The sequence below is a fragment of the Rhodoferax lacus genome (assembly GCF_003415675.1).
In the GTDB taxonomy this organism is placed as follows: domain Bacteria; phylum Pseudomonadota; class Gammaproteobacteria; order Burkholderiales; family Burkholderiaceae_C; genus Allorhodoferax; species Allorhodoferax lacus.
The window spans coordinates 1-51,180 of sequence record NZ_QFZK01000023.1 but is presented as its reverse complement, the minus strand read 5'-3'; the positions used below and the strand labels follow the sequence as shown (position 1 = coordinate 51,180).

At 64.6% G+C, this 51,180-nt stretch carries 37 protein-coding genes and 1 pseudogene; 13 read left to right on the top strand and 25 right to left on the bottom strand.

Annotated features, from left to right (window positions below; genetic code table 11):
- On the top strand, positions 1–200 hold a 200-nt coding region (locus DIC66_RS20305), incomplete at its 5' end, for a biotin/lipoyl-containing protein (RefSeq protein WP_117180009.1).
- 78 nt (positions 201–278) lie between these two features.
- Here DIC66_RS20305 and DIC66_RS20300 read toward each other — a convergent pair.
- On the bottom strand, positions 279–1,802 hold the full coding sequence (locus DIC66_RS20300) for an aminotransferase-like domain-containing protein (protein WP_117180006.1): 1,524 nt from the start codon (positions 1,800–1,802) through the stop codon (positions 279–281).
- A 172-nt stretch (positions 1,803–1,974) separates the two neighbouring features.
- Here DIC66_RS20300 and DIC66_RS20295 point away from each other — a divergent pair, with 172 nt between their 5' ends.
- Together DIC66_RS20295 and DIC66_RS20290 are read left to right on the top strand one after the other, a co-directional pair.
- Positions 1,975–2,331 carry a DUF2917 domain-containing protein gene (locus tag DIC66_RS20295; protein ID WP_117180005.1) on the top strand — a complete coding sequence of 119 codons (357 nt, stop codon included), beginning with the start codon at positions 1,975–1,977 and terminating at the stop codon, positions 2,329–2,331.
- 24 nt (positions 2,332–2,355) lie between these two features.
- Positions 2,356–2,778, top strand: coding sequence for a universal stress protein (locus tag DIC66_RS20290; RefSeq protein WP_117180004.1), 423 nt, complete (start codon positions 2,356–2,358; stop codon positions 2,776–2,778).
- An 18-nt stretch (positions 2,779–2,796) separates the two neighbouring features.
- On the opposite strand, the gene mnmH is transcribed toward DIC66_RS20290, so the two are convergent.
- Entirely contained in the window at positions 2,797–3,855 is a 1,059-nt protein-coding gene (gene mnmH, locus DIC66_RS20285) for a tRNA 2-selenouridine(34) synthase MnmH (protein ID WP_233506028.1), read from the bottom strand.
- A gap of 39 nt (positions 3,856–3,894) precedes the next feature.
- On the opposite strand from mnmH, the gene selD reads away from it, so the two are divergent.
- The 4 genes from selD to DIC66_RS20265 all read left to right on the top strand — a co-directional run bounded on the left by selD (position 3,895) and on the right by DIC66_RS20265 (position 8,044).
- Positions 3,895–4,971: a selenide, water dikinase SelD gene (selD, locus tag DIC66_RS20280; RefSeq protein ID WP_117180003.1), complete on the top strand. Its 1,077-nt coding sequence runs from the start codon at positions 3,895–3,897 to the stop codon at positions 4,969–4,971.
- 276 nt (positions 4,972–5,247) lie between these two features.
- The gene (locus DIC66_RS20275) at positions 5,248–5,916 is read left to right on the top strand and encodes a response regulator transcription factor (protein ID WP_117180007.1); all 669 of its coding nucleotides are present in this window, start codon (positions 5,248–5,250) and stop codon (positions 5,914–5,916) included.
- Between the two features lie 3 nt (positions 5,917–5,919).
- Complete coding sequence (locus DIC66_RS20270; protein ID WP_117180002.1) at positions 5,920–7,305, top strand: ATP-binding protein; 1,386 nt, start codon at positions 5,920–5,922, stop codon at positions 7,303–7,305.
- Positions 7,306–7,327: 22 nt separating this feature from the next.
- Positions 7,328–8,044, top strand: coding sequence for a response regulator (locus tag DIC66_RS20265; RefSeq protein WP_117180001.1), 717 nt, complete (start codon positions 7,328–7,330; stop codon positions 8,042–8,044).
- A gap of 17 nt (positions 8,045–8,061) precedes the next feature.
- On the opposite strand, the gene DIC66_RS20260 is transcribed toward DIC66_RS20265, so the two are convergent.
- From DIC66_RS20260 to DIC66_RS20205, 12 genes are all read right to left on the bottom strand, one after another.
- Positions 8,062–9,750: a c-type cytochrome gene (locus tag DIC66_RS20260; RefSeq protein WP_117180000.1), complete on the bottom strand. Its 1,689-nt coding sequence runs from the start codon at positions 9,748–9,750 to the stop codon at positions 8,062–8,064.
- Complete coding sequence (locus DIC66_RS20255; protein WP_117179999.1) at positions 9,747–11,234, bottom strand: S8 family serine peptidase; 1,488 nt, start codon at positions 11,232–11,234, stop codon at positions 9,747–9,749. The genes DIC66_RS20260 and DIC66_RS20255 overlap by 4 nt, the downstream gene beginning before the upstream one ends.
- A 20-nt stretch (positions 11,235–11,254) precedes the next feature.
- The gene (locus DIC66_RS20250; RefSeq protein WP_147321370.1) at positions 11,255–11,752 is read right to left on the bottom strand and encodes a hypothetical protein; all 498 of its coding nucleotides are present in this window, start codon (positions 11,750–11,752) and stop codon (positions 11,255–11,257) included.
- A gap of 27 nt (positions 11,753–11,779) precedes the next feature.
- Complete coding sequence (locus tag DIC66_RS20245) at positions 11,780–13,759, bottom strand: Ig-like domain-containing protein (RefSeq protein ID WP_147321369.1); 1,980 nt, start codon at positions 13,757–13,759, stop codon at positions 11,780–11,782.
- Between the two features lie 72 nt (positions 13,760–13,831).
- Positions 13,832–15,640 (bottom strand): multicopper oxidase domain-containing protein, encoded by a 1,809-nt coding sequence (locus DIC66_RS20240; RefSeq protein ID WP_117179996.1) that lies wholly within the window; start codon positions 15,638–15,640, stop codon positions 13,832–13,834.
- A gap of 47 nt (positions 15,641–15,687) precedes the next feature.
- The gene (locus DIC66_RS20235; RefSeq protein ID WP_158558967.1) at positions 15,688–16,968 is read right to left on the bottom strand and encodes a multicopper oxidase domain-containing protein; all 1,281 of its coding nucleotides are present in this window, start codon (positions 16,966–16,968) and stop codon (positions 15,688–15,690) included.
- A gap of 56 nt (positions 16,969–17,024) precedes the next feature.
- Positions 17,025–23,204, bottom strand: coding sequence for a hypothetical protein (locus tag DIC66_RS20230; protein WP_117179994.1), 6,180 nt, complete (start codon positions 23,202–23,204; stop codon positions 17,025–17,027).
- Between the two features lie 351 nt (positions 23,205–23,555).
- Positions 23,556–24,662, bottom strand: coding sequence for a transglutaminase-like domain-containing protein (locus DIC66_RS20225; RefSeq protein ID WP_117179993.1), 1,107 nt, complete (start codon positions 24,660–24,662; stop codon positions 23,556–23,558).
- Positions 24,663–24,701: 39 nt separating this feature from the next.
- Positions 24,702–25,253, bottom strand: coding sequence for a TlpA family protein disulfide reductase (locus DIC66_RS20220; RefSeq protein WP_117179992.1), 552 nt, complete (start codon positions 25,251–25,253; stop codon positions 24,702–24,704).
- A gap of 2 nt (positions 25,254–25,255) precedes the next feature.
- Positions 25,256–26,455, bottom strand: coding sequence for an MFS transporter (locus DIC66_RS20215; protein ID WP_117179991.1), 1,200 nt, complete (start codon positions 26,453–26,455; stop codon positions 25,256–25,258).
- Positions 26,452–27,324 carry a pirin family protein gene (locus DIC66_RS20210; protein WP_233506027.1) on the bottom strand — a complete coding sequence of 291 codons (873 nt, stop codon included), beginning with the start codon at positions 27,322–27,324 and terminating at the stop codon, positions 26,452–26,454. Before DIC66_RS20210 ends, DIC66_RS20215 begins: the two co-directional genes overlap by 4 nt.
- Before the next feature lie 45 nt (positions 27,325–27,369).
- Entirely contained in the window at positions 27,370–27,936 is a 567-nt protein-coding gene (locus DIC66_RS20205) for a hypothetical protein (RefSeq protein WP_117179989.1), read from the bottom strand.
- Positions 27,937–28,100: 164 nt separating this feature from the next.
- Between DIC66_RS20205 and DIC66_RS20200 the strand changes: the two genes are divergently transcribed.
- The 3 genes from DIC66_RS20200 to DIC66_RS20190 all read left to right on the top strand — a co-directional run bounded on the left by DIC66_RS20200 (position 28,101) and on the right by DIC66_RS20190 (position 36,474).
- Positions 28,101–31,619, top strand: coding sequence for a beta strand repeat-containing protein (locus DIC66_RS20200; protein ID WP_117179988.1), 3,519 nt, complete (start codon positions 28,101–28,103; stop codon positions 31,617–31,619).
- A 96-nt stretch (positions 31,620–31,715) separates the two neighbouring features.
- A complete protein-coding gene (locus tag DIC66_RS20195) occupies positions 31,716–34,595 on the top strand; it encodes an NHL repeat-containing protein (RefSeq protein ID WP_117179987.1) in 2,880 nt (959 codons plus the stop codon).
- A gap of 187 nt (positions 34,596–34,782) precedes the next feature.
- The gene (locus DIC66_RS20190; protein ID WP_117179986.1) at positions 34,783–36,474 is read left to right on the top strand and encodes a ShlB/FhaC/HecB family hemolysin secretion/activation protein; all 1,692 of its coding nucleotides are present in this window, start codon (positions 34,783–34,785) and stop codon (positions 36,472–36,474) included.
- 69 nt (positions 36,475–36,543) lie between these two features.
- On the opposite strand, the gene DIC66_RS20185 is transcribed toward DIC66_RS20190, so the two are convergent.
- Together DIC66_RS20185 and DIC66_RS20180 are read right to left on the bottom strand one after the other, a co-directional pair.
- Entirely contained in the window at positions 36,544–38,415 is a 1,872-nt protein-coding gene (locus DIC66_RS20185; RefSeq protein ID WP_117179985.1) for a methyl-accepting chemotaxis protein, read from the bottom strand.
- A complete protein-coding gene (locus DIC66_RS20180) occupies positions 38,390–38,911 on the bottom strand; it encodes a PAS domain-containing protein (RefSeq protein WP_233506026.1) in 522 nt (173 codons plus the stop codon). The genes DIC66_RS20185 and DIC66_RS20180 overlap by 26 nt, the downstream gene beginning before the upstream one ends.
- A gap of 197 nt (positions 38,912–39,108) precedes the next feature.
- Here DIC66_RS20180 and DIC66_RS20175 point away from each other — a divergent pair, with 197 nt between their 5' ends.
- Together DIC66_RS20175 and DIC66_RS20170 are read left to right on the top strand one after the other, a co-directional pair.
- The gene (locus DIC66_RS20175; RefSeq protein ID WP_117179983.1) at positions 39,109–40,323 is read left to right on the top strand and encodes an HD-GYP domain-containing protein; all 1,215 of its coding nucleotides are present in this window, start codon (positions 39,109–39,111) and stop codon (positions 40,321–40,323) included.
- Positions 40,320–42,509, top strand: a complete 2,190-nt coding sequence (locus tag DIC66_RS20170; protein ID WP_117179982.1) for a sensor domain-containing diguanylate cyclase — start codon at positions 40,320–40,322, stop codon at positions 42,507–42,509. The genes DIC66_RS20175 and DIC66_RS20170 overlap by 4 nt, the downstream gene beginning before the upstream one ends.
- 20 nt (positions 42,510–42,529) lie before the next feature.
- Here the strand turns inward: DIC66_RS20170 and DIC66_RS20165 are convergent, their stop codons facing one another.
- From DIC66_RS20165 to DIC66_RS20135, 7 genes are all read right to left on the bottom strand, one after another.
- Positions 42,530–43,801, bottom strand: coding sequence for a dihydroorotase (locus DIC66_RS20165; protein ID WP_117179981.1), 1,272 nt, complete (start codon positions 43,799–43,801; stop codon positions 42,530–42,532).
- Complete coding sequence (gene hisC / locus DIC66_RS20160) at positions 43,798–44,895, bottom strand: histidinol-phosphate transaminase (RefSeq protein ID WP_117179980.1); 1,098 nt, start codon at positions 44,893–44,895, stop codon at positions 43,798–43,800. Before hisC ends, DIC66_RS20165 begins: the two co-directional genes overlap by 4 nt.
- Before the next feature lie 2 nt (positions 44,896–44,897).
- Positions 44,898–45,860, bottom strand: a complete 963-nt coding sequence (locus tag DIC66_RS20155; RefSeq protein ID WP_117179979.1) for an aspartate carbamoyltransferase catalytic subunit — start codon at positions 45,858–45,860, stop codon at positions 44,898–44,900.
- A gap of 90 nt (positions 45,861–45,950) precedes the next feature.
- Positions 45,951–46,511: a bifunctional pyr operon transcriptional regulator/uracil phosphoribosyltransferase PyrR gene (pyrR, locus tag DIC66_RS20150; protein ID WP_117179978.1), complete on the bottom strand. Its 561-nt coding sequence runs from the start codon at positions 46,509–46,511 to the stop codon at positions 45,951–45,953.
- A gap of 48 nt (positions 46,512–46,559) precedes the next feature.
- On the bottom strand, positions 46,560–46,982 hold the full coding sequence (locus DIC66_RS20145) for a BLUF domain-containing protein (protein WP_147321368.1): 423 nt from the start codon (positions 46,980–46,982) through the stop codon (positions 46,560–46,562).
- A gap of 33 nt (positions 46,983–47,015) precedes the next feature.
- Positions 47,016–47,444, bottom strand: coding sequence for a Holliday junction resolvase RuvX (ruvX, locus tag DIC66_RS20140; RefSeq protein ID WP_117179976.1), 429 nt, complete (start codon positions 47,442–47,444; stop codon positions 47,016–47,018).
- Positions 47,441–48,034, bottom strand: a complete 594-nt coding sequence (locus tag DIC66_RS20135) for a YqgE/AlgH family protein (protein ID WP_117179975.1) — start codon at positions 48,032–48,034, stop codon at positions 47,441–47,443. Before DIC66_RS20135 ends, ruvX begins: the two co-directional genes overlap by 4 nt.
- Positions 48,035–48,055: 21 nt before the next feature.
- Here DIC66_RS20135 and DIC66_RS20130 point away from each other — a divergent pair, with 21 nt between their 5' ends.
- Complete coding sequence (locus tag DIC66_RS20130) at positions 48,056–49,519, top strand: cryptochrome/photolyase family protein (RefSeq protein WP_117179974.1); 1,464 nt, start codon at positions 48,056–48,058, stop codon at positions 49,517–49,519.
- A 15-nt stretch (positions 49,520–49,534) separates the two neighbouring features.
- Here DIC66_RS20130 and DIC66_RS20125 read toward each other — a convergent pair whose 3' ends face one another.
- Complete coding sequence (locus tag DIC66_RS20125) at positions 49,535–50,971, bottom strand: aldehyde dehydrogenase family protein (RefSeq protein ID WP_117179973.1); 1,437 nt, start codon at positions 50,969–50,971, stop codon at positions 49,535–49,537.
- Between the two features lie 78 nt (positions 50,972–51,049).
- Positions 51,050–51,180 (bottom strand): annotated as a pseudogene (locus DIC66_RS20120) (dihydrodipicolinate synthase family protein); the annotation flags it as partial.

Genomic DNA, 51,180 nt, shown 5'->3' with positions numbered 1-51,180 from the left:
CCGCACCCATGCCCGGCATGGTGGTCACGGTGGCGGTGAAGGTGGGGCAATTGGTGAAGAAGGGCGACCCGCTGCTGTCGTTAGAGGCCATGAAGATGGAGACCATGCTGAGCGCCGACCGTGATGCAGTGGTGCACGCCATCCATGTGCGCGCGGGCGAGACCATCAATGCCCGGGACTTGATGGTCGAATTGCACTGAGTCGGCAATGCGGGGGGGTGCCATGCCCGCATGGGTGTCTTGCGGGGCACAGCGGGTTCGAATGGACTGGCCGCCCATTCACCACAACTCGTGCGCTGAAATCTCATTGGCGCAGATGAAGTCCATGCGCGTGGCCTCGGGCGTATCGGTGGAGCCTTGCGCCCGGGCCCCCGCCAGCAACTGGCAGGCCAGCTGCCCCACCTCCAGCAAGGCCGCCTGCTCGCGCGGCTCCCATAGTCCGGCAAAGCTCAGACGCAGGCAGTGCCGGTAGCGGTGGCTTGCACAAAACACCTGGCCGGGGCCGATGGTGATGCCCGCGCGCTTGCACAGGTTGAACAGGTCCATGGTATCCACCGCCACAGGCAGCTCCACCCACAGGGTGTAACCGGCCGGTGGGTCGTTGACCTTGGTGCCCGCAGGAAAGCTGGCCAGGATCATCTTGCGGGCCTGGCCCAGGCGCTGCTTCATCAGCAGGCACAGGCGGCGCAGGTGGGCCTCGTAGCTGCCCTGCGTCAACAGGTCGGCCAGGGCGTACTCCAGCACCGCATTCGTGGCAGCACCCTGCACGCGCTTGAGGGTGGCCAGCTCCTTGCTCCAGCGCCCGGCGTCCACCCAGCCCAGGCGTATGCCGGGTGACACGGTCTTGGCAAACGAGCCGCAGGTCATGACCCAGCCCTCGCTGTCATAGGCCTTGACGGCGCGCCGCCGCGCATCGGTGGCCAGCAGGTCGTTGAACACCACGTCTTCAATCAGGGGCAGCTGGTGCTTGGCCACCAGCCGGGCCAGGGCGCGCTTGTGCGTGAGCGGCATGACGGAAGCCAGCGGGTTGGACAGCGTGGGCACCAGCAGCAGGGCCTTGATGGGTTGCGTATCCAGCGCCAGTTGAAGTGCGGGCAAGGACACGCCGGTGCGGGGGTCGGTGGGCAGTGCCAGAGCCTTGAGGCCCAGCGACTCCAGCAGGTCCAGAAAGCCAAAGAAGGTGGGGCTCTCGATGGCCACCAGATCGCCCGGCCGGGTGACCGTCTGCAGGCACATGGCCACGGCATTGATGCAGCCCGAGGTGATGACGATGTCATCGGCCTTGAGCGCGCAGCCCAGGTGCAGGGCGCGCAGGGCCACCGCGTTGCGCAGCGCCAGCGTGCCCGAGGAGCTGGTGTATTCGGTCAGCGTGCTGCGCTTCTGGCGCGTGGCGCGGCCCAGGGCAACACGAATGCGGTCGTTGTCAAAAAAGTCCTTGTCCTTGGGGGAGTAGCCGGCAAAGCTGACCACGGCGCGGGTGGCTGCATCAATCACCTGTTCGCTGGCCCGGGGCCCGGGCTGCAGCTTGGCAGGTTCGGGCTCCTGCTGGATTTTTCGCACCAGCGCGGCCGCCTTGGCCCGGCTGGCCGCCGCCACAAAGTAGCCGGACTTGGCGCGTGGCTGCACCAGGCGGTGCTCTTCCAGGGTGGCCAGGGCCTGCACCACGGTGGCTACCGACACATTGTTTTGTGCGGCCGAATCGCGCACCGAGGGCAGGCGCTGGCCCGGCTGCAGCGCGCCACTGGCAATCATCTGCGCCAGGCGCAGGGCAATTTGCAGGTACAGAAGCGGGGTGTCGGCCATGACTGCATCGTACGCCCTGTGCCCACAGAGGCAGCAGTACAGATGAGCGTCAAACCTGCCAGCACAGATGGTCCAATGGGCTGCCCTGCTGTGCTGCACTTGGGTGCAGCTTGTGCCTGTGCAGCAGCGATGCAAAAAAGCACAGTAAAGGCTTCACCACAGGAGAAGCACCATGCCAGCAAAATCCCCCGCCCGCACCCTCACGCACACCCTTACGTTATTGGCCCGCCAGACCCGCATGATCAACGCGAGTGAAGGCCTGCGCCTGCAAGTGGTCAGCGGCTGTCTGTGGCTGACCCGCCCGGGCGACGCGGTGGACCGCTTTCTGGTGGCTGGCTCCAGCATCGAGCTGCATGAAAACCAGGTGCTGATCCAGAGCGACCGGCACCCAGGCGCCCAAGGGCTGGAGGCTGCGCGCTACAGCCTGGTGCCGCTGCGCGCGCCGGTCTCGCGTGCCAGCGCTGCAATAGCCGCACCCGACAGGACGCTCACGGTCAGTGCATGCCAGGCAGCGACACTGCTACAGTGACCCCATAACTACCTCGGGAACATCATGAAAATATTGGTCGCCGTCGACGGCTCGAAAGCCTCTTTGCATGCGGTGAAGTACGCCGCCAAACTGTCGGTCAATCTGCGCAGCGAAGACCTGATCACCCTGGTCACCGTGCACGATGACCAGGGCCTGCGCCATGCCGAGCATCTGGTGGGTGCCGAGGCGGTGCAGGACTATCTGCGCGAGCTCAGTGACCGCGAACTCAAGGCCGCACTGGCGGTGCTGGTCAAGGCCGGCATCAAGCACAACGCCATCATCCAGACCGGGCCTGTGGCCAACACCATCGTCAACCTGGCCCACAAGGGCTTTGACCTGGTGGTCATGGGCTCCAAGGGCCGCTCCGGCCTGGTCGATGTGCTGCTGGGCTCGGTGGCCCAGCGCGTGTTGGCCACCTGCAGCAAGCCCGTGCTGTTGGTGAAGTAACCGGCCCCAGAGCCGGGCCTACGTTGCGTCGCTGCGCGCGCCGATCTCGCGCGCCAGCGCCGCAATGCCTGCGTCCGACAGATCATTGGTAGCAAAGCGGCTGTGGTCTGCGCCCTCGGCATGCTTGTTCATGGAGCGCAGATAAAAACGGTCGTAGTGCTGCGCCAGCAGCTCGCCCACCAGGGTGGCAAAGTCGCGGGCCTGGGCCAGGCCCTTCCAGCGCGTCACGGTCTCACCGCCGCAGGATTCCTTGAGCCGCTCCAGTTGGGTCACCAGTTCGGGGCCGCTCAAAAAGTAGTCGTAGTCGCGCAGCAAAAACTGCACCCGCTGCTCCATGCTGGCCTGCACGCGCAGCCACTGACCGTCCTGTATGCCCTGGAACACCGCATCGGGCACGCGCAGCTGGCCGATGCGCTTGCTCTCGGACTCCACATACACCGGGCGCGCCGGGTCGAACTGCTGCACGGCGGAGAGCACCTGGGTCTCGAACATTTTTTGCGAGGGTTGCGGTTGCCCCGGCAAGTCACCCAGCACCGAGCCCTTGTGCGCGGCCAGGGCTTCGAGGTTGAGCACCTGCTGGCCCTGCTGCTGCATGGCCTCCAGGATGCGCGTCTTGGCGCTGCCGGTGGGCCCGGCGATCACGGTAAAGCGCAGGGCCTGTGGGACAACGGCCAACTGTTCAATCACATGGCCGCGCCAGGACTTGTAGCCGCCTGTGAGCCGTTTGGCCGACCAGCCCACCTCGCGCAGGATATGGGTGAAGGCGCCACTGCGCTGGCCGCCGCGCCAGCAGTACACCAGCGGCGTCCAACCCTTGGGCTTGTCGGCAAACATCGTCTCGATATAGGTGGCCACATTGCGCGCCACCAGCACCGCGCCCACCTTGCGCGCATCAAAGGCCGAGACCTGCTTGTACAGCGTGCCCACAATGATGCGCTGCTGGTCATCAAGCACCGGGCAGTTGATGGCGCCGGGGATGTGGTCTTCGGCAAACTCAGAGGGGCTGCGCGCGTCGATGAGGGCGTCAAAGCCAGCGAGCTCTTCAACCGTCGCACGGGTATGATCAATTGGCGTCAATGGGTATCCCGTTGCATGTTGAATCTAAAGAGCAATTTTATGCCCAGCACCACCCTCCCCTCCCCCGCAGCCCCTGTGGCCCCTCTGCGCCTCACCTCCTTCAGCCACGGTGGCGGATGCGGCTGCAAGATTGCACCGGCTGTGCTCTCGCGCCTGCTGGCCAACGTGAACATGCCGCTTCTGCCCCCCGACCTGCTGGTGGGCACCGAGACCAGCGATGACGCCGCCGTCTACCGCATCAACGACCAACAGGCCATCATCGCCACCACCGATTTCTTCACGCCCATCGTGGACGACCCGTATGACTTTGGCCGCATTGCCGCCACCAACGCGCTCTCGGACGTGTACGCCATGGGCGGCACGCCGCTGTTTGCGCTGGCGCTGGTGGGCATGCCCCTGGGCAAGCTGCCCGAAGAAGCCATCCGCCTGATCCTGGCCGGTGGCCAGGACGTGTGCAAAGCGGCAGGCATCCCCATTGCCGGTGGCCACAGCATCGACACGCTCGAGCCCATTTACGGCTTGGTGGGCATTGGCCTGGTGCACCCGGACAAGATCAAGCGCAACAGTGCGGCACGGGCCGGCGATGTGCTGATCCTGAGCAAGCCGCTGGGCGTGGGCATGCTCTCGGCCGCGCTGAAAAAAGGCGTGCTCTCCACGGAAGGCTATGCCGACATGGTGCGCTGGACCACCAAACTCAACACGCCCGGCATTGCGCTCTCCGCCCTGCCCGAGGTGCACGCCATGACCGATGTCACCGGCTTTGGCCTGGCCGGGCATTTGCTGGAAATCTGCCGTGGCTCGGGCCTGTCAGCGCAAGTGCAGTTCGATGCCGTGCCGCTGATTCCCCTGGCCGCGGCCATTGCCCAGGGCGGCACCTGCACGGGTGCATCGCCACGCAACTGGGATGGTTATGGCAGCAGCATGGTGTTGCCCGAGGGCTTTGCCAGCTGGAAGCAAAACCTGCTGTCAGACCCGCAGACCAGTGGCGGCCTGCTCATTGCCTGTGCGCCGGAAGCCGCCGATGCCGTGCTGCAGATCTTGCGGGCGCAGGACTTTGCCGATGCCGCAGTCATCGGCAGCCTGTCGGCCGGTGCCGCGCAGGTGACCGTGCGGTAGCGTTGGCGCCGCTTGGCCTGTGGCTTACCTGCCAAGACCAGTCCAGGGCTTGCGCCCGGTCAACCAAGGTGCACATACATCCCTCAGACCGTGAATATTCCTCAGTTTTGGGCATTTTTTGCCTGAGCCATCCCACGCGCTCGTGTAAGCGAGTGTGAGAATTGATTGTCGTCAACAGGGCTGGAGCGAGCCGATTGACCTCAGGATGAGCCCACCGGGTACCCCACAGAGCCAGTTCAAGGTCCCCGGCAAAATAAAACAGCCAGAGGGATGAACATGCGCGTACTCCTTGTCGAAGACGACCACATGCTGGGCAGCGCCGTGCAGAAGCATCTGGGACATGACGGCTTTGCCGTGGACTGGATTACCAGCGGCTGGCAGTTCACCGAAGCCGTGAACTGCCATACCTATGATTTCGTCATCCTCGACCTGGGCCTGCCCGACATGGACGGCAGCGTGCTGCTGGAGCGCCTGCACAGCGCCCAGATGGACATCCGGGTGATCGTGACCACCGCGCGCGGCAGCATCAGTGACCGCATCAACCTGCTCAACCGGGGTGCTGACGACTTCCTGGTCAAACCCTTTGACCTGGACGAGCTCACCGCCCGCATCCGCAGCCTGCTGCGGCGCTTTCCGATTGCCGATGCCGACGCACACGCCACCACCCACGGCCCGCTGCGGCTCTATCCGCTGCGCCTGTGCGCCACCTGGGATGGCGTCAACGTACCGCTGACCCACCGCGAATTCTGGGTGCTGGAGATGCTGGTGCGGCGCAAGAACCAGGTCTTGTCGCGCCGCCAGATTGAAGAGTCGCTATACGGCAACGGCGAGGAAGTCGAAAGCAACGCGATCGAGGTCTACATCCACATGCTGCGCCGCAAGTTCCGCGCAGACCTGATCCACACCATCCGGGGTGTGGGTTACACCATCGCGCCCGCGCTCTAGGCCATGGCCGAAATCCTGCTGGTCAAATCACTGCAGCGCAAGGTCACCGTGGTCACCTCGGTGGCCATTGCCGCTGCCTTGGTTCTGGGCGTAAATGGCGCCCAGCGGGCCGAGCAGCTCGAGCAGCGCCAGCATCTGGACATGCACCTCGCAGAGGTTGCGCAAACCGTGATTGAATTCAGCCGGGATGGGGCCACAGAGGCCGCCAGCCTGGCTACCGGCGCCGCACCACGGCTGTATACGCCGCCCAATGCCAATATGGATTTGAGCTTTCAGGTCTGGCTGAAAAAAGGGCCCACGCTGCTGCAGACCAATATGCCCCTGACGGGCAAACCCTTGATGCCGCTGGAGCAACTGGGCTTTGAAAACGGCATGGTGGACGGCAAGCCCGGGCGCATGTTCTCCCTGCCTGCGGCCGACCAGTCCTACATCGTGCAGGTGGCCGAGCAGTTTGAAGACCGGGACAACGACACCCCCACCCTGCTGCACTACTATTTTTTGCCCATCGCGCTGCCACTGCTGTTTGCCATGGTGACCACCTGGACTCTGTTGCGGCGCTCGGCCGACGCGCTCGATGCCCTGGTACACCGCCTGCGCGTGCTCGACCCCAAGCAAATGCAGGCGCTCTCCATCGACAGGCCGACCCACGAAATCCTGCCGGTGATTGAAGAGTTCAACACCCTGTTCCAGCGCGCCAGCCAGGCCCTGCAATCCGAACAGCGCTTTACCTCCCTGGCCGCCCATGAACTGCGCACGCCGCTTGCCGGCATCAAGGCGCAGGCGCAACTCGCTCTCAAGGCCCGCAGTGTGCAGGACCAGCAGGAGGCCTTGCAGGAAGTCATCAGCGGCGTGAGCCGGGCCTCGCATGTGTTTGACCAGCTCATTGACCTGACCCGCCTGGACAGCGCCAGCCACGGCACCGCCGAACACTTTGGCCCCGTGTCTTTTGAGTTGGTCTACCAGCAGGTCCTGGATGACCAGGCCGCCCGTGCCCGGGCCAAAGGCATGGTGCTGCAGACGCAGTGGCAGGCACCCACCGTGCAGGGCGCGGAGTTCGCCATCTACCTGCTGCTGCGCAACCTGCTGTCCAACGCCATCCAGTACGGCAGCGAAGGCGGCCGCATCGACATCACGACAGTGCAACAGGCGGACGAACTGGTGCTCTGTGTGGACGATGCGGGAAAGGGCATCCCTGCCGAATCGCGCAGCAAGGCATTCGAGCGCTTCAACCGGCTGGACCAGTGCGGCCCGGACGGCGTGGGCTTGGGGCTGTCGATTGTGCAAATGGTGGCCACCATGCACGGCGGCACAGTGCAATTGCAGGACTCGCCGCTGGGCGGCCTGCGGGTGAGGGTCGGCTTTCCACGCCGGAACCTGGCAGCAGCATGAACGAAAAACAAGGGGACTGAAAATGACGAAAACCAATCTGATGCTGGTCGATGACAACGTGCTGTTCAGAAAAGGCCTGGGCGCCTTGCTGGGCCAACAGGCCGACATGGTGGTGAAGGAAGACATGGCCGGAGGACGCGATGTAGTCCAGGCTATTCTGCGCGCCGACCCGGACGTGCTCATCCTGGACATCAAGCTGGCCGGCACCAGTGGCCTGGATATCGTCACCCAGATCAAGAGCCGCAAACCGCGCATCAAGGCGGTGTTGCTGACGGCCTCGCGCACCGAAGAACATGTCTGCACCGCCATGCGCATCGGCGTGGATGGCTATGTGCTCAAGGACGCCACGCTGGAAGAGGTGCTGATTGCCGTGCGCAGTGCCGTCAAGGACAAGAAGTACCTCAGCCCCGATGTATCGGGCCAATTGGTCAGTGGCTTTTTGTACCCCGAACAGTCCAGGTCGCGCTCAACCGAGCTGGACGTGCTGACCAAGCGCGAGCGCGGCGTGCTGCAGCTCATTGCCGAAGGCCGCACCAACCGCAGTGCGGCCGAGTTCCTGTCGGTCAGCCCCAAAACCGTGGAGAAGCACCGCGCCAGCCTGATGCTGAAACTGGGTCTGAAGAACGCCACCGACGTGGTGCTGGTGGCGCTGGAGTTGGGCCTGATCGACAAGCCCAGCTACTTCAGCCACCGGGCCATCATGGTCAACCACCACAGCCAACCCCTCGTGGCGCATTAGCCTCTCTTCTTGGTTCTTCAGGGCACAACCCAGGGCGACAAGGCCTTTTGGGGGCCGGTGGTGCCGAGTTGCACCACCGAGGCCCCCTTGGCCAGGAAGCGCTGGCCAGGCCCCAGGCTGACCGAGCGGAACATGGAGGGTGCGGGTGTTTGCCCCACCACATGCTCCACACGCTCGACAAAGAAGTCCCGCGAGAAACTGTCCATCATGTGGCCCAGCGCGTCGCTGGCCACCGTGATGGCAAACAGGGTGTTGATTTGCACGGCCTCCTGGCTCACCGCCAGGCCCTTGTTGTGCAGCCAGATCTTGCTGCGCAACAGGCGCGACTCATGCCGCGGCGGCGGGTCCGACGGGTAGACCATGCGCACATTGCCCGCCTCCACAAAGGCCTGGCCCGGCAGCTTGCCGCCCAGCAGTGCATAGGACACATAGACCGGCAGCGCCGCTGGTGCGCTTGGGGCTGCCTGCAGGTCGCTCGCATCGAGCCACAGCACCATGGCCCCGGGTTTGGCGGCATAGGCCTTGTCCCAGAAGGCGGCATCCGGTGGCCCGTCCAGCACCAGATCCTGCAAGCGGCCAGCATCCGCCCCCATGCCGCGGCGCAGGGCCGCTGCGGCCACCAGCGCGCTCTCGGAGCGGCGGTACACCTGCACCACAGTACCGCCTTCATTCAATTCAGCCAGGTAGCTGGCCAGCACCTCGCCATCCAGTGCGGCTCCACGGGACAGGTACAGGTTGTACTGGTTGCCACCCTGCAGTTGCGGCATGAGGGTCTGGGCAAATAGAGCCGGTATTTCAAAGCGCTCACTGAAGGCATGGATGGGGCCCCAGTCCGAATCACCCAGCCCGCCCAGCAGGGCAAACACGGGCTGCTCGCGGTAATGCGCGTCCAGCTGCGCGGCCCAGCCGCTGCTCGGGCCGCTCAGGTCCCAGACATGCAGCACCCACTTGCGGTAGGAGCGGTACATGCGCATGGAGCCCGCCTCGCGGCGCGATTCGTCCTGGCGCATGTTGGCGCCCTTGTCGCGAAAAAAGGCCTGCATCACATCCAGCATGGCGCGCCGCCGCTCGGCCGACACACCGGGCTGGATGACGGTGGCGAAGTGGATTTCTTCGGCGTCCACACCGGGCGCTGTTTGCAGTGACAGGGTGGCCAGATAGGCCGACAGCGCCTGCAGCTCCTGCGGGTTCAGGGCGTAGTGCGGCATCAGCGGCTCCAGGGGCTTGCCGGAGGAGTCGATGCCGGTGGCCAGCACCCGGGCCAGCAGGGCCTCGGTATAGGGTGGTCGCTGGCGGCTGCCCAGCTGGGCCTTGATGCGCGGGCTGCGCACGGCCAGGGTCTGCTCGGCGAACAGGGCCGCAGCGGTGATGGGGCGCGCCGAGTATTGCCCCTCGGTGCTGCCATAGCCGCTGCGCCGGTGGCAGGTAGCGCAGGCCGCCGCGGCCCCGGAGAGCGCCGTCTGGCCGGCGCCCAGCGCCTTCAGCGGCTCCCCCCGGCTGCCCAGGCCTTCGCGGTAAATGCGCTGGCCCATGGCCAGCAGCACCTGCATCTCAGGGCTGGGCGGTGCGCTGGCCTCGGCTGCCTGCGGCGCCGTGGTCTGCGCCAGGGCCGCACCGGCCAGCAGCCAGGATGCTGCAAGAGCCCACACGAGGCGGGCTGGCAAACGCCCGACAAAAGCCCGCGCTGTGCGCCTGGAAAAATTCATGGTTTGGACATCCCTTGCTTGTGTCTGCTCTGCGCTTCACGCAATATGCGGTAGGCCCCCAGTGCGTCCAGCTTCACCGGCTCCCCTGGCTCCACCGCGTTGGGCGATGTGCCTGCTTCTGCATTCTGCACGCGGCCCTCCAGGGCAGCCTCGAGTTCGGCCACCGAGGCATGTGCAAACGCACCGGCCAACAGGGCCAGCACACCGCTGGCATGCGGCGCGGCCAGTGAACTGCCCGACACCGTGGTGTAGGAAGCCAGCCCGCCGTGCGACAGGTCGGCCGTGCGAATGCCCACGCCCGGAGCCAGCAGGCGCGGGAAGGCGCCCGCATCGCAGGCCGAAGGGCCGCGGCTGGTGGCACGGGCCAGCTGCCCGCTGCTGTCGACTGCGCCCACCGAGAGCACCCCCGGGTTGTTGCCCGGGCTGTTGCTGGTGCCGGGCTTGGGGCCATCATTGCCGGCCGCAAACACCACGGCCATGCCGGCGCTGCGCAGGGCCTGGATATCGTCGGCAAACTCCAGCACGCAGGCGCCGGTCGAGCGCCCGCTGAGCGACCACGACGCGTTCACCACATCTGGCGCATCCAGGGTGCTGGCATCGCCATCCGGATCGAGCAGCCACTGAAACGCCAGGTGGATATCGCTCATGCTGGCCCGGCCCTGCCCGTTGTACAGGCGCGCGGCAATCCAGCGGGCCTGTGGCGCCACACCGATGCCCGAGGCCCCCACCAGCACGCCCAGCGCCTGTGTGCCGTGGCCCATTGCGTCATAGGGCGTGGCCTGCTCGCCATGCGGGTCAAACCAGCTGTTGCGCCCACCGCGCCATTGGCTGCGCAAGTCCGGGTGGGCCAGGTCAGCGCCGGTGTCCAGGGTGGCCACGGTAATGCCCTGGCCCAGATAGCCCAGGGCCCAGAGGGCCGGCACCTGCAGGGCCTCCAGATTCCACTCCACCACCGCCGGTGGCGCCACCGGGGGCTGGGGCTGCACCCGTGCTGAGCCTTCGGCATCGGACGGGCCCGCGCTGGCGCGGGACGGGGGTGTGCGCTGGCTGCGCCCGCCCTGCACAAACGAGTCCAAGTCCAGCCGCGCCACAGCCGGGTGCGCCGCCAACTGCCGCACGGCATTGGCGGGCACCGTGAGGGCCAGGGCATGGATCAGCCACAGGTCGCGGATGCGCTCTGCGCCCACAGAGTGCAGCAGGGGCTGCACGGCAGCACGGTTGCGCACAGCCTGTGCCTGCAGGGCCAGTTGCAGGCGGTTGTCGCGCAGGCTGCGGTCGGTTGTGGCATAGGGCTGCAGGTCCAGCGCGTCGGCAAAGCGCAGCAGCACGGCGGTATCGGCATGCGAGCCGCTGCGCTGCAGCGCGCGCTCCAGCTCCGGGCTGATCTGCGCGGCGTGGGTGGGCAAGACAAAACAGAAGGCCAACACCCAGAGGGCAGGCAAAAACAACCGTGCGCAGGTGGGGCGGGCGCAGCGCAATGCCATGGACCTGACCTGCTCCGGTGCTACTGCACCGACAGGTCGGCTATCTTTACCTGCCCCAGCAGCAGGGTGACCTTGTCGCCGCTGCGCAGTACCTTGCCGGGGTTGCCAAACATGATGAAGTAGGTGCGGTCGGTCAGGATGTTGTTGTTGCGTGCGGTCTGGCGTATGCGCCCCAGCACCGGGGTGTCGGGCACGCCCAGCGTGGCGCCGTGGGCCGCGTCCAGCAGGTAGGGCTGGTTCTTCCCGTCCAGCAGCGGTGCGGCCTTTTTGGCGTCCAGCACGCGGTAACGGAAGTCCAGCATGGAGTTGGCCGCCGAGAGCCGCAAGCCCTCCACCCGGATGCCCCAGCGCCCTTCCAGCGATTCTTCCAACGACGCGGCAGCGGCCGACTCTGCCGAAGACTCAGACGCCGCATCCTTCAAGGAGCTGGCACAACCGGCCAGTTGCAGGGCGGTGCACAGCACGCCCAGCAGCAGGCCTGCATGGCCTGCGCGCAGGGCTTGTTTGGCGAACATCATGGTGGCCATTACATCAGACCTGGAGAGCTAGTAAGAGGCGCCGCTGAAATTGTCGATGCTCGCACCCAGGGTCTGCAGCTGGATGCCCAGCTTGCCAGCACCGGTCCAGGCGGACACTTCGGGCAGTTGCACGCCCCCCACGTAGGCACCGTTGACAAAGGCGGTCACCAGGCCTTTGGCACTGATGGCTGCGGCCAGTGTGCCGCCACCCGCGCACGCGGTGGTGGCAAAGCCGGCCTGGCGCGCGGCCACCGACACATTGCTGCCGCCCAGGATGGTGGCGATCACCAGCTCCGGGTTGCTGTTGTTCAGACCTGCCTCGCAGCGCACGCGCACATAGTTGGCCGGCGCATTGGCGCTGCCGCCACTGGCCTTGAGCACCAGCGCCGAGTCCGCAAACGGGGTGGCGCTGAAGCCAACCGCCTGGCTTGGCGCGAACGGCTGGTTGAGCAAGGCCAGACCGCCCAGGGTCACGCCGTTGCTCCTGGCGGCTGCACCGGCAATGCCCAGGTCGGGCACCGAGGTCGTGGTGCCGACCTGCTGGCTCCAGGCCGTGCCCGCGCCGGTGTTGCCCAGGCTGCTGGCGTCGGTGCGCGTGAAGTCATCCAGCACGGCCATGTTGGCAGGAGCCAGCGGCTTCTGTACGGTCACCGTCACCAGGGCTGGCGCACTCAGGGCCCGGCCATCGGTCACGACATAGCTGAAGGTGTCGGCGCCCACCACACCGGAAGGCGGCGTGTAGGTAAAGGCACCGCTGCTGCTGAGCTGGTACGACCCACCCAGCGCAGTGGCACCCGATGCCGCCACGGCCCGCAGCGGCAGGGGGTTGGCAGGGTCGGTGTCATTGAGCAGCACGCCTTCGGCGGAACTGATGCTGATGGAAACATCCTTCACACCGGCATAGCTGTCGGCCACCGGCGTGGGTGCCGCACCATTTGGCGCTGCGCCCACAGCACCGGCCACACCCTGCACACCGTAGCCCAGAAAGGCCAGCATGCCCCCCTGTGCCTGGCCGCTGTTGGACAGGTTCAGGCGCCGGTCCAGAATCGCATAGCGGGTGCCGCCGCCCAGGTCAGCTGCCGGTGTGAGCACCACATCCAGCGTCTTGGCAGCGGGCAGCAAGGCGGTGTACTGCCTGGCGCTGAAGGTATAGGGCTTGCCGTCTTCGGCCACCACGTTCCAGTGCAGGCCGTCAATCATGGGTACATGCGTGGTCAGGCCGGCATTGAGCAGGCGCAGCAGTGTGGTGCCCGGCGCACCCACCGGTGCAATCACGGCATTGCCCGGATAGGGCTGGCCATTGATAAGGAAATACTTGGGCTGGTAGTTGAAGGTGCTGGTGGGGCCCGCAGTCGTGCCGTAGCTGTTATCCGCCACGGCCGCGTGCAGCGCGGGATCGATCTCGCTGTACAGCAAGGTGGCCTGGTTGTCGTAGGCCACACCGGCATAGGCCTGGGCCCTGGCTGTAGGGCTGGCATCCACCGCGTTGCCCATGACGGCGCCGTACAGGCCCATCTGCACCTGCACCTGGGGCTGGGTGCCGCTTTGGTACAGGTAGGTGCCGGGCTTGATGCCGGTCCAGGCGTAGACCTCCGTGGCCCCGGCGGCGACTTCCTTGTCAAACGAGCGCACGCGCCGCCGTCCCTGGTCATCGGTGGCAAATACCGGAGCCATGGGCTTGTGCAGGCCATTGACCACCAGCGAGGTGGGCGCGGGCAGGTTGTTTTGCAGGTGCACGGTCAGCGTGGTTTCACCGGCGGGCACATTCAGCGCCGGGCCGGGCACGCTGGCGGGAGCGCAGGTATCAGCAGAGGCAAAGCCGGTGCAGCTCTGGTAACCCCACATGGGCACAAGCACCGGCACGGCACTGCCATCCGGATTGGGCATGCTGGCGGTTGTTGCAACGGCCTTCAACCAATACTCGGCCGCAAGCGCCTGGCTCGCAGGCAGCAGCGCTGCGGCAATGGCGAGCGCCAGAGCGCCTGGCTTGAATTGATGGGTGCTCATGATTGCGTTCTCCACTTGGTAAGTCTGTTGCTTGTTCACTGCTTGGGCGAAGGGGGCCGGTGTGTCAGGCGCTCAACGGCCGGTCAGGCTCAGGGCCACGGGTGTGCTGCTGTTGTAGCTCAGCGACAGCGTGCCGGTCCGGATGTTGTTGTTGAAGCTGGACGCGGTGAACCGGATACTGATCGTGCAGGTCGCCTGGGCCAGCACGGTGGCCGAAGCGCAGGTGCTGCTGTTTGCAACATAGTTGAAACCGTTGCCAGTCACCACCGGCACACCGAGGACGGCCGGTGCGTTGCCGGTGTTCTGCAGTGTCAGGACATTGACCTGGTTTGTGCCATTGGGGATGTCGCCAAAGTCCAGCGTGGTGCCGCCGTTGGTCAGACTGCCCACGCCCGATTCGCTCACCACCGCCATGGCCGGCAGCGCTGCCACACCACCGCCCGTGATGGCCACGCCGGTTTCTGCGTCCAGGTCCACGCTCCAGGGTTCCACGATCAGCATGGTCATCATGCCGCCGGGGAAGATGTTGTCGGTGGTGACTTCCTTCTCGTTGTGCGAATGCAGCATGTGGTAGTAACCGCCCGTGGTGTTCAGGCCGGGGTGGCCCTGCGGCAGGGAGCCGGTCTGGCCCAGGAAGGGGCTGCCGCTGGCGTGCTCGCCAAAGGACAGGTCGAGTTGGCCGGGGATCACCACCGGCAGGGCCTTGTAGTGGTCCGCACACCATTCGCGGTAGTTGTGGTCGCTGGCCACGCTGTGCAGGCCGTTGGCATCGGGTGTGCAGGTATGGACGTTGGTATCGGCCGTGCCGTAGATGTCCCAGCCAATGCCTTTGCCGGTCCACTCATAGATCAGGTCCATGGTCTGACCGGGTACCGAGCGCACGGTGAAATCCGGGGACACCAGGTCTGGCGCCTGCGTCAGCAAGGACGGGTTGCTGGACAGCACACGGCCATCCCTGGCAATGGCGGTGGCGTGGTTGCCGTGGTGGTGGAAGGGGTGCAGGTCGCGTCCGGCATTGACCACGCGCATCAGCAGGCGCTCGCCGGGGTGCATGCGTGGCAGGGCGTTGTAGGGCTGGGTGGGCAGCCAGTAGACGTAGTCGTCGAGCTGGGTGTCGGGTGCATTGCGGCCATTGATGAACCACATGCTGGGCTTGATCTGGGTGGTGTCCACTACCACGGGCATTTCCGACTGCACCTGGGTGTACACCGTCCAGTGCACGGCAGGGTCCATCTCGGTCAGCAGGAAGAGGTTCTCGCGGTCGTATTGGGTACCGGGCTGCTGGTAGGCGCGGCGGCTGGTGTGGCTGCTGCCGTCACCATAGGCAAAGCCGGCGGGGCGCACGATGAGGGCGCCGACCAGTCCCATCTCCACCTGCAAATCGGTCTGCGTGCCGCTGTGGTACTGGTAGGTGCCGGGCTCGGTGGCCACAAAGGTGTAGCTGGGTCCGCCCAGCACCGTGCGCTGGCCGTAGGGCACGGCGGGCGCCTCGCGGGTGAGCAGGCCGGCATTGCCGCCACTGGCCACCACACCCGACTGGCCCGGGAACACAATGGACACAGGCACCGGCAAGGTGTTGTTGAGCACAATGCGCACCGTGTCGCCCTGGTTCACCACCAGGGTGGGGCCGGGGTACTGCATGACAAAGTCGGTGCCATGGGCGTAGCCCCAAGTGTAGTGGCTACCGCCGTCCGAGGTGCTGATGAAGTCTTCCCGCGCCGTCAGGCTGAAGGTGCGAACCTGTCCGTTTTCCGCTGTGGGCTCTTCACCGGCCCAACCCGCCACCAGCGCATGCGCAGGTACTGCCAGGCTCAGCGCCAGGGCGGCCAGGCCGGCCTGGACCACCGCGCGCAGCGATGCAAATATTTTCGTCTTGTTCATTGCGTCTCTCCTGACTGGTATCAATGGGTCGGGTGCAGCTACAGCGCTTAGTTGATGACGATTTCCGTCATCATGCCGCCGTAGTCCTGCTCAAAATTGCTCAGGAAATTGAGGTTGGTGGTGTACAGAAAATAGGTTCCTGCGGCCACCTGGCTGGTGTCGATCAGCACCTCGGCAGACTCACCGCCGCCCAGGGTGACAGAGGCCGTGTCGTAATACAGCTCGGTGCCGGTGGGCCCCTTGAGTTGGCGTGCCCCCATGCCCACCACCTTCATGGGCAGGCCCTGGGTAGTGATGGTGTAGTAGTTGGTCACATTCAGGTTGGTCATGCGCAGCAGGATGCGCTCACCCCGGTCAACACTGATGTGCGAGCTCACGGGCTGCGAGCTGTCGGCCGTCTTGTTCTGGGCTGCCAGGTACTCGGCCTTCTCGAGGGGGGCTGGCAGTGGCGCCGGGTTGACGGTGTCGGGATAGCCGCGCCCGTTGATCATGGGGTAGGTGTCCTTCATGTCCTTGAACGGCAGGGGCTGCACGGCCAGGTGCAGCTCGTGGAAGGCATGGTCCATGGAGCCGAGCTGCAGGGGATACGCCTTGTGGTAGCCGGTGGAGGCATTGCCATCGTTGTACACATAGCCCGCCAGGCGCCGCCCGTTGAGGGTCTTGGGAATATTGAGCGGGTTGGGTGCCGGGTTGGTCAGCTTGAGGATCTCGTCCTGCGACGGCTTCACATACAGGTTGCCCAGCATGCCCATCTGCATGTGCTCGGTGGCTTCCTGGTGGCAGTGGTACATATAGGTACCGGGGTCATTGAGCTTGTAGTAGTAGGTCACCGACGAGCCCATGTTCACGCCAAACGAGCCCTCGGGCATGCCGTCAAACACGGGCGGCTGCTGCGGGAAGCCGTGGAAGTGCACGGTGTGCGGGTCAAACAGGTCGGGCCGCATGGCCATGGACACGTTAGTGAGCGTCAGGTAAAAATCCTTGCCCTGCTGCAGCTCGATGGTGGGGGCCGCAAAGGTGGCCGCCAGGGTGTCGAGGATCACGTCGCTGACCGGCTTGGCCGACACATCGGCAAAGCCAAAGGTGTAGAGCGTGCGCCCGTCGGCCATGGAGATGAAGCCGTCGCCTGCGGTCAGGTGCATGCACTCCGCGCTGCCGGTCACCGCCGGGCCGGTCCGGAAGGCTGGCTGGATGGAGCCGTCTGTCGCCACCCCGTTGTTGTTGGGGCCACATTGCACATACACAGCGGCGCTGGCCGAGCCCGCAGCACCGAGTGCGGCCAGCACTGCCAATGTCAGCAGGGTTTTGCGAAAGGTCTTGGTGATCATGGTCTGACTCCCTGTGTTCAATTCATCGCGCTTGGATGGCTGCTTGTGCGCCGGGCTCATGGCACGGTGCCTCCGGCAAAGTCGTCCACGCGACCGCCATTGGGCAGTTGCAGGCCGATGCGACCGCCCGCCGTGAAGCTGGTGGGAGCCGTGCCCAACAAGGTGTTGGTGGTGCCGGTGGTCTTCCACACCGTCACCAGGCCGGTGGCGTCCACCTGGGCAGTTAGCGTGTCACCCACAAGCAAGGCTGCGGCGAGGGTGCCGCTCGGTGTGTAGCTCAGGCCTCCGTTGCCTGTGGTATCGACCACCACGCCGGTGTTCTGCACATAGCGCACCCGTATGGCGTTCTGGTAGGCACCCAAGTTGAAATTGCCGCTGGCCTTGAGGAGCAGGCTGTTGCCGGCCGGTGTGTTGGTGGCCATGGTGAAGGCTGCTGCCTGCTTGGCAGCGAATACAGCACCTGTTCCATTCCAGTAGGCATTGCCGGGCAGAACTGCAGAAGCCTGGTTGTTGTTGACGCGGATGCTGGCGCCAAGAAATTGCAGGGCGGCCTGGCTCCAGCTGCCACCCAGCGTGTTGGCGTTGGCGCGGTTGAAGCTGTCGAGCGGAGCAAGCGTGGGCTTGACGGGGGGTGGAGGTACCACCGCCTGCACTTCGTCGGCACCCACATCCACCGGGCTGACACGGGTCTGCGCATCGTAGTCCACCGTCGGCACACCGGTACCGCTGGCGCCCTTGTCCACGGCCACCGAAGTCGCGGCGATGTGGTAGTCCGAACGCAGCTTGCTCGGGTCGGCCAGGTCCCAGGGCGTGAGCGGGCTGAAGTTGACGTTGATGAAGTTGCCACCCTCGTCAAAGGTCAGCGCCGTCTGCATGATGGTGGTCTCGGGCAGTACCAGCGGCTGGTCGTTGTCGATCTGGCTGACCAGGCTGATGCGTTTGACAAAGGCGATGCCGGCCGCGTCGGTGACACGGCAGTTGCTGCAATTGGTCAGGCTGTCGTTGGTGCTCAGCACACTGTTGCTGGAAGCCAGCAGGGGTGCTGCCGTACCAATGCTCAGGTCACTGACACCGGCGGGCGTCAAGGCGGTGAGCTCGGTCGAGGTTGCAGTGGCAGGTGTCAGCTTCCAGGTAAACGACTGGTTGTTCCAGATGATGTTGTTCAGCAGTGTGGGAGCCGCGCCGCTGACGCGTGCAATGCCACCAATCTGCGCCGTGGACTGGACCTTGGGGCCAGCCGGGAAGGACTGGCGGTTGGTCGCGGTGCTGACGTTGTCGGCCACCGTGTTGTTGACCAGGCGCACCCGGTTGCTCACATCGGCCACGGCCACACCGCCACCGGTGTAGGCTGCCGCGTTGTTGGCAATCAGGTTGTTGGTCAGCAGCAGGTTGTCGTTGTTGCCACTGGCGCGCGCAATGCTCACGCCACCACCGGCACCGGCGCCTGCATGGTTGTACTGGATCAGGTTGCGGTCCACCGTCACGCTACCCGTGCCCACCGAGGTGCCGCCGCCAATGGGGACCTGGCCGCCAATGTAGAGGCCACCGCCCGTGGGATCTGCGCTCTGGTTGAAAGTCTGGTTCAGCAGGATCTTGTTGTTGACGATGCTGTTGGCACCGCTCGACAGACCCACATGGCTGATACCACCGCCGTCGGACATCGAGAAGTTGCCGCAGATGTAGTTGTTGGTCACCTGGTAACCGTTGGAGCCGGTGCCCAAGGTGATACCGCCGCCACCGCCGTCGCCGGAGGCAATTTCGGAGGCGCCGTTTTGCGAGACCCAGTTGTGATCGATCAGCACGTTGTTGTTGTTGCCATCGGTGAACAGGTCGGCGCTGTCGAGCGCGGTGTGGCCCACACGGATACCACCACCGTAGGTGCCGTAGTTGGAGGCCACCCGGTTGTTGGTGATGTTCAGGCCGCAGTTGTAGCCGCTGGCCAGCACACCGCCACCAGAGTCCGAACCGGTGATGGTCAGGCCGTCAATGCGGTAGTCCTGCGAGCCAGCGGAGGCACAGACAAAGCTGCCATCGTTAAGCTGGCGGGCGCGGCCAACGGCCAGGATGCCGGCACCTTCTTCGGCACCAAACAGGATGGGTTCGTTGTTGGACTTGTTGATGCCCAAGGTCTGGCCGGGCAGCGGATCAAATGTGCGGTTGCGTCCTGCCACTACGGTGGGTGCTCCGGTATCCACGTCCACCGGTGTGTTGGCCGGGCAGGCATCCACAGCCAGAGAACCGTTGTCGGTGCCGCAGCGTGCGTCCACCTTCTTGTTGAGCAGCTTGCGCCAGGCAGCCAGGCCACCGGCACTGGACTTGGAGGCGTTGATGGTGACCGAACCGGCACCCCAGCCCTGCAGGCGCACGCGCTTGTCCAGGATCAGGTACTCGTTGTAGGTGCCGGGCGGCACGGTGATCAGGTCACCGGCACGGGTGTTGGCATCGTCAATCACCGCCTGGATGCTGGCGCCGGGCGCCACCACCTTGGGCGGCGTGATGCCGGTGTGCACCGTCAGGCCCACCACCGACTCTTTGCCGTTGTCACCACGGGTGATGGTGAGCTGGCCCGACGGGGTGCCCGCTGGCACCGTCACCGTCAGCAAATCAGCCGTCCAGGTGCTCACGGCCAACGTGGTGTTGCCCAGCTTCACGGTGCCCCGCACGGTGCCAAAGCCGTAGTCACGCAGGATGTTCTTGGGCGAGCCGTCCACCGCCGGGTCATAGGCCGGGTTGGGAACTTCCGCCTGGGCGCCCATGGACACAATGGTCAGTCCGCCTCCCGTTGCACTGTTGACCCAGGGGCCATAGTTGGCGTTGGCGCCGTTGCTGTTGGTGCTGTTGTTGTTGGCGCTGTAGATGGCCGGTGTCTTGTCCTGGCACTCGCAGTCCAGCGGGTTCTTGTCGATGTTGGCAAAGGCCGCAATCGGCAGTACCGGTGTGTCCAGGTAGGTGGTCTTGCCCGGCAGGTACTGCAGGGTGTAGCAGAACTGCGTGTACTTGCGGTTGAAGTAGGGGTCGATGATCTTCTGGCCAAAGGTCGGGTTGGCCACGCCGCCCACCAATTCACGCGTGTCTTCAATCGGGCCTGGATGGTTCATGCAGGACACGATCATGTTGGGCATCACGCCCGAGGGGAATGGCGGGTTGATGGTGAAGCTCGAAGGCACCAGGAAGTTGTACGAACCAAACTGGTCGGAGTAGGCGCGGGTGATTTCCCGGCCGGTCCAGTCCTGCACCGAGATAGGCAGGTACGGGGGTGCGTACTTCTCGCCAAAGGTGGGCGCAAAGCGGTTGAATTCGGTGGCCGTGTCATCCAGGATGAAGCCCACGCCGTGGCCGGCCACGGGTGCTTCGGTGAACATGAAGAAGTCGGGCGCCGGGTTGGTGCCGGGCAGCAGGGCCACAGCCTTCATGTCGCACTTGTTCCAGGTCTGGCCCGGGCCGGTGTAGTTGGGGTTGGGTTCACCCGGGAACAGGCTCAGGAATTCAGGCACCGGCAGCTCCATGCCAACGCAGGGGAAAGGCAGCGCGGCCGGAGACGCGGCCAGCGTGTCACCAAAGGTCACGTTCTTGTCGCCATTGCCCTGGTGCAGGTAACCCGGAGGCGCGATGGCCTGCAGGATGTAAGTGCCCTTGCCTTCGGTGCCAATCAGCACCGGCAGCTCGGCCTGGCCGGCCACGCGGCCGAAGGCGTAGCCGCCATCGAACACGGAGGGGCGCAGCTGGTTGAAGTTGTACAGGCCGTCAAAGCAGTCCAGCGTGTCCTTGAACGGCGTGTTGCCGTTGCCCACCGGGCCAGCAGCAGCCTTCACACAACCTCTGGGCAGGTTGTCGTCCCAGCTGTCGGTGGCTCCCATGCCGACATGCAACTGCTTGTCGGCCGCAGGCGTATTGGGGCTGCCCCAGCGGAACACGTCGCCAAAGCTGAAGGCAGTTTCCAGCGGGCCGCTGTTCTTGATGTCCTCGGGCCCTTGCTGGCCCACATCGAGTCCGCAGGAATCCGGTTCGCGCCAGCAGAAGGGGTAGTTGTCCACATCGGGCTGCGCGTACTGGTAGCCCGCCGAGCTGAGCGCGGAACACTGGCCGCTGCCGTCATTCTTGGGCTGGTCTACTTTGCCGTCGCCGTCGCAGTCCAGGAACATGTTGATCTGCACGCGGGGCACGCCGGGCTCCCAGTTCTCGGCCGTGGCCAGACGGGGATCATCCTCGGCGCGGGTAATGGAGTAGTGCACGATGCCGGCGATACCGCCGTTTTCGTTCTTGGGTCCGTTGAGCTGGCCGGCAAAAGGCTGCTTGCCCCACTCGATGTGGTTGGTCTGGCCCAGGAAGGTCTGCATGCCTTCGAGCAGGGTGGCGCACTGGCCGCCGTTTTCGGCGCAGTTCTCGTTGCGGTAGTACTTGCCATCGGCCTGCTGTTGCGGGTTCAGGCGAATCCAGGGGTCATAGGCTTGCGTGGGGTCGCTGCTGCCAAAGCTGCCCTTCTCGGCCTTCCACAATTTGGCCGCATTGGCTGCCGGATCAATCACACCACCGCCATCAGCCACCATGGTGGCGCCTGTGGCCTTGAAGCGGGCGTAGTCAATTTCGGCAATCATCCAGTTGAAGAAGGGGAACACTTCGGTGAACGCAAAGGTGCCGTCCTGCTTGGTGACCACGGACTGGTAGATGCTGCCGTCACGGAAGCGGATGTTGTTGGCAATGCCTTCACCAAAGGCTGGCTTCAGGTCCCCTGCGGCGTACTTCTTGGTGTCCAGTGACTCCCGGCCGGTGACCGGGTCCACCTTGATGTAGGGCTTATTGAAGGCTTCGGCAAAGAAAGGCAGGCCGGTGCCATCGATGTCCTGGAACACACGGCCCTGGTAGCGGCCGAACCAGCTGAATACCGGCACATCTTTCATGTCCACGTTGGTGCTGCCCACGGTGACGGTCTGGGTGCCAATGATCATGTCCAGCGGCTCGTCCCAGACCACCAGTTCATAGGTGCCCGGGGGCACGCCGGCAATGCTGAAGGTACTGTCTTTTTTGCAGGCCGCGGCATACAGGGCACGGGTGCCGCCGCCGGTTTCATTCAGGCCGACCCAGCACTCGGGTACCGGTGCGCCCTTCTCAAAAGCGTAGTTGGGGGTGCGCGAGTTGTGCACATTCACAACGCGCCCGGTGATGGTGTGGGGGGTTCCACCCGTCAGGCCCGCGCAGCGGCCGGGATTGTTTCTGCCGCCCGTGCCCTGCACGCAACCCGACTTGGTAAAGCCCATGAACACATGGTGGCCTGGGGGGCCGAACTCCTGGAAGAAACTGGGCTCGTTGTTTTTCACCCAGGCATCCGACCCACGGGTGCCCTCGATGGTGGAGGTCTGGTGCCAGTCGGTGTTGGCGGGCGGCACCATGAACACGGTGTACTTGGCCGGAAACAGGTTCTTGATGACCGCCGTGCCGTCCGGGCCGGTCAGAATGATGCCGTTGCCCTTGACGGCCACCACCGGCTTGCCGTCTGCGTTGAGCAAGGCGCCGCCGGTGGCGGGGTCACGCTTGTAGGTGGTGCCCAGCGGATTGCCAAAGCCATCCTGCGTGACTGCACCGCCCGACTGGCCATAGGTGCCACCGGCTTCCATCAGTTGCACGGTAAAGCCGGCCAGCCCGGTTTCCTGGGGCAGGTCGGGCGCGCCATTGATGGGGCTGTTGTCATTGAAGGCAAACACCGAAACCTGCGCCGTGGGCAGCGCATACTGGTTCACAAACACCTTGGCCGATGCGTTGCCGCCACTGAAGACCACCGGCGCGCCACCCATCTGGTGGCCATCGGCGGCCACCGACACGTAATAGCGCTTGGCCGGATCCAGGCAGGTGCTTCCGGAGGTCAGGGAACACACCTCGGGCAAGGTGGTGGCATACAGGCGGGCCACATCCGGGTCCTGCACCACACCGGTTTTTTCGGTGCCTACGCGGCCTGCCGCCACCACCGGCATGTAGCTGGTGTGAAAGCTGAAGGAGTAGTTGGCCTGGGTGGCGGGCACGCCGGGCACGGACAGCTTGGTGGCGTCTTCTTCCACCGTCCAGCGGTAGTCCGTCAGCTCCACTCCGGTATCAATGCCGCTGTGGCCCACACCCCGCACGGACAGTGACAGTGGCCCTGCGGCTGCCGCAAAGGCCATGCACAGGCCCCACGCCATAAGCGCGGTTTTGGCTGCGATATGCCTGCGAAGGCCGAACAACTTGGCGATGCTCTGGGTTTCCATTGTGACGCTCCCGGGATGCTGAACAAACCAACCCAGAAACACGGCTGAAACCGCTTTGCGCAGCCCACCCCTGTTTCTGAATACCGTGAAATTTCTATTCGTGAGGGTGAGAATAGTTTTTGCCCGGGAATCGGTAATGGGTAGACACCCCACCTTGCAGGCGGGTGATTACTACTTCGGGAAGCGAATGGAATAGGGGTTTCGGCAGTTCCTTAAGACACGCTTAAGACGCCAACAAGGTGTGCGAATCAAGGTGCATTTGCCGCTGTGAAGCGCCATGAAAAAAGGGCCCCCGAATGATCGGCAGGCCCTTCTTTCATGCTGGCAGCAGGCGCTGCCGTGGTACCGGTATCAGACGGTGGTTTCCCTGGCTGCAATGGTGTAGCGGAAGCTGTCAGGCGCCAGTTCGTCAAAGCGGCCTGCGGCGTTCTCGCCCTGCGGGTACATCAGGAAGGGCAGCTTGCCCGGGCGCGAGTAGTTGGGCAGGGTGAGGTCGTGGCTGTTGTTCCAGCCCACCCAGTTGCCTTCCCATCCACCAAACAGGGCAGAGGCCACCGGGGCGGCCACGGGGTGGGTCTTGTCCTTGATCCACTCCGGGGTTTCCTGGCGCATCACCTTGAGCACATCGGCCGGGTCCATGGCCACCCAGCCGTATTGCTGCAGGAACACTTCGGCGCGGCAGTGCTGCGCGCCCTTGAGGCTGGCCGAGTTGCCGCCCAGTTCCTTGTAGCCAAAGGCCGAGGGCGCCAGGCGCAGGCCATACACATCGCGTGCGGGCACGCCCACCGCGCGGCACAGGCCCACAAACACGGCGTTCAGGTCGGCGCACTTGCCGCCCAGGTTCTTGCTCTCCAGCATGGTCTTGATGTCGCCCGTGCCGCAGCCGCGGGTGGTCGGCTCACGGAAGGCGTTGTCCACCACCCACTGGTAAATGGCGCGCACTTTGTCCACGTCGGTGGTGGCGCCGCCAATGGCCGCGCGTGCGGTGTCGCGCACCACGCCGTCCACGGGCAGCAGGCTGGTGGGAGCCAGGTTGGCCTGGAGCACGGCCGCGTCTTCGCTGGCCACACGGGTTTGCGTCCAGTCGACAGCGCGGTTGCGGGTTTGCACCAGGCTCTTGAGGGTGAGCGTGGGGGCGGCCACATCGGCAGCGAACTCGGCGTACAGCATGCGGGTGCCGTGGCTGCTGTCGGTGGCAATGCGGGCCACCGTGGCGTTGCCGGTCCAGCTGCTCTCGCCGCTGCGCTGGTAGTCGCTGTTGACGTCGGGCACGGGCAGCCAGATGCGGCTGACACCACTGGCCTCGGGCAGGGTGATGGTGGTGCTGATCTCGAAGCTTCTCCAGCCCTCGACCTGGGGTGCGAAGCGGCGCTCGGCGGCCCAGGCGCGGCCCAGGAATGCGGGAGCGGCCAGTGCGGCGCAGCCGGCTTGGATGAGGTTTCGGCGGGAAAGGGTCATGACGGGATCTGCTTGAGAGGATAAAAAAAAACGGGGGTGCTACAGGACGGCCTGCAGCTTCTGGAGGACAGCGCGGCTGCCCCAGTCCACCTCGCCCACGGCTTGCAGCACGGGGCGGCCAGCGGGGTTTATAACAAATGTCGTGGGGAAGGTGTGCACCCCCCAGGCCTGTGCGGCTTCGCCATAGGAATCGCGCACCATGGCCAAGGAGAGACCCTGCGCCTTCTGAAAGCGCCGCACCGGCTCCTGCCCCTCCTTGAAGTTGACGGCCACCACTTTCAGGCCGCTGGCCTGGAACTGCTTTTGCAGCACTTCAAAGGATGCCATCTCCGCGCGGCAGGGCTCGCACCAGGTGGCCCAGAAGTTCAGCACCACCGGCCTGCCCTGCTCCTGCGTCAGGTCCCACACGCGGCCGTCCAGGTCGGGCAGGCGCAGGGCTGGGCGCGCGCGCTCGGCCGGCCAGGGCAGCCAGCGCGCGGCATCAGCGCCCGCCGCAGAGACCGACGTGGCCGTGGTGGCAGCAACCGTGCGCCCGGCCAACACGGCTGCGGCCAAAAGGGCAGTGGCCTGGCGGCGCCTGAGCCCCGCCATGCTCAGGGTGTGGCCACGGCCTGTGCCGCTGCGGCCGCTTTGGCGCGGGCCTGCACACGGGCCAGCCACAGCAGCCCCGCGCCCATGAGCAGCACCGGCGGCAGCGAGCCGATGTTGAGCCAGTTCCAGCCGTGGGTGGTGACCAGGGCGCCAGAGGCAAACGAGGTCAGGGCCATGGTGGCAAACATGCAGAAGTTGATCAGGCCCTGCGCGCGGTCCTTCTCCTCGGGCAGGTAGCCCTGCAGCGACAGGGTGGTGGCACCGGTGAACAGAAAGTTCCAGCCCACACCCAGCAGGAACAGCGCCAGCAGAAACTGGTTGGGCTCCTGCCCGGTCAGGGCCACGCCGATGCAGGCAAGGTTGAGCAGCACGCCCGCGCCCATGACCTTGGAGGCGCCAAAGCGCTGGATCAGGCTGCCGGTAAAAAAGCCCGGCGCAAACATGCCAATCACATGCCACTCCAGCACCCAGGCGGTACTGGCAAAGGGCAGGCCGCAGGTCTGCATGGCCAGCGGGGTGGCGGCCATCAGCAGGTTCATCACGCCGTAGCTCAGTGACGCCGACAGCAGCGCCACCAGAAACACCGGCTGCGCCACCAGCGCAGACAGCGGACGGCCCGGCGCTGCGGCCGTGTTGCGCGGAGGCAGTGGCGCAAAGCGGATGAACGACACCGTGACCAGCGACAGCAGCGCCACCACCACCAGCGCCACATAGGCCCCGGCAAAGTCGATGGGCAGCAGGCTCTTGGTGTACAGGGCCAGGTTGGGGCCAATCACCGCGCCCATCAGGCCACCGGCCATCACCAGCGACACCGCCTTCTCGCGGTAGCTGGCCGCGCACAGCTCCACCGCAGCAAAGCGGTAAAGCTGGGCATTGGCGTTGTAGTAGCCGGCCACCACCGTGGCCACCAGCAGCAGCCAGAACGATTTATCCAGCATCGCCCAGGCCCCCAGCGCGGCCGACAGCAGCGCCACCACCAGCCCCAGCTGGAATGAGACGCGGCGCCCCCAGCGTGCCTGCGTGCGCGCCACCAGCCCGGTGCAGAGGGCCGAGCCCACCACATAGCCCATCACCGGCAGGGTGGCCATCCAGGCCTGCGGTGCCAGGGCCAGGCCGACCAGGCCGTTGATGGCAATGAAGGTCACGTTGTTGGTCAGGAACAGGCCCTGCGCCAGGGCCAGCAGCCAGAGGTTGCGGTTCATGCGCGGCCCTCAGGAAAGGGAATGAACTCCGTCTCGCCGGCAATGGCGGGAAAGCGCTGTGCAATCCAATCTTCCCGGGCCTGCAGCAGGCGCTCCTTGCGGCTGGAGACGAAGTTCCAGACGATGAAACGGTGGCCCAGCGGCTCGCCGCCCACCAGCACCACCCGGGCCATGCCTTGCGCCTGCAGCAGCGGCGTGCTGCCAGCGGACAACACCTGCATCTGGTGCTGCGGCAGCGCCACGCCGTCGAGTGTGCAACCAGCGTCCAGCGCATACAGGGCGCGCTCGGAATAGTCTGCGGGAATGGTCAACGCAGCACCAGCTTGCAGCACCATGTCCAGGTAAATGGTGGGGGACTTGGCAGGCACCGGCGAGCGCACGCCAAAGGCCGTGCCCGCCATCACGGTGATGTGCGCACCTCCCAGTGCCACCTTGGGGATGGCATCGGCTGCAAAGTGGTGGAAGGACGGTTCGCACTCCTCCTGGTTCTCTGGCAAGGCCATCCAAAGCTGCAGCCCGTGGGAGGTGCGCTTCTGGTCGCGCAGGTCCGGCGGTGTGCGCTCGGAGTGCACGATGCCGCGGCCGGCAGTCATCCAGTTGAGCTGGCCCGGCTCCATGCGCTGCACAGCACCGGTGGAGTCGCGGTGCAGCATCGCGCCTTCAAACAGGTAGGTGACGGTGGACAGGCCGATGTGCGGATGCGGGCGCACATCGTGGTTGTCGCCGGGCTGGGCCTGCACCGGGCCAAAGTGGTCGAAGAACACAAACGGCCCCACGGCCTGGCGCTGCGCGGAGGGCAGCAGGCGCCGCACCACAAAACCGCCACCCAGGTCGTGCAGGCGGGGTGGCAAGGTTTGGGCTGTTGGCATAAGGGCTTTCGCGTGGAGGATGCCCATTATTGCCGCGCAGGGCGGCTACTTCTTGTGCAGGGACTTGGACCAGGCTTCCAGCGCAATCACCGCGGAGGACATGTCCAGCGCCTTTTCCGCCACCGCCGACCACACCTCCGACTGCACCTGCACACCGTAGTGGAACAGCGGCCTCTCCTGCTTGCGCTTGTCCACCAACTGGGCCAGCTTGGCGTCCACGATGTCCAGGCCCAGCGAGGCCAGTATGCGACGCTTTTGCTCCACCATGCCGGGCACGCGTATGAGCCGCAGCAGGCGGGCGTTCAGGCTGGCATCGGTGCTGACATCCTTGGCGCGCTTGTAGACCAGCTCGTTGACGATGGCGGACTGCACCACCTCGTCATCAAAATTGGGAGCGCTCCAGGCCAGTGTGCCGGTGAAGTGAAACAGCCCGCGCTTGAATTCAAGCTGCGGGCCCTCCAGCGCACGGGCAAAGTAGAAGTTGAAGCCCACCGTGTTCCAGCCAATGGCGTCCAGGAACTCCCAGCTGCCCCCGTCCTGCAACTGCAGCCGGATGCTGATGTGGCTGTGCCGGTCCTGGGTGCGGGTAATGGCTTCGGGTGTTGTTTCCACAAGATGCTCCTTGGGCCTATTTTGACCCAATCCTGCGGGTGATTCACCGCCGACGCAAACCATCCAGACGGCTGCTTGCCCAAAAAAATCTTTCCAAGTGAAATGCCCCACAAATTCTGAAAGAACTTTTTGCGAGTTTTTGAATAGGCCTCAGAGGGAGCAGCATGAAAAAACCAGTCCAGTGCCAGTTCGGTGGTCTCACCACAGCCCGCCTCGTATGCACCAGCCTGATCACCCTGTGCCTTGGCCTGCTCAGCGCCTGCGGTGAGGATGACAGTGGGAATGCTGCCACCTTCAACGTTGGCGGCACCATCACAGGCTTGGCCGCAGGTACCCGGCTTGGCCTCATCAACAACGGCGACCCCGACTCCGCCTTTACTGTCACAGCCAACGGCAGCTACACCCTGTCCAGCCCCGTAGCAGCGGGCAGTAGCTACGCAGTCACCATCAGCCGCATGCCTTCGGGCCAGTTCTGCTCGGTCAGCAACGGTGCCGGGGCGGGTGTTACAGCCAACGTCAGCAAAGTCAACGTCCAATGCGTCGCCAGCACTGGCACCACCACAGGTAGCGGCAGCTCGGGTGGCAGCACCAACCCCAGCGCCCCCGGCGGCCCTGGCACGGGCGGCGCTGGTGGCAATGGCAACGGCACCACCACCTTCAATGTAGGCGGTGTGATCAGCGGCCTGGTCGGCTCCATCACACTCATCAACAACGGCGATGCAGCCCACGCCCTCACTGCCACCTCCAACGGCGGCTACACCTTGGGTCTGCCCGTGGTCGTGGGCAGCGGCTACGCTGTCACCATCGGCAGCATGCCCGCTGGCCAGTTCTGCACCGTCAGCAACGGCAGTGGCGCAATGGGTGCGGCCAATGTCAGCAATGTCAACATCACATGCATAGCCAGCTCCGGCACCACCATCGGTGGAGGCACCTCCGGTGGCGGCACCGACCCCACGGTTCCCGGTGGCCCCGGCACCGGCGGCGCTGGTGGCAATGGCAACGGCAGCACCACCTTCAATGTGGGTGGTGTTATCAGTGGCCTTGGCGGCTCCATCACCCTCATCAACAACGGCGATGTAGCCCACACCCTCACTGCCACATCAAACGGCGGCTACACCTTGGGTGTGCCTCTGGTCGTGGGCAGCGGCTACGCTGTCACCATCGGCAGCATGCCCGCGGGCCAGTTCTGCTCGGTCAGCAACGGCATTGGCGTAATGGGTACGGCCAACATCAGCAACGTCAACATCAAATGCACAGCCAGCGCCGGCACCACCACCGGTGGCGGCAGCTCGGGTGGCGGTACCGACCCCACGGTGTCTGGTGGACCCGGCACGGGCGGTTCTGGTGGCAATGGCAACGGCAGCACCACCTTCAATGTGGGGGGTGTTATCAGTGGCCTTAGCGGCACCATCACCCTGATTGACAACGGCGACCCCGCCACTGCGCTTACGACCACGGCCAACGGCGGCTACACCTTGGGTGTGCCGGTGGTGGCTGGCAGCAGCTACGCAGTCACTGTCAGCAGACAGCCCAGCGGCCAGTTCTGCTCGGTCAGCAACGCAGCAGGCGTGGTCGGGGCCAACGTCAGCAACGTCAACATCCAATGCGTGGCCAGCAACGGCACCACCATCGGTGCGGGCAGCTCCGGCGGCAGTGCGGGCACGGGCGGCGTAACGGGCGGCGGTGGCAACGGCACCACCACCTTCAACGTCGGCGGCACCATCACCGGCCTGAGTGGTACCGTTGCCCTGGTCAACAATGGGGATGTGGCCCATGCCCTGGCCGTCACGGCCAACGGCGGCTTTACCTTTGGCCTGCCTGTGGCAGCAGGCAGCAATTACGCCGTTACCGTCAGCAGCCAGCCCAGCGGCCAGTTCTGCTCGGTGGCCAACGCCACCGGAGCCGGTGTGGTGGCCAACATCAGCGCCATCAACGTCGTCTGCGTTGCCAGCAACGGCACCACCACCACCCCCGGACTTGCGGGCGGGGGCACTGGCACCGGCGGTGTAACAGGCGGAGGCGGCAACGGCAGCACCACCTTCAACGTCGGGGGCAGCATTGCCGGACTCAGTGGCGGCACGCTCACCCTGATCAACAACGGCAACAGCGCCAGCGCCCTGGCTGTCACGTCCAACGGCGGCTTCACCTTGGGCGTGCCCGTGGCCCTGGGTGGTAGCTATAACGTCAGCGTGGCCGCCCAACCCACAGGCCAGACCTGCACCGTCAGCAACGGCACCCTGGCCTACATGGCTGCCAACGTCACCAACGTCAGCGTGGTCTGCGCCACGACTGCCTCTGGCAGCTTTAGCATAGGTGGCACGGTCACGGGCCTGCTCAGTGGCAAAAGCCTGACCGTAGTAAACAATGGCGACACCGCCAACCCCATCACCCTCAGCGCCAATGGCAGCTTCACCATGCCAGTCCCTGTGGCAGCGGGCAGCGGCTACAACATCACGGTGGCAGCCCAACCTGCGGCCCAGGTCTGCGGTGTCAAAGGCACGGGCAGCAACGTCACTGCCAACATCACCAGTGTTGCCATCACCTGCCTGGGTGCGGGCGGTATGGCCATCGCCCCGGTGCCACTGACCCCGGCCCTGTCAGGTGCGGGCACACCCAATGCCGTGCCGGGCGTGCTTGTGACCACCATGGCCGGGGGCGGCACCTGTACCGCACCGTGTGATAACGCGGTGGGGGTGAATGCGGCATTCATAGGCGCAGAAGCTGCCACCACCGATGGCAACTATGTTTACATCGCCGATGCGATCGACTACGTTGCCGGTCCCTTGGTCATCCGCAGAGTGTCGCTAACACCGCCGTATGCGGTAACCACCATTGCCGGCAATCCATCTGGCACCACTGCGGTGGATGCGCCCATTGGCCTGAACGCCGTCCTTGGCCCGTGCTGGAATGGTCTGACCTCCGATGGGGCCAATCTGTACATGGCCGATTCCCTGAGCCATTCGATCCGCAAAATATCCTTGAGCCCACCGTATGCGGTGACCACTTTAGCAAGCATTGATGGTGGAACTTACGGCCCATGGGGCTTGGCCATCAGCCCCGATGGCAGCACGCTGTACACGGGTGGTGACAATGGCAAGATCAGCCGGGTCAACATTGCCACGGGTGCGGTGAGTGTGCCTCTGGGCAACGGCATCAACTCCGATGTTGACGGGGTGGGCACCGCTGCCGGGTTCTACCAACCCCTCAACTTGGTAATCAACCAAGCGGGTACCACCCTGTATGTGATTGGCTACTATGGTGTGACCATCCGTGCCGTCGACCTTGCCACCAATGCAGTCACCACCATTGCCGGAGATTTGACTGATGCTGTAGGAAACGTGTTTACCTATCCGGCACCGGGCAGCTTGCAAAAACCGACCCCGGTGCATTTGGCAGGCAGCATGATGGGATTGACGACCGATGGCAGCAACCTGTACTTCATGGCGGGCGACCCCAACAATGGGTTCCAGTCGTTGCAGCAAATGAACCTGGCCACTGGTTTGGTGACCACGCTGGTGGGCACTTCCAACGCCTCTGTGTTGATCAACAACACCAGCGCACCCAGCACGACCGTAACCCCCAATGCCAACCTGCGGTTTAGCTTTGCACTCAGTTTGGTATCGGATGGCACCAACCTGTATGTGCTGGATTCAAGTAGCGGCGTGCTGGTCAAAGTGCATTGACGAATGCTTGTCCAATAAATTCCATCCATGTGAAATGCCCCTCAAATTCTGCAAAAACTTTTTGCGAGTTTTTGAATAGGCCTCAGAGGGAGCAGCATGAAAAAACCAATCCTGTACCAGCACAGTGGTCTCACCACAGCCCGCCTCGTATCCACCAGCCTGATCACCCTGTGCCTTGGCCTGCTCAGCGCCTGCGGTGATGGTGAAAGTAGTGATGCTGCCACCTTCAAAATTGGCGGCACCATCACAGGCTTGGCCACAGGTACCCGGCTTAGCCTCATCAACAACGGCGACCCCGACACCACCTTTACTGTCACAACCAACGGCAGCTACACGCTGTCCAGCCCTGTCGCTGCGGGCAGCAGCTACGCTGTCACCATCAGCAGACAGCCCAGCGGCCAGTTCTGCTCGGTCAGCAACGGCGCCGGGATGGGTGTCACAGCCACCGTCAGCAAAGTCAACGTCCAATGCGTAGCCAGCGCTGGTACCACCACAGGTGGCGGCAGCTCGGGTGGCAGCACCAACCCCAGCGCCCCCGGCGGCCCTGGCACGGGCGGCGCTGGTGGCAATGGCAACGGAACCACCACCTTCAATGTGGGGGGTGTGATCAGTGGCCTGGTCGGCTCCATCACCCTCGTCAACAACGGTGATGCAGCCCACGCCCTCACTGCTACATCCAACGGCGGTTACACCTTGGGTCTGCCCGTGGTCGTGGGCAGCAGCTACGCTGTCACCATCGGCAGCACGCCCGCTGGCCAGTTCTGCACCATCAGCAACGGCAATGGCGCAATGGGTGCGGCCAACATCAGCAATGTCAACATCCAATGCGTGGCAAGCTCCGGCACCACCATCGGTGCGGGCAGCTCCGGCGGCAGTGCGGGCACGGGTGGCGTAACGGGCGGCGGCGGCAATGGGACCACCACCTTCAACATCGGCGGCACCATCACCGGCCTGAGTGGCACCGTTGCCCTGGTCAACAATGGGGATGTGGCCCATGCCCTGGCCGTCACGGCCAACGGCGGCTTTACCTTTGGCCTGCCTGTGGCAGCAGGCAGCAACTACGCCGTCACCGTCAGTGGCCAGCCCAGCGGCCAGTTCTGCTCGGTGGCCAACGCCACCGGGGCCGGCGTGGTGGCCAACATCAGCACCATCAACGTCGTTTGCGTTCCCAGCACCGGCACCACCATCACCCCCGGGCTCACGGGCGGGGGCGCTGGCACCGGCGGCGTAAACGGCGGAGGCGGCAACGGCACCACCAGCTTCAACGTCGGGGGCAGCATTGCCGGACTCACTGGCGGCACGCTCACCCTGATCAACAACGGCGACCCGGCCAGCGCCCTGGCTGTCACGTCCAACGGCGGCTTCACCTTGGGCGTGCCCGTGGCCCTGGGTGGCAGCTACAACGTCAGCGTGGCCGCCCAACCCACAGGCCAGACCTGCACCGTCAGCAACGGCACCCTGGCCTACATGGCTACCAACGTCACCAACGTCAGCGTGGTCTGCGCCACGACTGCCTCTGGCAGCTTTAGCATAGGCGGCACGGTCACGGGCCTGCTCAGTGGCAAAAGCCTGACCGTGGTGAACAATGGCGACACCGCCAACTCCATCACACTCAGCGCCAATGGCAGCTTCAGCATGCCAGTCCCTGTGGCCACGGGCAGCGGCTACAACATCACCGTGGCAACCCAGCCACTTGCCCAGGTCTGCGGTGTCAACGGCACGGGCAGCAACGTCACCACCAATATCACCAGTGTGGCCATCACCTGCCTGGGTGTGGGCGGTACACCCAACACTGCCGTGCCACTGACCCCGGCCCTGTCGGGCGCGGGCACACCCAATGCCGTGCCGGGCGTGCTTGTCACCACCATGGCCGGGGGTGGGACCTGCACCGCACCGTGTGACAACGCGGTGGGGGTGAATGCGGCGTTTGACATCGCATATGGCTCCACCACCGATGGTGCCTATGTTTATATAGTCGAATTCCAGAGCACTGTCGGGGTGTCGGTCATCCGCAAAGTGTCGCTCACCCCACCGTATGCGACAACCACCATTGCCGGCAGTCTGACATCCGGCAACGCTGCGGTGGATGCGCCAATCGGCCTGAACGCCGTCTTTGGCGGAAGCGCCAATGGTTTGACCACCGATGGGGCCAACCTGTACCTGGCCGATTCCAACAACCATTCCATCCGCAAAATATCGCTCAGCCCACCCTATGCGGTGACCACCATAGCGACCATTACTGCTGGCAATACGTACTTCCCAAAGGGGCTGGCCATCACCCCCGATGGCACCACGCTGTACACGGGTGGTGACACGAACGTCATCAGCAAGGTCAACATTGCCACGGGTGCGGTAAGCGTCCCTCTGGGTAACACCACGAATACCATGGATGTTGATGGGATAGGTACCGCTGCCGGATTCCTCCAACCCGCAAACTTTGTAATCAACCAAGCGGGCACTACCATGTATGTGAGTGACCTAATCGGTAACACCATCCGCGCAGTGGACCTTGCCACCAATACGGTCACCACCATTGCCGGACTATTAACGGATAGCCAGTGTAGAGCTTGCACGTTTACCTATCCGGCACCGGGCAGCACGCAAAAACCGAACCTGATGAGTCTGGCAGGCTACATGTACGGCCTGACGACCGATGGTACCAACCTGTACTTTATGGCGGGCGACCCCAACAGGGGACGGCAGTCATTGCAGCAAATGAACCTGGCCACTGGCGTGGTGAGCACGCTGGTGGGCACTCTGGAAAACGACTGGACCAACAACCCCGGTGGCACCCTGCACCTCCCCCCTCCGTACAACCCCAGTTTTTCGTATCTGATCGACAACAATACGGCCCCCAGCACCGCCGCAACCCCCAATCGCAATCTGCGGTTCTACCGCGCGCTCAGTTTGGTATCCGATGGCACCAACCTGTATGTGATGGATGCCTATAGCCGTGTGCTGGTCAAAGTGCATTGATTGCCCGGCGCCCCAAAGCCAGCGCCCGGCGCTGGCTTGAATAGGGGCTGATCAGCAGACCAATGCTTGCCCAAAAAATTTTATCCATGTGAAATTCCCTTCGCCAGACACCACGGGAGGGTTTGGTTCCATCGCACACACCAGCGTGCATGCACTGAAGTTTGCCAAGCAATCAACTGGATGCCGTATGACAACCTGCACCACATCAAGTCTCAATGCATACAAGGCCGCTGCACCGGCCTGGCCAGGCATCCTGGTGTGTGCCCTGCTGGCCTGGGACGCTGCCCAGGCGCAGGTCGCGCCCGGCGCCGGCGCCCTGCGCCAACAAATTGAGCGCGAGCGTGTTCGCGACGAGCCGCCCAAGCAACCCCAATTCACCATCCCGCAAACCACAGAAGGCATGGGCCCGGACAGCCGCGAGGTGGTCACCGTCAGCGGCTTCCGCTTTACGGGCAACACACTGCTGTCCAATGCGCAACTGCTGGGCGTGGTGCAGCCTTACCTGAACCGTCCGCTGCGATTTGAAGAGTTGCGGGCCGCTGCGGCCGCTGTGGCGGCCAGCTACCGCGAGGCGGGCTGGGTGGCGCGTGCCTTCCTGCCCCGGCAGGACGTTGCCGGTGGTGAGGTGCACATCCAGATTGTTGAAGCGGTGTTTTCGGGTGCCAACACATCCGGCCCCGAACCCGTGCGCCTGAAAATGAGCAATGTGCTGGCAATCGCCGCCGCCAACCTCAAGGAAGGCGCACCGCTCAACGTTGCCGCAGTGGAGCGTGTGTTGTTGCTGGCCGATGACCTGCCGGGCGTTTCGGTGAGCGGCGCACTCAGTGAAGGCACGGCGGACGGGCAGACCGCACTGGTGCTGAAATTTACCGACCAACCCCTGCTGTCCGCCGATGTGCAGATGGACAACCAGGGTGCACGCAGCACCGGCAGTGAGCGCATCATCCTCAGCGCCAAGCTCAACAGCCCGCTGGGCCTGGGCGACAGGCTGTCCGGCGATGTGTTGCACTCCGAGGGCTCCGACTATGTGCGCCTGGCCTACAGCGTGCCGGTGACCGCGAACGGGCTGCGCGTGGGGGTCAATGCCTCCCAGTTCAACTACCGGCTCACAAGCGCCGAGTTTTCCGCACTCCAGGCCAGCGGCAACTCCGAAGGCGCAGGACTGGAGGCAAGCTACCCACTCATCCGCTCGCGTTGGCAGAATCTCTCCATGGGCCTGGCCTACGACCGCAGGCGTTACCACAACGAGGCCAACCAGGAGGTGCAGTCCGACTACCAGATCGATGACCTTAGCCTTGTCTTGAGCGGCAACTTGCACGACGCGCTGGGTGGTGGCGGCTACAACACGGCGTCCCTCTCTCTGGTCAGTGGTGCCCTCGATTACGGCAACCTGGACCTTGCCGAAAACACCACCCTTGCGAAGAGCTTTCAGAAGTGGGGCTACCACCTCAAGCGCATCCAGACCATCACGCCCTCACTCAGCCTGCTGGCCTCGCTTGGCGGACAGATCACCGACCAGCGCCTGGACGCTGCCGAGGGCTTTTACCTGGGGGGTGCCAACGGCGTGCGGGCCTACCCGGCCAATGAGGGGGCGGGCGATCAGGGGCAATTGGTCAACCTGGATTTGCGCCTTGCGCTGCCCCAGGGCTTTTTGCTCAGCGGCTTCTATGACACCGGCCACGTGAACAGCCGCAAAAGCGACTACAGCCTCTCCGGCTTTGGCCTGTCGCTGGGCTGGAAAGGGCCTTATGGCGCCACTCTCTTGGCAACTGTTGCCCAGCGCATAGGCCGCAACCCCAACCGCACTGTGACAGGCCGTGACCAGGACGGCAGCCTGGAGACCACCCGCTGGTGGCTCCAGTTGAGCGTGCCCTTCTGAGTTTGCACACCCAAGGTGGTGGCCAACCAGAGCGCGGCTTGAAAGTTATCCGGCTGCAAGGGCCACGCTTCAGCCGCCGATCTTGAAGAAGTCGATCGACTGCTGCAGCTGCCCGGCCTGCGCCGACAGCTCTTCGCTGGTGGCAGCCAGCTCTTCGGAGGCCGAGGCGTTTTGCTGCGTGGCCTGGCTGAGCTGGCCCATGGCGCCGCTGATCATCTCCACCGCTTCGCTTTGCTCACTGCTGGCCGCGGCAATCTCCTGCACCAGCTCGCTGGTCTTCTGGATGCTGGGCACGATGGCTTCCAGCAGGGTACCTGCGCGCTCGGCGGTGGCCACGCTGCTGGCTGCCAACTCGCCAATCTCCTTGGCCGCGGTCTGGCTGCGCTCGGCCAGCTTGCGCACCTCGGCCGCCACCACGGCAAAGCCCTTGCCGTGTTCTCCAGCGCGCGCGGCCTCAATGGCGGCGTTGAGCGCCAGCAGGTTGGTCTGGTAGGCGATGTCATCCACAATGCCAATGCGCGAGGCAATCTGCTTCATGGCCAGCACGGTTTGCGCCACCGCTTCTCCGCCTTCTGCGGCCTCGCGGTTGGCCTTGGTGGCCATGCCATTGGTGATGCGGGCGTTGTCACTGTTGTGCGTGATGGAGACCGACATGGCCCCCACCGATTCCGATGTCTGGGCCACATTGGCCGCCTGCTCGCTGGCCGCTTGCGACAGCGAGGTGGCGGTGTCACTGACCTGCGAGGCCGCGTCTGTGAGTGCGTCGGTGGCAGCGCGCACCTCGCCCAGCACGCGCGCCAGGCTGTCGGCGGTGGCATTGGCGTTGCCCATGACTTCGCCGAACAGGCCGGCATAGCTGCGCTGGATGCGCAGGCTCAGGTCACCCTGGGCAAAGGCCGCCAGCAGCGTGGCCACATCCTGCAAGCCCTGTTCGCTGGTGTCCATGAGCTGGTTCATGCCCGAGGACATGCTGGCAAAGAAACCGGCCCGGCCGTCCAGCGACAGGCGCCGGCTGAAGTCGCCCTGGCCGGCGGCGTCCACCATGTGTGCGAGCTCCTGCTCGGAGGCGAGCTCTTCGGTGCGGTCCTGCCAGTGCGTGACCCAGCCAATGGTGGCGTTGGAAGCGGAACGGATGGGCTTGGCGCGCAGGCGGATCTGGCGCCCGGCAACCTCCATGTCCACCATCTCGCCTGAGCGCGTGGCGGCCTCAAACCGGTTGGCCAGTTCTGCCTTGCTGAACAGGGTGCCCAGGCGTTGGCCAAACAAATCTTGCACCAGGGTGCCGGGGCTGGCGAGTTTTTGCAGCAGCGCCAAGGCCGCCGGTGTGGCGTGCACCAGCAGGGACTGGTCGTCGCAGACCGTCACGCATTCGGGCAAGCTGTCCAGTGCCATCTTGATGCGCAGGTTCTGGCTGGCTTCCAGTTGTTCGCGCGCCAGGGTGGCCTGCTTCTCCAATGCGGCGGCCTGCTCCTGGCGGACCTTGTCTTCCATGCTGGAGAGCGACGCGTTGGTGGCCTGCTGCGAGGCCAAAAATCCGCCGCGCAAGCCGGTGGTCTGCGAGCGGCGCGCAAAGCTGCCCTCTGCGGCTTTGGCCAGCGCGGTAGCCTGTTCACGGAAGCAGGCCTCGATCTGGTCGAGCATGTCGTTCATGTTCCAGCACAGATCACCCAGTTCGGTGCCCTCTGCCACGTGGGTCAGGCGGTGGTCAAACTTGCCATGTGCCACTTCCGAGGCGATCTGGCTGAGCTGGGCCAGCACCAGGGCCTGGGCGCGCTGGCGCCGCAGCGTCCAAGCCAGCAGCACCAAGGCTGGCAACAGGCACAACCAGGCCATTGGCGACACGCCCAGCCACAGCACTTGCGCCAGCAGCCCCAGGAGCAACAGTGCGAGTGCGATGGCTACCGCACGCACGGACTCAGACCGAAAGAATGAAGGATTCATAGCTCACTCCGTGTTGGGCCAGTGTGGTGTTCAAAAGTGCCAGGGATGCGGCACAGGCCGCCTTGGTTCCCACACGCTGTTCTTCCTGGAGCATCTGGCGGTACAAGGCGCTGACCGCAGTCACCGCCGAGGCGCGCGGCTTGCGCCGCACCGAGAAGTAGCCATCCACCCGGCCATCGGCACCATAGGAAGGGGTGACGTTGGCAAACACCCAGTAGAAGCCACCGTCCTTGGAGCGGTTCTTCACATAGGCAAAGCACTCCTGCTTCGATTCCAGCGTATGCCACAGGAACTGGAAGACGCCGCGCGGCATGTCGGGGTGGCGCACGATGTTGTGCTGACGTCCCAGCAGCTCGGCCTCGGAGTAGCCGGAATATTCAATGAAGATGCGGTTGCCGTAGGTGATGCGCCCCTTGAGGTCGGTCTTGGAGACCAGGAAGTCATCTTCCCGCATCACGCGCTCACGCTGGGCAGGCGCTGGAGTACTCTGGTTCATGGGGCCTCGCTGGGGTTTCCTGTATGTCCGCGCATCATCTCCGTTTTTTTGGCGGGCTGAAAGAAAAACACGGGCAGACACTACAGCTTGCTTGACATGCATCAACCGTAACGTGCGCTAACGCACCTGTAAGCCTTGCCCAAAGTGGTCCTGATACACTGATTCCCACGCATCTGGCATACACCGCCCAGCGCTCCATGATCACACGCATCGATTCCGAACAACTGCGGGTTGGCATGTTTATCCACGACATGGAGTGTGGATGGATGGCCCACCCCTTTCTGGTCAACCAGTTCCGGATAGCGCAGCAAAGTGAAATTGATAAAATCATTGACCACGGCATACGCAAGGTCTCCATAGACACCGCGCGCGGTCTGGATGTGCAGTCCGATGGCGCCAGTGCTGCCCCGGCTCTCGATGTGGATCTGGACCTGGATCTGCCACCCCTGCCGCCCTCCCCCGAGCCGCCGGTCAAGCCCACATCCCTCAGCGAAGAACTGGTGGCCGCACAGGTGGTACTGAGTGAGGCCAGCATCCTCATGACCGATGTGATGTCCGATGTGCGCATGGGCCGCATGGTGGAGCTCGAGCGCATGGAGCCGGTGGTCGAGAAGATGATCCAGTCGGTGCTGCGCAACCCGGGCGCCCTCTCCTGCCTGGGCCGGGTGCGGCAAAAAGACCATTACACCTTTGAGCATTCCATCAACGTCAGTGCGCTGCTGGTCAACTTTTGCCACCACATGGGCATGGACCGCCGCACCATACGCGCGGCCGCCATTGGCGGCTTGCTGCACGACGTGGGCAAGGTGCACACGCCCGACGCCATTCTCAACAAGGCAGGCCCGCTGACCGACGAAGAGTTCGCCCAGATCCGCGCCCACGTGGGCAATGGCGTGGACATCGTGGGTGACATTGAGGGCATCTCGGATCTGTCGCTCACCATCGTGGCCCAGCACCACGAGCACATGGATGGCGGCGGCTATCCCGCAGGGCTCAAGGGTGACCAGATTGCCCCGCTGGGGCAAATGGCGGCCATTGTGGATGTGTACGAAGCGCTCACCTCCACCCGTGCCTACCGGCCCGCCATGGAACCCTCACAGGCGCTGCAACGCATCTTTGGCTGGACCAAGCAGCAGTTCAACAACGAACTGGTGCAGCGCTTCATCCAGTGCGTGGGCATTTATCCGGTGGGCACCCTGGTGCTGCTCGACAGCGGCATGGTGGCCATCGTGACCGAGACCAATCAGGCCAACCTGCTGCTGCCCGTGGTACGCGTGGTGCTGGACAGCCGGCGTGACATGGTTGTGGCACCGCGCGACCTGAACCTGGCCAAGCCCACGGTCAAGGAGCGCATTGTCAGCAGTGAATCGGCTGCCAAGTGGAAGATCAACACCGGGCTGTACCTGCGATGACGGCTTCCGGCAATCTGCCCGGCCCGGGCTTGCCTGTGCAATGGGATGCCGAGTGCCGCAGCCGCGTGCTGGAAATGCTGGTGGCCAGCGAGCCCCTGCTCGACATTCTGGAGACCCTGCTGCAAGGCCTGGAAAAGCAACGGTCCGGCGCCCTGTGCAGCCTGATGCTGCTGGACGCACAGGGCACTTTCTTTGAGCGGGTGATTGCACCCAGCCTGCCTGCGTTTTACAGCGCTGCACTGACCGGCATGGCCATAGGTCCCGGCCTGGGCAGCTGTGGCACCGCTGCCTACACGGGCGAGCGGGTGGTGGTGGAGGACATTGCAAGCCACCCTTATTGGGCGAACTACAAAGCGCTGGCTGCACAGGCCGGGCTGGCCGCCTGCTGGTCGCAACCGGTGCTCTCGGCCACAGGCCGGGTATTGGGCACCTTTGCCATTTACTACCGGGAACAGCGCGCGCCGGATACCGAAGACCTGGTGCTGATCCAGCAATGCGCTGCATTGGCCTGCATCGCCATTGAAAAGGATGCCGAAGCCCGCAAGCTGCGTGACAGCGAAGCGCGTTACCGCACGCTGGTGGAGTTTTCGCCAGACCCGGTGCTGGTGCACCGCATGGGCACCATCCTGTATGCGAACCCGGCTGCCGTCCGCACCTTTGGAGCACGTGATGCCAGCGAGCTGATCGGCACTGGCACACAGACGCTGATTCACCCCGACTACCGTAGCCAGCAGCTCTCGCGCATGCAGGCCATTGTGGGCGGCATGACCATACAGCCCATGACCGAGTCGCGGTTTTTGCGCCTGGACGGCACGGCCTTTGATGTGGAGGTGCAGGGCACGTCCATCCAGTACCAGGGTCAGGACGCCATCCATGTAGTGCTGCGCGACATCACCGAGCGCAAGGCCGCAGAAGCCGCCCTGCACGACAGCCAGGAACGTTTTCGCTCGCTGGTGGAGTTTTTGCCCATGGGCATCATCGTGCACCAGGACCGCTTGGTGGTGTATGCCAACCCTGCAGCGGCCAGTACGCTCGGAGCCGCCGCAGCACAGGACTTGATGGGTTTGTCCATTGTGGATCTGACCCATGCAGACTACCGCGGGGGTACGCTGGAGCGCCTGCGGCTGCGGGAAGAAACCGGCATCGATCCACCGCCCGTCGAGATCAAGCTGCTCAAGCTCGATGGGTCGGTGATTGATGTGCAAATGCACGCCACCCTGATCCAGTACGCCGGGGCCCCCGCAGTGCAAGCCAGCTTTACCGACATCACCGAGCGCAAGCTGGCACGCGACACACTGCAACTGTCAGCCAATGTGTTCAGCCACGTGCGCGAAGGCATTGTGATCACCGATGCCGACACCCGCATCGTCGACGCCAACAAGGCCTTCACCACCATCACCGGCTATGCCCGCCAGGAGGTGCTGGGCCAGCAGGCGCACATCTTCCAGCAGGGGCCCCACTCCGAGGGCTACTACGAGTCCCTTTGGCGCGACCTGGGCACGCAAGGCCACTGGAGTGGCGAGGTCTGGAGCACGCGCAAGAGTGGCGAGCCCTATGCCGAGATGGTCACCATCAGCGCCGTCACCGATGCCCAGGGCACGGTGCGCAACTACGTGGTGCTGCTGGTGGACATCACGCCCATGAAGAACTACCAGAAGCGGCTGGAAGACCTGGCGCATTTCGATGCCCTCACCCACCTGCCCAACCGCCTGCTGCTGGCTGACCGTCTGCGTCAGGCCATCAGCCAGACACAGCGCCGCGCGCAAACGCTGGCCGTGGTGTTCCTGGACCTGGATGGCTTCAAGGCGGTGAATGACCACCATGGCCACGGCGTGGGTGATGAACTGCTGATAGCGCTGTCGCAGCGCATGAAGGGCGCCCTGCGCGATGGCGACACCCTGGCACGCATCGGTGGTGACGAGTTTGTGGCGGTGCTGGTGGACCTGCAGCAAGCGGACGATGCCCAGCCCGTGCTGGAGCGCCTGCTCCAAGCGGCTGCGGACCCGGTCACCGTGGGTGATGCGCTGATCCAGGTGTCAGCCAGCATGGGCATTGCCGTCTACCCGCGCGATGGCACCCATGTGGATTTGCTGCTGCGCCGCGCCGACCAGTCCATGTACCTGGCCAAGCAGGCCGGGCGCAACCGCTATCAGTTCTTCAACGCTGGCAGCGAGTCCGGAGCCTGACCGGCACCGGCCCCCAGCGTTCAGGCGCCAAAGGCTATTGCGCCGCCCACCAGCGTGGCGCGCACCCGGCCCGGCAGCTCGTAGCCACCAAAGGGCGTGTGCTTGCCCTGGCTGCGCAGCGCAGCGGCTTGCACCTCCCAATGTGCGGCGGCGTCAAACACGCACAGGTCAGCCACATGGCCTACGCCCAACGTTCCCAGCTGACCGCTCAGCGCGCACAGCGACGTACCCAACACACCGGCCGGCCGGCTGCTGATGGTGGCCAGGGCATCGGACAGGCCCACGCCGCTGTCGGCGGCCCACTTCAGCGTCAGGCTCAGCAGCAGCTCCAGGCCGGTGGCGCCCGGTTCGCTCTCGGCAAAGGGCAAGGCCTTGGCGTCTTCATCCACCGGTGTGTGGTCGGACACCAGGGCATCGATGGTGCCGTCGGCCAGGGCCGCGCGCAGGGCGTCGCGGTCGCGCTGCTGGCGCAGCACGGGGGTCACGCGCATGCGGCTGTCAAAGAAGCCGATGTCCACATCGGTCAGGTGCAGCGAGTTGATGCTCACATCGCAAGTCACCGGCAGGCCTTCCGCCTTGGCCTGGCGCACCAGCTCCACGCCAGCAGCACTGCTGATGCGGCACAGGTGCACGCGGGCACGGGTGGCACGCACCAGCTCGAAAATGGTATGCAGGGCAATCGTCTCGGCGGCCACCGGCACACCGGAGAGGCCCAGGCGCGTGGCCAGCGCGCCACTCGCCGCAACACCCTTGCCCAGGTGCAGTTCCTGCGGGCGCAGCCACACCGTGAACCCAAAGGTGCTGGCGTATTGCAGGGCGCGCTGCGTCACTTGGGTGTTGGCAAGCGGCACCTCGGCCTGGCTGAAGCCCACGCAACCGGCCTCGGTCAGGCTGGCCATTTCGGCCAGCACTTCGCCTTCGAGCTTGCGGGTAAGCGCACCCAGCGGGAACACGCGGGCTAATCTGAGTTGCTCGGAGCGGTAGTGCAGCATCTCCACCAGACCGGGCACGTCCAGCACCGGCTCGGTGTCGGGCGGGCAGACCACGCTGGTGACACCACCGGCCACAGCCGCGGCCAGCTCAGAAGCCAGCATGCCGCCCAGACGCACCGACAAATCGACAAGACCGGGGGCCACGATGCAGCCGCTGGCGTTGATCGTTTTTTCTGGCACAAAGCCACTGGGCAGGCTGCCGATGGCCAGAATCTTTCCGTCGGCAATGGCCACATCCGCCAGTGCATCGAACTGGCTGGCGGGGTCGATGACGCGGCCGCCCTGGATCAGGATGTTCATGCTGTGGCTTCTTTCTTGGGGGCGGTCTGGGACACGATGTGCTGCAGGGCGTCAATCAGCGCTTCGCATTCCTGCTGCGTGCCCACGCTGATGCGCAGGTGGTTGGCAATGCGTCCCTTGGCAAAGTGGCGCACCAGAATTTTGCGTTCGCGCAGGGCAGCCAGCAGATCGGCGGCCGGGTGCACGGGGTGGCTGCTGAAGACGAAGTTGGCGCTGCTTGGCAGGGTGTGGAAACCCAATTGGGTCAGCTCAGCGGTGAGCCAGTCGCGGCTCTTCACCACGGCAGCGGTGATCTGCTCGAAGTAGGCCTGGTCTTCGATGGCGGCCTGCGCACCGGCCAGGGCCAGCCGGTCCAATGGATAGGAGTTGAAGCTGTCCTTGACGCGCGCCAGCGCCTCGATCAGGGCCGGGTGGCCCAGGGCAAAGCCCACGCGCAAACCGGCCAGTGCGCGCGATTTGGAGAGGGTCTGCACCACCAGCAGGTTGTCAAATTCGGGGATGAGCGACGCCGCACTCTCGGCACCAAAGTCCACATAGGCCTCGTCGATCAGCACCACGGAGTTGCGGTTGGCGCCCAGCAGCACGCGCAATTGGTCCAGGCCCAGCGCCATGCCGGTGGGCGCGTTCGGGTTGGGCAGCACGATGCCGCCGTTGGGCACGCAGTAGTCGGCCACGTTCACCGCAAAGTCGGGGCCCAACGGCACCTGCGTGTAGGCAATGTCGTAGAGCCCGCAGTACACCGGATAAAAGCTGTAGCTCACATCCGGGTAGAGGATGGGCAGGCTGTGCTTGAGCAGGCCCAGAAAGGCGTGGGCCAGCACCTCGTCAGAGCCGTTGCCCACAAACACGTGGTCTGCACCCAGGCCAAAGTGCCTGGCAATGGCGCCCTTGAAGGCTGTGCCGTTGGGGTCCGGGTACAGGCGCAGCTGCTCACCGGTGGCGGCCTGAATCGCTGCAATCGCCCGGGGCGACGGCGGGTACGGGCACTCGTTGGTGTTGAGCTTGACCCAGCCGCCGCTTTGCGGCTGCTCGCCCGGCGTATACGCCTTCAGTTGGTCAATGCCGGTGCTCCAAAAAGGGGATGTAGTAATCATATTCATGCTTCATTGCCTGCCACGATGCTCATCACCGCCATGCGCACGGCGATGCCGAAGGTCACCTGCGGCAGGATGACGCTTTGGGGGCCGTCCACCACGGCCGAATCAATTTCCACGCCGCGGTTGATGGGGCCGGGGTGCATCACGATGGCATCCGGTTTGGCCAGTTGCAGTTTCTCGGGCGTCAGGCCAAAGCTCTTGAAAAATTCCTGTGTGCTGGGCAATAGCGCGCCGCTCATGCGCTCGTTTTGCAGGCGCAGCATGATGACCACGTCGCAGTCCTTGATGCCCTCTTCCAGCGTGTGGCAAACGCGCACACCCATCGAGGCCATGTCACTGGGCACCAGTGTCTTGGGGCCGACCACGCGCACCTCGGCACAGCCCAGGGTGGTGAGGGCGTGGATGTCGGAGCGGGCCACGCGCGAGTGCAGCACGTCGCCCACAATGGCCACCGTCAGGTTGGCAAAGTCTTTCTTGAAGTGGCGGATGGTGAACATGTCCAGCAGCCCCTGCGTGGGGTGGGCGTGGCGGCCGTCACCGGCGTTGATCACATGCACGTGCGGCGCCACATGCTGGGCAATCAGGTAGGGCGCGCCGGACTCGCTGTGGCGCACCACAAAGATGTCCGCAGCCATGGCACTCAGGTTGGCAATCGTGTCCAAGAGCGACTCGCCCTTGGCGGCGCTGGAGCGCGCAATGTCCAGGTTGATGACGTCAGCCGAGAGGCGGGTGGCGGCAATCTCGAAGGTGGTGCGGGTGCGGGTGCTGTTCTCGAAGAACAGGTTGAACACGCTCTTGCCCCGCAGGAGCGGCACCTTCTTCACTTCGCGGTCGTTGAGCGACACAAAGTTGGTGGCGGTGTCCAGGATGTGGGTGAGTATGCTTTTGGGCAGGCCCTCCACCGACAGCAGGTGGATGAGTTCGCCGTTCTTGTTGAGTTGGGGGTTACGTTTGTAGAGCATATTAAGACTTCCGCAGGGCCGCCCCAAGGAAGGCTTGCGCCCCCTTGGGGGGCAGTGAATACACGAAGTGATGAACGTGGGGGCTAACGTTCATTTGTTTTTCACTTCGAAGCTGAACGCACCGGTTTCATTGCGCGCAAGGGCCAAAGACTGTTGCTCGCCCAGCGCCACACGGGCGGCAGCAAAGTCGGCCTGCACGGGCAACTGGCGCCCGCCACGGTCCACCAGCACGGCGAGCTTGACGCTGGCCGGGCGGCCGTAGTCAAACAGCTCGTTGATGACAGCGCGCAGGGTGCGCCCGGTGTAGAGCACATCATCCAGGATGACGATGTGGGCGCCGTTGATGTCAAAGGGCAGCTGGGTCTGCGCGCTGCTGGCCAGACCCCGCTTGGCAAAGTCGTCGCGGTGCATGGCAGAAGAGATCACGCCGGGCTTGCCAGGCAGATGCAGGTCGCGCTGCAGACGCTCCACCAGCCAGGCGCCGCCCGAGGTGATTCCCACCAACCGGCTGTCAGCCTGCATCAGCATTTGCACGCCGCGCAGCAGCTCCTTGTACAGGGCCTCGGCATCCAGGAACAGGCCGCCGGATGGTGCGGGTGCGCCGGGCGCGGGCCCGTTGCCTGCGTGGATTGCTTCGTTGTTCTGGTTCATAGCGTCTGGCCCCATGGAATGTGCAGCCATTTTAGTTTCAAGGCCTGCTCACATTTCTCCGCCGCAGAACAGCCTGAGCATGTCCAGGGCAACGCCGGGCGCCGCCTGCAGGGCGCTGGCGTCAAACCCGTATTCAAAATACGGGGCGTACTGCGGGAAATCTGCCGCCTCCTGGCTGCCCAGCTGCCTGAAACCCATGCTCCACTGGGCAAAACAGCGCGCGCGCAAGGGATCGGCATGCACGGTGGTGACGTAGTCGTGGCGCGTGTCGCTGCAAATGCGCTGGTAGGTTTCCAGCACGGCGGCCTCGGTGCCCTCCAGCGCCTGGATGAAGTTGCCGTCTGCATACAGCAGCATGCCGGTAATGCCGTTTTGCAGGTTGCGGCGCACCGAGGATTCCAGGATAGACCCCAGCACGGATTCATCACGGTCCACCAACACGCTCACATAGATCAGTTGGGTCAGCTGCATGGCCGCGTCCTTCTTGGGGTGATGGTTCGCCAACTATAGGAGCTGCCTGAGAAATTGCTCCAGAATAATGCAGGCCGAGGCGGCGTCCGCATCGCGGGCGCCACTGGAGAGGGCTTCGGTGGTGCTGTAGCGCTCATCCACCTCAAACACCGGCAGGCCAAAGCGGCCATGCAACTGGCGGCCAAACTTTTTGGCGCGTGTGGTGTTCTCGTGTGCGGCGCCATCCGGGTGGTAGGGCACGCCGATCACCAGGGCTTGGGGTTCCCATTCCTTGATGCGCAAGGCAATCTGCACAAAGCGGGCATCGCCCAGTGCATGGATGGAGCCCTGCGGCTGGGCCGTGCCCAGCATACGATTGCCCACGGCCACGCCGGTGCGCTTCTCGCCATAGTCAAAGGCCATGAAGGTGACCAGATTGGCAGGTACGGGCACCGGTGCGCTGCTGCCAGCGGCGCCGCTCATGCGTGGCCGATCTGGCTGGAAATCATCCAGGACTGCAGACCCAACAGGCCCAGGGCGCGCTCGTAGCGCTCTTCCACTGGTGTGTCAAAAATCACTTCACGGGTGGCGTCTACGGTGAGCCAGCTGTTCTCGCCCAACTCGGACTCCAGTTGGCCCTCGCCCCAGGCTGCATAGCCCAGGGTGATCAGCACCCTGCGCGGCCCGGCACCGCTGGCCAGTGCTTCGAGCACGTCCTTGGAGGTGGTCATCTCCAGGCCACCGGCAATGCTCATGGTGGAGGCGTACAGCGTCTCCTGGTCGGTGCCCACGTAGATTGGTTCATGCAGCACAAAGCCGCGTTCGGTCTGCACCGGGCCGCCCTGGAACACCGGGCTGTGCGACAGGTCCATGCGTTTGAGGTCCAGGTCCACCTTGCCAAACAGCGCGGGCAGCTGCATGTCGGACGGCTTGTTGATGACCAGACCCAGCGCGCCGCGGGCCGTGTGCTCGCAGACATACACCACACTCTTGCCGAATAGGGCATCTTCCAGCCCGGGCATGGCTATCAGGAAGTGGTTGGTGAGATTGATGGGTGCAGAATCGCCGGTCATGTTTTCATTCTAGCGGTACCGATGCAAAAACTTTTTCCCTCCGGCCTGGTCTGGCTGCGGCGCGATCTGCGCGTGCAGGACAACCCGGCACTGGCCGCTGCGCTGGCGCAATGCCAGCAGGTGCACTGCGTGTTTGTGTTCGATACGGCCATTCTGGACGCCCTGCCCCGCCAGGACCGGCGCGTGGAATTCATCCGCGAATCGCTGGTGGAAGTGGATGCCGCACTGCGCCAGGCCGCAGGCCACACCAAGGCCGGCTTGATCGTGCTGCATGGCGCGGCCAGCCACGAGATTCCCGCACTGGCTAAGGCCCTGCAGGCCCAGGCCGTGTTTGCCGCCAAGGACTACGAGCCCTACGCCTTGCAGCGCGATGCCGCCGTGCACAAGGTCCTGCAGGCCCAGGGCGCAAGCCTGGTGCAGATGAAGGACCACGTGGTGTTTGAAGAGCGCGAGGTGCTCACCCAAATGGGCAAGCCCTATGGCGTGTTCACACCCTACCTGCGCGCCTGGCTAGCCAAGTTGGGGACGTCACCGCAGCCTCTGCACACGCTGCCCACGCCCTGCGCCCAACTGGCCGCCAGACCTGCGGCCCATGCGCACGCGGTGCCCACGCTGCAGGACCTGGGCTTTGAGACCACCAACCTCCAGACGCTGGCCATCCCCACCGGCCTGTCGGGTGGTGCCGCACTGCTGGACGATTTTGTGGGCCGCATGGACGGCTATGACGAGACGCGCAACTTCCCCGCCGTCAAAGGCCCCAGCTACCTGGGCGTGCACCTGCGTTTTGGCACGGTGTCCATCCGCCATTTGGTGAACCTGGCCCGGCAGCGCATGGCCGAGGGCAGCACAGGTGCCCAGACCTGGCTGGCCGAGCTGGTGTGGCGCGACTTTTATGTGCAGATATTGGCCAACTTCCCGCAGGTGGCCACCGGCGCCTTCAAGCCCGAGTACGACGCCATTGCTTGGGAAGAAGGCGAGCGCGCCGACGCCCTGTATGCCGCCTGGTGCGCAGGCGCTACCGGCTACCCGCTGGTGGATGCGGCCATGGCCCAGCTGAACCAGACCGGCTATATGCACAACCGCCTGCGCATGGTGGCGGGCAGTTTTCTGGTCAAGCACCTGGGGCTGGACTGGCGCTGGGGTGAGCGCTACTTTGCCACGCACCTGAACGACTTTGACCTGTCGGCCAACAACGGCGGCTGGCAGTGGGTGAGCTCCAGCGGCTGCGATGCCCAGCCCTACTTCCGCATCTTCAACCCGGTGACCCAAAGCGAGAAGTTCGATGCCCAGGGCAAGTTCATACGCCGCTATGTGCCAGCCCTCAAAGGCTTGAGCGACAAGGCCATCCACGCGCCGTGGATGGCCAAGCCCATGGAGTTACTTGCAGCAGGCGTCACACTGGGCAAGGACTATCCGTTACCTGTGGTGGACCATGCGGCAGCGCGCGGGCGCACGCTGCTGCGCTATGGGGTGGTGAAGAAGTAGTTTTTTCCTGGCAACTCAGGCCAGCGTATAGGCCGTCTTCACCGTGGTGTAGAACTCGCGGGCATACGTGCCCTGCTCACGCGGACCATAGCTGCTGCCCTTGCGCCCGCCAAAGGGCACGTGGTAGTCCACCCCGGCGGTGGGCAGGTTGACCATCACCATGCCGGCCTGCGCATGGCGCTTGAAGTGGGTGGCGTGTTTGAGGGACATGGTGGCAATGCCGGCTGAGAGGCCAAAGGGCGTGTCATTGGCCACGGCCAGGGCCTCTTCATAGTCGGCCACGCGGATCACGCTGGCCACGGGGCCGAAGATTTCCTCGCGGTTGATGCGCATGGCGGCGGTGCTGTCCACGAACAGCGCGGGCTGCAAATAGAAACCCTCGGTCTCGCGCTGCACGCGTTGGCCACCGGTGAGCAGCGTGGCACCCTCGGCCTGGCCGATCTCCACATACGACAGGTCCTGCTCCAGCTGGGCTTGCGACACCACCGGGCCGATGTCGGTACCGGCGGCGCAGGCATCCCCCACCTGAATGCGTGCCATGCGGGCCTGCATGGCGGCGATGAAGGCCGGATAAATCTTGTCGGTGACGATCAGGCGGCTCGAAGCCGTGCAGCGCTGGCCGGTGGAATAAAAGCAGCTCTGCACGCTCAGCTCCACGGCCTGGTTCAGGTCGGCGTCGTCCAGGATGACCTGGGGGTTCTTGCCACCCATTTCCAGCTGCACTTTCTTGAGGTTCTGCGCGCAGGTCTGCGCAATGCGCGTGCCCACACCCACCGAGCCGGTGAAGCTGATGGCGTCCACGCCTGCATGCTGCACCAGTGCATCGCCAATCACGCGGCCCGGGCCCATCACCAGGTTGAACACACCGGCCGGAATGCCGGAGCGGCTGATGATCTCGGCCAGCGCCCAGGCGCAGCCCGGCACCAGGTCGGCCGGCTTGAGCACCACGCAGTTGCCATAGGCCAGGGCCGGGGCAACTTTCCAGGCCGGGATGGCGATGGGGAAGTTCCAGGGTGTGATGAGGCCCACCACACCGATGGGCTCGCGGGTGATTTCCACGCCGATGTTCGGACGCACCGAGGGCAGCGTGTCACCGGCCATGCGCAGGCACTCGCCTGCAAAGAACTTGAAGATGTGGCCGGCACGGGTGACCTCGCCAATGCCTTCCGGGCGGGTCTTGCCCTCCTCGCGTGCCAGCAGCGTGCCCAGCTCTTCGCGGCGGGCCAGTATCTCGCTGCCGATCTTGTCCAGTGCATCGCTACGCGCCTGGATACCGCTGGTGCTCCACGCGGGAAAGGCAGCGCGGGCGGCGGCCACGGCGGCTTCCACGTGGCTGGCATCACCCTGGGTATATTCGCCCACCACATCGGCCAGGTTGCTGGGGTTGATGTTGGGGCTGGAGGCGGGGCCAGAGACCCACTCGCCGTTGATGAGGTTGTGATGAACAGTCATGGATCAATGCTTTGAAAAAAAGGAGCGGCCGCCGTGGCCGTGGCCATGGCCGTGCAATCGGTGACGGGCTTGGCGGGCTTAGCGGCCCCAACGCAGGACCAGTGGGTCCAGGCGTTTGGCGGTGTCCAGCAGGCCGCGGCGCACTTCGGGGTGCATGGCGGGAAAGGGATGGCGCGGGTCTTCGCAGGCGATGATGCCGCCGGCCTTCA

Excerpts from the sequence above, each read along its gene's own strand:
- DIC66_RS20300 (WP_117180006.1), bottom strand. The coding sequence starts at position 1,802 with ATGGCCGACACCCCGCTTCTGTACCTGCAAATTGCCCTGCGCCTGGCG.
- DIC66_RS20295 (WP_117180005.1), top strand. The coding sequence starts at position 1,975 with ATGCCAGCAAAATCCCCCGCCCGCACCCTCACGCACACCCTTACGTTA.
- DIC66_RS20290 (WP_117180004.1), top strand. The coding sequence starts at position 2,356 with ATGAAAATATTGGTCGCCGTCGACGGCTCGAAAGCCTCTTTGCATGCG.
- selD (WP_117180003.1), top strand. The coding sequence starts at position 3,895 with ATGCCCAGCACCACCCTCCCCTCCCCCGCAGCCCCTGTGGCCCCTCTG.
- DIC66_RS20275 (WP_117180007.1), top strand. The coding sequence starts at position 5,248 with ATGCGCGTACTCCTTGTCGAAGACGACCACATGCTGGGCAGCGCCGTG.
- DIC66_RS20270 (WP_117180002.1), top strand. The coding sequence starts at position 5,920 with ATGGCCGAAATCCTGCTGGTCAAATCACTGCAGCGCAAGGTCACCGTG.
- DIC66_RS20265 (WP_117180001.1), top strand. The coding sequence starts at position 7,328 with ATGACGAAAACCAATCTGATGCTGGTCGATGACAACGTGCTGTTCAGA.
- DIC66_RS20260 (WP_117180000.1), bottom strand. The coding sequence starts at position 9,750 with ATGAATTTTTCCAGGCGCACAGCGCGGGCTTTTGTCGGGCGTTTGCCA.
- DIC66_RS20255 (WP_117179999.1), bottom strand. The coding sequence starts at position 11,234 with ATGGCATTGCGCTGCGCCCGCCCCACCTGCGCACGGTTGTTTTTGCCT.
- DIC66_RS20250 (WP_147321370.1), bottom strand. The coding sequence starts at position 11,752 with ATGATGTTCGCCAAACAAGCCCTGCGCGCAGGCCATGCAGGCCTGCTG.
- DIC66_RS20245 (WP_147321369.1), bottom strand. The coding sequence starts at position 13,759 with ATGAGCACCCATCAATTCAAGCCAGGCGCTCTGGCGCTCGCCATTGCC.
- DIC66_RS20240 (WP_117179996.1), bottom strand. The coding sequence starts at position 15,640 with ATGAACAAGACGAAAATATTTGCATCGCTGCGCGCGGTGGTCCAGGCC.
- DIC66_RS20235 (WP_158558967.1), bottom strand. The coding sequence starts at position 16,968 with ATGATCACCAAGACCTTTCGCAAAACCCTGCTGACATTGGCAGTGCTG.
- DIC66_RS20230 (WP_117179994.1), bottom strand. The coding sequence starts at position 23,204 with ATGGAAACCCAGAGCATCGCCAAGTTGTTCGGCCTTCGCAGGCATATC.
- DIC66_RS20225 (WP_117179993.1), bottom strand. The coding sequence starts at position 24,662 with ATGACCCTTTCCCGCCGAAACCTCATCCAAGCCGGCTGCGCCGCACTG.
- DIC66_RS20220 (WP_117179992.1), bottom strand. The coding sequence starts at position 25,253 with ATGGCGGGGCTCAGGCGCCGCCAGGCCACTGCCCTTTTGGCCGCAGCC.
- DIC66_RS20215 (WP_117179991.1), bottom strand. The coding sequence starts at position 26,455 with ATGAACCGCAACCTCTGGCTGCTGGCCCTGGCGCAGGGCCTGTTCCTG.
- DIC66_RS20210 (WP_233506027.1), bottom strand. The coding sequence starts at position 27,324 with ATGCCAACAGCCCAAACCTTGCCACCCCGCCTGCACGACCTGGGTGGC.
- DIC66_RS20200 (WP_117179988.1), top strand. The coding sequence starts at position 28,101 with ATGAAAAAACCAGTCCAGTGCCAGTTCGGTGGTCTCACCACAGCCCGC.
- DIC66_RS20195 (WP_117179987.1), top strand. The coding sequence starts at position 31,716 with ATGAAAAAACCAATCCTGTACCAGCACAGTGGTCTCACCACAGCCCGC.
- DIC66_RS20190 (WP_117179986.1), top strand. The coding sequence starts at position 34,783 with ATGACAACCTGCACCACATCAAGTCTCAATGCATACAAGGCCGCTGCA.
- DIC66_RS20185 (WP_117179985.1), bottom strand. The coding sequence starts at position 38,415 with ATGAATCCTTCATTCTTTCGGTCTGAGTCCGTGCGTGCGGTAGCCATC.
- DIC66_RS20180 (WP_233506026.1), bottom strand. The coding sequence starts at position 38,911 with ATGAACCAGAGTACTCCAGCGCCTGCCCAGCGTGAGCGCGTGATGCGG.
- DIC66_RS20175 (WP_117179983.1), top strand. The coding sequence starts at position 39,109 with ATGATCACACGCATCGATTCCGAACAACTGCGGGTTGGCATGTTTATC.
- DIC66_RS20170 (WP_117179982.1), top strand. The coding sequence starts at position 40,320 with ATGACGGCTTCCGGCAATCTGCCCGGCCCGGGCTTGCCTGTGCAATGG.
- DIC66_RS20165 (WP_117179981.1), bottom strand. The coding sequence starts at position 43,801 with ATGAACATCCTGATCCAGGGCGGCCGCGTCATCGACCCCGCCAGCCAG.
- hisC (WP_117179980.1), bottom strand. The coding sequence starts at position 44,895 with ATGATTACTACATCCCCTTTTTGGAGCACCGGCATTGACCAACTGAAG.
- DIC66_RS20155 (WP_117179979.1), bottom strand. The coding sequence starts at position 45,860 with ATGCTCTACAAACGTAACCCCCAACTCAACAAGAACGGCGAACTCATC.
- pyrR (WP_117179978.1), bottom strand. The coding sequence starts at position 46,511 with ATGAACCAGAACAACGAAGCAATCCACGCAGGCAACGGGCCCGCGCCC.
- DIC66_RS20145 (WP_147321368.1), bottom strand. The coding sequence starts at position 46,982 with ATGCAGCTGACCCAACTGATCTATGTGAGCGTGTTGGTGGACCGTGAT.
- ruvX (WP_117179976.1), bottom strand. The coding sequence starts at position 47,444 with ATGAGCGGCGCCGCTGGCAGCAGCGCACCGGTGCCCGTACCTGCCAAT.
- DIC66_RS20135 (WP_117179975.1), bottom strand. The coding sequence starts at position 48,034 with ATGACCGGCGATTCTGCACCCATCAATCTCACCAACCACTTCCTGATA.
- DIC66_RS20130 (WP_117179974.1), top strand. The coding sequence starts at position 48,056 with ATGCAAAAACTTTTTCCCTCCGGCCTGGTCTGGCTGCGGCGCGATCTG.
- DIC66_RS20125 (WP_117179973.1), bottom strand. The coding sequence starts at position 50,971 with ATGACTGTTCATCACAACCTCATCAACGGCGAGTGGGTCTCTGGCCCC.